Source organism: Streptomyces sp. NPDC001204 (genome assembly GCF_053598035.1).
The window spans coordinates 1-56279 of record NZ_JBSFJL010000045.1 but is presented as its reverse complement, the minus strand read 5'-3'; the positions used below and the strand labels follow the sequence as shown (position 1 = coordinate 56279).

Sequence of the window (56279 nt, the reverse complement as noted above, 5' to 3'; positions counted from 1 at the left end):
CACTCACCCAGGCCGCGACAGAGGGGTTCAACCTGCTGGAGGCGGAGTTCGAGGCGGCCGGAAGTGAGATCGAGTCGGTTGCGCGGGAGGAGATCGCAGAGGACTTCTGGTGTGTCGCGTCGGCCTACGGGTTCACGGACGCGGATGTAGAGAAGCTGATCGCCGCCCGGGATTGGTGCGCGACGACCGGACCCGTCCACAGGCGGCCAGACGCCGTCGACGTCGACGACCTTCGGGCGGGAGGCGGCGGGTCGGCAGCCGCGCCGAGGCCGGTGATCAGGCCGCCGGTGACGGCGACCCAGCCGCCGGCCAGGTCGCCCTGGGATTCATCCACGGTGACGATCGGGTCGGCGTCGCGAATCAGCTGATCGGCGGTGGTCACGCCTCCGCCTCCGGGTAGTCGTCCAGGATGGCGAGCGCCGCGGCGGTCGCGGCGACCGGGTCGCCGGCGCGTACGGCTTCGAACAGTGCCGTGTGGAACGGGTCGTCGCCGGCGTCGTCCATGCACTGGTTCGCCTTGACGGTCTCCCACAGGACGTCGCTCATGTTCCGGTAGAGGTCGCTGAGCACCGGGTTGTGGGACGCCTCGGCGATGCGCAGGTGGAAGTCGACGTCGGCATCGGTGAAGGCGTCCAGGTCCCGGGCCCGGCCTGCGGATTCCCTGCGTTCCATGGCTTCGCGGATCACGGCGAGGTCGTCATCGGTGCGCGTCGTGCTGGCGAGGCGGGCGGCGACTAGGTCCAGGCCGCGGCGGACCACGAGGATGTCGGCGGTCCTCGCCCGGTCGAAGTGCCGGCGCAGTGCGACCTGGCCCTCGTCGGTGGCGATGACGTAGGTGCCGTCGCCTTGACGGGTGGTGAGCAGTCCCGCGTGGACGAGCACCCGGACCGCCTCGCGGATGGACAGCCGGCTCACGGCGAGGGTCGCGGCGAGTTGGTCCTCCGGCGGTATCCGGTCGCCCACCTGCCATGTGCCTCGCGCGAGTTCTGCCCGCAACTCGTTGATCACAGCGTCGACGATCGACATTCGTGCGACGGGTTTCATGCAACCCTCTTCCCTGATCATCAGATGACTTGATAACCATATGACTCTCCAGGGACGGAGTTCCAGCCCTTTCACCGACTCGAAGGGGGCCGTTGGCATGACCCACGCCCTGTTCACCCACATTCGCCCTCATGGCGGAGATCCTCACGACGTGCTGGTGACCGACGGCCGCATCGCGGCCGTCGATCCCGCGACGCGGCCAGGGAACTGCGTCGTCGTCGACGGCGGCGGTGCCCTTGCCCTGCCTTCCCCCGTCGACGCGCACATCCATCCCGACAAGTCCGCCTGGGGCCGGCCATGGCTGAGCCGCGAACCCGCCGACACGCTCCGCGAACTGATCACGAACGACGTTGCCACCCAGCGCGCCATGACCTCTCCGGTGCACGAACGCGCCGGCGCCCTGATCGCCCGGGCGGTCGGCCGCGGCACCCGGGCGATGCGCGCGCACGTCGATGTCGCCCCGGTCCACGGGCTCTCCCACCTGCACGGGATCCGCGCCGCCGCCGCTCCGTTCGCGTCGGCGATGGACCTGCAGGTGGTGGCCTTCCCCCAGCTCGGCCTCCTCACCGAGCCCGGCACCGCCGAGTTGCTGGAGCAGGCCGTCAAGGAGGGCGCCGACATCGTCGGCGGCCTGGATCCGATCGGCATCGACGGTGACCTCGACGGGCATCTGGACGTCCTGTTCGGCATCGCCGAGCGCACCGGCGCACCGATCGACATCCACCTGCACGACCGCAGCCGAGCGGGCCTGGACCAGATCTCCGAGATCGCCCGCCGCACCCTGGCCGCGGGCATGCGGGGAAAGGTCACGATCAGCCACGCGTTCTGCCTGTCCGACTGCGACGCCACCGAGTTGGAGCGCACCGCCGAGTTCCTGGCCGTGGCGGACGTGGCGGTGACCACGTGCGCGCTCGGCAGCGAGCCGGTCGTGCCCTTCCGGCCGCTGGTGGAACGGGGCGTGCGGGTCGGCGCCGGTTCGGACGGCGTGCGGGACGCCTGGACCCCGTTCGGCGACGGCGACATGTTCACGCGGGCGCATCTGCTCGCGTACCGCACCGATGCCCGCACCGACGAGGAACTGGCGGCGTGCTACGCCGTGGCGGCGCACGGCGGCGCGGACGTCATGGGCCTGGAACGGTCCGACCTGCGAATCGGCGACCCCGCCGACTTCGTTCTGCTGGCCGGGGAGTCCGTCGCGCAGGTACTCGTCGACCGGCCGCTGCCCGCGATGGTCGTCCGCGCCGGGAACGTCGTCGCCCGTGACGGGCGCCTCGAGAGGACCACCCGGTGAAGCGCCGCAGGCCGGCCCTGCTCACCGGCGGACTCGCGCTCGCCCTGACCGCCTGCGGCAACACCGCGCTGGGCGGGCAAGGAGCGGCCCTCACGACGGCGGACCTCGCCACCGCCACCGCGTCGGCCGCCCACGGCGTGGACCGGATCACCTGGAACCTGCCCTACGAGCCACAGACGCTGGATCCGATCCGCTCCTTCAACTACGCCGAGAACACCGCGCTCGCGAACATGTGCGAGAGTCTGATGCGGCTCACCCCCGACCTGAAGATCCGCCCCGGTCTGGCCGTGAAGGCGGAGAATCCGACCCCGACCCGGTGGGTCTACACGCTGCGCAAGGACGTCAGGTTCTGGGACGGCAAGCAGATGACCGCCGACGACGTGGCGGCCAGCCTCAACCGCCACCTGGACCCGGCGCTGGGCACCTGGTGGAGCGACTACTTCGAGACCGTCGCCTCCATCAAGGCGACCGGGCCGTTCCAGGTCACGGTGGACCTCAAGCAGCCCGACGTGCTCTTCAACCAGGCCATGGCGACCGCCGCCGGCGCCGTCGTGGAGAAATCGTTCCTGGACAGGGCCGGAAAGAACCTCGGCTCCCCCACAGGCGGAGTCATGTGCACCGGACCCTTCGAGTTCGCCGGCTGGAAGCCCGGCGACTCCCTTCGACTGACTCGCAATGACGACTACTGGAACGCCGAACTCAAGGCGAAGTCGAAGACGTTGGTGTTCCGGTTCATCGCCGACGAGACCACCGCGGTCAACGCACTGCGGTCCGGCGAGGTCGACGGTCAGTACTTCTACCTCCCCCCTGCCGGACTCAGTCAACTCGTCGACTCCCCCACCGGCTCGGTCACCCTCGGCCGCTCCCTCACCTTCTGGGCCCTGCTCGGCGCCGCCAAGTCCGGTCCGTACGCCGATCCACGTGTGCGTGAGGCACTGTCGGCCGCCCTCGACCGACCGGGAATCGCCCGGGTGATCTTCCAGGGGGCCGCGGCCCCGGAGAGCACGTTGGCCAACTCCGACTACTGGGGCTACGCCGCCGGCACCTTCCGCGCCGCACACGACGCTCTGCCCGCGGCGAAGCCCGACCTCGCCCGCGCCAAGCGGCTTCTGAAGGCCGCCGGCAAGCCGTCCCGTCCCCTCACCATCGGCATCCAGGGAAGTTCGGCGGTGCACGAACAGACCGCGAGCATCATCAAGGCCGCCGGCGAGGACCTCGGGCTCGACGTCAGGATCAAGGTCGTCCCGGTCGAGCAGTACGGCAACCTCTACAGCGACCCCAAGGCCCGCGAAGGCATCGACGCCTTCCTGAGCACCTGGTACGGCAACATGCCCGATCCCCTCGACGTCTACCGCGTGTTCACCAAGGGCGGCCGGTCCAACTTCGACGACTACGCGTCCGTGGACGGCGCCGTCAGACAGGCCCAGGCCGCCTACGGCCCGCAGCAGCGCGCCGAGCTGGTCGGCGGAATCCAGGCCGCCGTCAGCAGGGACGTGCCCTGGACGCCGATCTCCTCCCTGCCCGTCATCCTCTACATGAACAAGGGGATCACCGGAGCGGTCGCCTCGTTCTCGTACCTGTACTACCCCTGGGCCGCCGGGATCGGTGCGCGATGAGGTGGCTGACATTCCTGGCGCGACGACTGGCCGCGCTCGCGGCGGTCCTCCTCGTGGCCTCGTTCCTGGTGTACGGGCTGCTCTACACGGTCCCCGGCGGACCGATGGCGTTCCTGCTGGGCAACCGCAGCGGCAGTCCCGAGCAGATCGCGGCGATCCGTCACCAGTACCACCTCGACGAGCCGTTCCTGGTCCGCTACTTCAGCTGGCTGGGCGACGCGCTGCACGGTGACTTCGGTCAGTCCCTGGTCTACCGCCAGGACGTGTCCGCCCTGATGTCCACCCGGCTGGCGACGACGGGGCTGCTGGTGCTGTACGCCACGCTGATCATCGTCGTGATGGGCATCGCCCTCGGCCTGCTCGGAGCGCTGCGGCGGGGCCCGGTCGACGCGGCCGTCTCCGTGGTCAACAGCGTCTTCCTGGCCACTCCCACCTTCGTCGTGGGCGTGGTGCTGGTCGTCGTCTTCGCCCTGGGGCTGGGCTGGTTCCCGGTGTTCGGCCCGGGAGCGGGCCTGGGCGACCGGCTGTATCACCTGACGCTGCCCGCCATCGCCCTCAGCCTCGGCAGCGCCGGCTTCCTGGCCCGCATCACCCGCGCCTCGGTAGGCACGGAGTTGAGCCGCGAACACGTGGAGACGGCACGCAGCCGCGGGTTCTCCGAGTCCCACATCGTCCGCCGGCACGTGCTGCGCAACGCGTCGATCCCGGTCGTGACCGTCATGGGCCTCACCGTGGCCGGACTGATCGCGGGCTCCGTGGTGGTCGAGAACATCTTCGCGCTGGACGGTCTCGGCTCGCTGCTCGTGCGGGCCATCCTCCAGCGGGACTTCGCCGTGGTGCAGGGCGTCGTTCTCGTCCTGGTCTCCGCGTTCGTCATCGTCAACCTGGTGGTCGACCTGTGCTACTCGCTCATCGACCCCCGTCTGTCTCCCGGGGAGGCGACATGAAGGCACGCCTGGGCCCGACGGGCCTCGCCGCACTGGCACTTCTCGCGGTCGTCGCCGTGGTCAGCGCCTGTGCGCCGCTGCTGGCGCCCTACGATCCGAATCGGCCCGACCTCCTCAACGCGCTGTCCGGGAGCACCGGCAGCCACCTGCTCGGTGGTGACGCGCTCGGCCGGGACATCCTGTCGCGGCTGATGTTCGGGGCCCGCACGACGCTGCTGGGCCCGCTGGTCACCATCGCCCTGTCCACCGTGGTGGGCACCACGCTCGCGATCGTCGCCGCGTGGTCCGGAGGCCGGGTCGACGCCGTCATCTCCCGGCTGCTCGACGTGCTGTTCGCCGTGCCAGGCATCGTGTTCGCCCTGGTGACCGTGGCCGTGGTCGGTCCCGGTATGACGGGAGTGGTCCTCGGCCTGGCCGTGGCGTACACGCCGTACGTGGCTCGCGTCGTCCGCAGCGCCGCGCTGCGGGAACGCGGCCTCCCCTACATCTCGGCCGCCTGGCTCCAGGGCAGATCGGCCGTCGCCATCTGCGGGCGCCACCTGCTGCCCAACCTGCGCCCGCTGATCGTCGCCCAGTCGGTGTCGGCACTCGGCTTCGCGATCATCGACCTGGCCGCGATCTCGTTCCTCGGACTCGGCGTTCAGCCGCCGGCCGCCGACTGGGGCCTGATGGTCAAGAGCGGACTGGACGGCGCGATGCGCGGCCAGCCGATGGAGGCCATCAGCGCGGGCGTGCTGATCGTGATCGTGGTGGTCGCGGTGACGGTGCTCGGCGACCGGATGGGTGCTGAGCGAGGGAGTGCGCGATGAGCAACGATCTCCTGGTCCTGGACCAGCTGCGGCTGGAGGTTCCGGCCGGCCGCGGGCAATGGCGGACACTCGTCGACGACGTCGGCCTCACCGTCGCCCCGGGCGAAGCCGTCGGCCTCGTCGGCGAATCCGGCTCGGGCAAGTCGATGACCGCGCGGTCCATCCTGCGGCTCACCCCGCCCGGCGCACGGCTGAGCGGCCGGATCCAGTTCGACGGCACACCGGTTCTCGACCTCGGGGCGCGGGAGCTGCGCGCCCTGCGGTCGCGTCGGATCGCGATGATCTTCCAGGACCCCCGGGCACACATCAACCCGGTCCGCAGCATCGGTGACTTCCTCACCGAGGCGCTGGTATCCAACCTGTCGGTGCCCCCGAAGGAGGCTCACGCCAAGGCCGTCCGGCTCCTCGCCGATGTCGGCATCACCGACGGCGAACGCCGGATGCGCCAGCATCCGCACGAGTTGTCCGGCGGACTGCTCCAGCGCGTCATGATCGCGTCGGTGCTGGCCGTGGAACCCGACCTGGTCCTCGCGGACGAGCCCACGACCGCTCTGGACGTGACCACCCAGTCGGAGGTGATGGCCATCCTGGACGAACTGCGCCGGGACCGCGGTATGGCCATGTTGCTGATCACCCACGACCTCGAACTCGCCGCGGCGACCTGCGACCGCATCGGCGTCATGTACGCCGGGCGGATCGTGGAGGTGCAGTCCGCCGAGGCGCTCACCGGATCCCCCCGGCATCCCTACAGCAGTGGCCTGTTGACATCCCGACCGAGCATCGACCAGGTCGTCCACCCGCTGCCCGTCGTCCCCGGCCGGGCGGTCGCGGCCTTCGAGGCGGGCGAAGGCTGTGCCTTCGCACCCCGCTGCGCGGTCGCCACACCGGAGTGCTCCACCGCCCGCCCGGCGCTGCGCGCGGTGGGCAGCGCCCACGTCGCCTGCATACGAGCGGAGGAACCGTGACCGAGATCCTGGTCAGGGCGGAAGGTCTGCGCAAGGTCTACGGGAAGGGCGCGGTCGCCGTCGACGACCTGTCCTTCACCCTCGCCCGCGGTGAATCACTGGCCGTCGTGGGCGAGTCCGGCTCCGGCAAGACCACCGTCGCCCGCATGCTGCTGGGCCTGGAAACCCCCACGGCCGGCACGATCAGCGTCTGCGGACGGCCGCGGACGGGCCGAACCGGCTCGGCCGAACGGCGCCGCCGGGCCCGGGAGATCCAGATGGTCTTCCAGGACCCGTACTCGTCGCTGGACCCGTTGCAGCGGATCGGGGACGTCATCGAGACCAGCCTCGCCCTGCACTTCCCGCTGAGCGCGAACGAGCGGCGCGGCCGGGCCCTGGAACTGCTGGAGGCCGTGGGGCTGACCGACCGGCACGCCACGATGCTGCCCCGCCAGCTCTCCGGCGGACAGCGGCAACGCGTCGCCATCGCCCGCGCGATCGCCGTCGAGCCGCAGGTTCTGGTGCTGGACGAGGCGGTCGCGGCGCTGGACGTCTCCGTGCAGGCGCAGATCCTCAACCTGCTGACCGACATCCGCGCACGCAGCGGCATCAGCTACGTGTTCATCTCGCACGACCTGGCGGTCGTCAACCAGATCAGCGACACGGCGATCGTGATGTCCGCCGGCCGCGTGGTCGAGCGCGGGCCGACCCGGCAACTGCTGCGCGCCCCGCAGGAGGAGTACACCAAAGCCCTCCTGGACGCGGTTCCCCGACCCGGCTGGAAGCCCCGCCGTCGCGCGGCCGGCTCCCCCCCTTCCCCACATCCCGCCTCCCCCCGTCCCCAGCACTGAGAGGCCATCACCATGTGTCTGGACCACCACCAGCCGCCGCCCTCACACGTCGCCCGGCGCGGCGTCCTCGCCACCGCCATGGCACTGGCCGGCGGATCCCTGCTCGCCGGCACCGCCGAGGCGGCCGACCGTACGCCCGCGCCGGATCGGAAGGCGCCCGGCACCGGCCCGGCGCCGTCCGGAGGCACCCTCGTCATCGACGGCGGCACCCTCCTCGATCCGCTGACCGGGGAGGTGACCGCCGACTCCGTGGTCGTCATCGTGGACGGCACCGTGCGGGCCGCGGGCAGCCGGGACACCACCCGGCGTGCCCGCGCGGCGCTGCGAGCGGGCGTGAGCGTGGTCGACGCCCACGGCCGATGGGTGCTCCCCGGCCTGGTCGACGCGCACATCCACATCAACTCCCTCACCGAGGCCGGAACGGCCCTGCGTCAGGGGGCGACCAGCGTGCGCAGCGGATCCACCACCTTCTACCAGGACATCGCCGTACGCGAACTGGCCCGGTGGGCCCCGGACCGGGCACCGCGGACGCGGGCCGCCGGCATCTTCGTCACCCCCGACCTCGGCGACACGATCCTGGCCGACCCCGACCTCGCCCCGGTGGCCCGCCTCAAGGACGGCGTCCGCTCGTCCGAGGCGCTGCGCCGGGTGGTCGACGTGAACCTGAACCGGGGCGCGGACGTCATCAAGACGCGGGTCAACGACCGTGCGGGCCTGCCGGACCAGGACCCGCTGCGCCAGGTGTACAACCGCGACCAACTCGCCACGGTAGTGGCGGCGGCGCGGCGCCGCGGCGCCGGCGTCCTCTGCCACAGCTACAGCGAACAAGGCTGCCGGGACGCCGTCCTGGCGGGCATCCGCAGTCTGGAGCACGGGGTCTTCGTCGCCGAGGACACGCTGCACGAAATGCGGCGCCGCGGTACGTACTTCACGCCCACCCTGACCGCCATCGCCGGGCTGGCCGAATCCGACGACCCCGTACTCGCCGCGCGTGGGCGCGAGTTCCTCCCCGTACTGCGGCAAGCCGTGCGCGCGGCACACGACATGGGCGTTCCGCTGGCGGCGGGCACCGACTCCGCCGGGGGGCAGATCGATCCGATCGGCGGCGAGGTGGTGCTGATGCACCAGGCCGGCCTGCCGGCCCTGGACGCCATCCGCACCGCCACGACGGCGGCGGCGCGGCTGACCGGACTGAGCGGCAGCGCCGGGCGGCTGGCGCAGGGCTTCCGTGGGGACGCGGTGCTGCTCGCCGGCAATCCGCTGGAGGACATCACAGCAATGAGGACGCCGAGCGCGGTGATCAGCAACGGCGTCGTCGTCGGCACCTGACGGCCCCCCGCGCGGGCGGTGCGCACTGATCTCGGCGTGACCGGGCGTGCGCTTCGGCCACGGTGCCCGAAGAGCGCGCCCGGTCACGAGGCAGGGCCTGGGGCGCCCTGACAAGATTTCTCCGGTCGTCCTGTCGATTCTCCCCGCGGCCATTCGTCATATCCGCATATCCGCGCAACCAACCCCAGGCACGAGGAGCGCCCCGTGAAGTACCTGCTGCTGATCAACACCCTGTCGCCCGACTCCACCGAAGAGCGACCGGCCGAGGGACCGACCGTGGAAGAGTTCATGGCGTTCGAGAAGGCCGTCTCCGACGCCGGCGTCAAGCTGGACGGCAACGCCCTTGACGTCTCGAACGCGACCACCGTACGCGTCCGCGTGAATGGGGAGCGCGTCGTGACCGACGGGCCGTTCGCCGAGACCCGGGAGATCGTCGGCGGCTACTACCTGATCGATGTTCCCGACCTCGACGCGGCGCTCGACTGGGCGGCCCGGTGCCCCGGGGCCCGGTACGGCACCGTCGAGGTCCGCACGGTCTGGGAGCCGGATCACTCGTGAACGAACGGCGAGCGGCCCGCTCCGTGGAGGCGGTGTTCCGCGAGGACCGGAGCCGGCTGCTCGCCCTGCTCGCGGCACGGTTCGGAGATCTCGATCTTGCCGAGGAGACCGCCTCCGACGCGATCGAGGCCGCGTTGGAGCGGTGGCCGGTCGACGGAGTGCCGGACAAGCCACTGGCCTGGTTGCTCACCACGGCACGCCGCAAGGCCATCGACCGGATCCGGCGCGACCGCGCGTACGCGGAGCGGCTGGCGGTGCTCCAGGTGGAGAGCGACCGGGCCGCCGCCGTGGTCCCCGCCGAGCCCGGCTTCGACGACATCCCCGACGAGCGGCTGCAACTGTTCTTCACCTGCTGCCACCCCGCGCTCTCTCCGGAGGCACAGACCGCGCTGACGCTGCGCTTTCTGGCCGGCCTGACCACACCCGAGGTCGCCCGGGCATTCCTGGTGCCCACCGCGACGATGGCCCAGCGCATCGTGCGCGCGAAACGCAAGATCCGCAGTGCGCGCATCCCGTTCCGCGTCCCGGGGCCGGCCGAACTGCCCGCGCGGCTGCCCAGCGTGCTCCGGGTCGTCTACCTCGTCTTCACCGAGGGGTACGCCGCCAGCTCCGGCGACGACCTCGTCCGCCCCGATCTGGCCGAGGAGGCCATCCGGCTCGCCCGTATCCTGCACCGGCTGCTTCCCGGAGAACGAGAGGTGACGGGGCTGCTCGCGCTGCTCCTCCTCACCGACGCGCGGCGCGCGGCCAGGACCGACGCCGCGGGAGGCCAGGTGCTGCTCGAAGACCAGGACCGCGCTCTGTGGGACGCCGGCCTGATCGACGAGGGGCGACGGCTCGTCGTACCGGCCCTGACGGGTCCCGGTGTGGGAGCGTACGCGGTGCAAGCGGCGATCGCGGCACTGCACGACGAGGCGACCGGCTTCGAGACGACCGACTGGCCGCAGATCGTCGCGCTCTACGACGTGCTGCTTCAGATCGAGCCATTCCCGCTGGTCGCGCTGAACCGGGCCGTCGCCGTCGCCATGCGCGACGGCCCCGAGGCGGGGCTTGCCCTGCTGGACGCCCTGACCGAGGCCGAGGAACTGCGGGGCTACCACCTGCTTCCCGCGGCGCGGGCCGACCTGCTGAGAAGGCTGGGCCGCACCACCGAGGCGGCCGCCGCCTACCGGGCCGCCCTCGACCTCGTCGGCAACGAACCAGAACGAGCCATGCTCGCCCGCAGGCTCGCGGAACTCTCCGACCGGTGACGGGCCTGGCCCGGTGACGGCCCGCAGCCGGCGCGGGCGCGTGGCACTGGCGCATCGCCGCTTCGAGCTCGTACGGGTCGGTCAGAGCCGGGTCGACGGCGTCCTCGGCGGTGGTGTCGAGCGGCGGAACCGGCGTCTGCGCCGGGTAGGTGCGGGAACTACAGGCGCGCCACAGAAGGACCGGCAAGGACAACCGGGTCCCGCCGGACTCCGGTTCCTCCGTCGCCCTCCTCGCCCCAGCGCGCTCACCTCGCCGGATGGCCGCTCACGCGCAGGGGCCCGGCGTGCGGAACGTACCGGGCCTCAATCGTGCCGCCGCAAAAGGCGGATGATCACAATGCGGCAGCAACAAGCCACGGCAGGTCGCCGATCACTTGACTACCGGGCGTCACACGCGGTTGGCTCCGGCTCAACGAGAGCCACCCGCCCGGTCGTACGTCCGTCGGCCCTCCGCCCCAGTCCCTCCCCCCCCCGTTTGCTACATGCTCGGCTGCACAGTGAGGTGCCGCACCCTCATGAAGACTCCTCCTTCGCCCAAGTACCGCAGATCCGCCTCCGGCACCGCGCTGACGGCCGCTGTCGCCGTCTGCCTGCTCATTTCCGGCTGCTCCGGCTCCGAAGACGCGCGGTCCGGATCGGGCGCGCGGGCATCCGGTGGGTCCGGGCTCAAGGTCGCCCTGGTCACCCATGGGGCCGAGGGAGACGCCTTCTGGCAACTGGTCCGCAGGGGCGCCGAGGTGGCGGCGGCCAAGGACGGCGTCGAGCTGACCTACGCGAGCGACGCCGATGCCGCCGGGCAGGCGAAGTTGGTGCGGGACGCGATCCGGGAGGGGGTCGACGGCATCGCGCTGACGCTGGCCAAGCCGGATGCGATGAAGGGGCCGATCGCGGAGGCCAAGGCGGCGGGCATACCCGTGGTCGGGCTCAACTCCGGTATCGGGTCCTGGCGTTCCAGCGGTGTGCTGCAGTACTTCGGCCAGGACGAGAGCGTCGCCGGCCGGGCCGTCGGGGACAAGCTGGAGGACCTGGGGGCCAAGCACGCCCTGTGCGTCATCCACGAGCGGGGCAACATCGCGCTGGAGGCACGCTGCGCCGGTGTGAAGAAGGCCTTCGGCGGCAGGACCGACATGCTCTACAGCGACGGCACCGACATGGACGCCCTGACCGAGTCGGTCGCGGCCCGGCTGCGCTTGGACCGCGACATCGACGAAGTCGTCACCAACGGAGCGCAGTTCGCGCTGGCCGCGGTCAAGTCCGTGCACAAGGCGGGCAGCAGGGCGCACATCGCCACCTTCGACCTGAACAAGGAACTGGTCAAGGCGGTTCAGGACGGAGATGTGCAGTTCGCGGTGGACCAGCAGCCCTACCTCCAGGGCTATCTCGCCGTAGACGCGCTCTGGCTCTACAGGTCCAACGGCAATGTCAGCGGTGGCGGTGTCGCTCCGGTGCTCACCGGTCCCGCCTTCGTGACCAAGACGAACGTCGCGTCGGTGGCCAAGCTGGCCGCCGACGGCACGCGCTGAGAACATGCCGTATACGGGGCGCCGGTGACATGACGACACGGTCCTTCTCCGTCCGCCCGTCACCTGCGCGGACGGGCGTCGCCCGCGTCTCCCGGCCCGTACCGGACGCGCCGTCACCCCGCCCACTCGTTCCCCTCTTTCCCGTCTTCCCGCAGATCGCTCTAGGACGATGATGTCTCCACAGACACCGCCGACAGGTTCCCGGCGCCGTCTCGGTTCGATACGGCTCTCACTGGTCCTCCTGGCCCTGGTCCCCACCGTCGCGCTCGCCGCCATGTGGGGTGTGACCACGACCCAGATGTTCTCCGAGGGCCTCCGGCTGCGCTCACAGACAGCGCTGAGCAGGTCGACCGGCGCCATGGGCACCGACGCGGCGCTCGCCCTCCAGCAGGAGCGCGGGCTGTCGGCGGCGTGGCTGGCGTCCCCGCACGGCTCCCGGGCCGCTCTGGACGCGCAGCGCGTGACCACGGACAAGGCGGTCGCCGAGCTGGTCGGCCAGGCCGACTCGATCAGGCAGGCCCCCGCCCGCATCAAGAACCGGATGTACTCGGTCGTCGCGTCGGTGGGCAGCCTGGAGTACTACCGGGGCCAGGTGGACAAACCGACGGACATCACCGGTGAACAGGCCCTGGACCAGTACACCGCGATCATCGACGACCAGATCCATGCCTTCCAGGAGCTCTCACAGGTCGACGACGGCGACCTCACCTCCCAGGCCGGGCCGCTCGTGGCGTTGGAGCACGCCGCGGAGCTGGTCTCCCAGGAGGACGCGCAGCTCACCCTGGCGTGGTCGTCCAAACGCATGGACCAGGAGGCGTGGGACAGGTTCGCCCAACTGGTGCACACCCGACGCTGGCTCGTCGAGGACCAGATCGTCCCCTCGCTCCAGGGCAGCACGAAGACGCAGACCGAACGGATCCTGCAGTCGGCGGAGTGGCGGACGCTGGAAGCCGTCGAGGACCAGGTGCTCTCGGCCCGGGGCAAGGCCACCGGCGCGCACGGGTTCGCGCTGCCTGACGCGCGGGCGAGATGGGGCGCCGCGGTCGACAAGCTGTCCGTCCAGTACTCGATGCTGATCCGGCAGCAGACGGCCTCGCTGCTCGACCGCAGTGCCGACCGAGCGCACGGGCTGCTGCTGAAGTCCGCCGTCCTGAGCGCGGCAGGCCTGGCCGCCCTGGTCCTGTGCGTCGGCATGTCCTGGCGGATCACCCGGTCCCTGTCCCGGCGGCTGCTGGGGCTGAGGATCGCCACGCTCCGCCTGGCGGAGGAGCGGCTGCCCGACGTGGTGGCCCGGCTGGACCGGGGCGAGAAGGTGGACGTGGACTCCGCGACGCCGCCGCTGGACTACGGCACCGACGAACTCGGCCAGGTCGCCCAGGCATTCAACACCGCGCAGCGTACGGCCGTGCACACCGCGGTCGAACTCGCCGACACCCGGCGCGGTTTCCAGAAGGTGATCCTCGGGATCGCCCGGCAGAGCCAGAACCTGATCAACCTTCAGCTCAGCAAGCTCGACGCGCTGGAACGGCGGCACCAGGACCCGGAGGTCCTCCAGGGCCTGTACGAACTGGACTCCACGGCGAGCCAGTTGCGCCGCTACGAGGAGAACCTCGTCATCATCAGCGGCGAGCAGCCCCGGCGCAGCTGGACCGAGCCGGTCGCGCTGATCGACATCCTGCGCGGCGCCGTCGGCGAGGTCGCCGAGTACCAGAGGGTGGAGGTGCACACCGACGAGGAGGTGTACCTCGCCCCGCCCGCGGTGGCCGACGTCATCCATCTGCTGGCCGAGCTCATCGACAACGCGACCGCGTACTCCGCCGCCCCGAGCCCCGTCGGAGTGCGGGCCGCGATGGTGGCCAAGGGCCTCGTCATCGAGGTCGAGGACCGCGGCCTCGGTATGTCCGAGGAGGACTACGCCCAGCTCAACGCTCATTTGGCCGTGTCCCCGCAGTTCGACGTGGTGGCGCTCGCCGACGACCTGCGGCTCGGTATGTTCGTGATCGCCCGCCTGGCCACCCGGCACGGCATCACCGTCACCCTGCGCTCCTCGCCTTACGGCGGGACCACCGCGATCGTGCTCGTCCCGCACGACATCGTGGTGCCCGAGGCGGCCGGCTCCCCGCAGACGCGGCCACAGCCGTCCGAGACCGTGCGGATGCCCGGACCAGGGCGTCCGGAACGGACCGGGGAGGGCCCGGCCCCCGCCGTCAACGCCCGGCGGAGGAAGCCGTCCGCGGGGCAGAACGCCTCCCGTGCGGGTGACAGCGGACGCGGGGCGGAACGGACACGTGAGCCGGGGCTCTCCCCGCTGCCGCGCCGGGTGCCGCAGACCAGTCTGGCCGCCGAGCTGCGCGGAGAGGCCGTGCCCGTCGTCGAGGACGACCCCCTCGACGACTTCACCGCCGAACGCGCCGCCTCCTCACTGGCCGGCTTCCAGCGCGGCACACGTGAGGCCCGGCACGACGACACCCAGGAAAGGGCCGACGACCCGGAGGAGGCCGCCGCACCGGACTGCTCCGGACCGGACGGCTCTGCACCGGACAGCTCCGGACCGGACAGCTCCGATGCGGACAGCTCCGATGCGCGCGTTCCCGCCGCAGGCACCGCCACCCCCAAGGCCTCGACCGTGTTCGAGCCGGGGGGACATCCACCCTCGACTTCGCCCGCCGACCGCACATGAAGGACAGCCATATGACACGCCCCACCCCCGCCACGCACACCCAGCTCGACCAGCTGCTGACCGGTCTCGTGGAACGGGTCGCCGACGTCAACCACGCCGTCGTGCTCTCCGAGGACGGACTGGTCGTCAGCAAGTCCACTGGATTCCCGCGTGACGACGCCGAGCGGCTGGCGGCGACCGCGTCCGGCCTGATGAGCCTCAGCAAGGGCGTCAGCATGGACTTCGGCGGCGGCCCGGTGCGGCAGGCGCTCATCGAACTGGCCCACACCTATCTGATTCTCACCTCGGCCGGACCGGGCGCCCATCTCGTCGTTCTCACCGGCCCCGGCGCCGACGTCGGTGTGGTGGCGTACCAGATGAACATGCTGGTGAAGAAGATCGGCGAGCACCTGAGCGCGGCCCCGCGTCCGGGTGCCGACGCGTCCGGCAACGGCGAGTGAGGTGAACGGAGGCGACGCGGCGGGCCGGCTCGTTCGGCCGTTCACCCTGACCGGTGGACGGACCCGTCCCAGCCGCGCCGACTTCACCCTCATCACGATGGTGACGGCAGTGGATCCGCCGCCCGAGCGAGCCGTCCGGCTCCAGCCCGAACACGCTCGGATCCTGAAGCGGTGCGCGGAGCCGATCACCGTGGCAGAGCTCGCCGCCCATCTCGATCTTCCGGTGAGCGTGGTGGTGATCATGCTCTGCGATCTGCTGGAGGCCGGCCGGATCACCGTCAACGGGCCGTCCCCGGTCTCCCGCACCCCGGACCTGGACCTTCTGCAGAAAGTGAGGGACGGCCTTGGCCGGCTCTGACACCACCGCCCGGTCGTCATCGGTCCCCGACACAGCGAAGATCCTGATCGCCGGGGGTTTCGGGGTCGGCAAGACCACCATGGTCGGGTCGGTCAGCGAGATCGCCCCGCTGCGCACCGAGGAACCGCTGACCGCCGCGGGCCTGGACGTCGACGACCTCGACGGCATCGAGCACAAGCAAGCCACCACCGTGGCCCTGGACTTCGGCCGGATCACGGTCAGCTCGGATCTCGTGCTGTATCTCTTCGGCACACCCGGTCAGCAGCGGTTCTGGTTCATGTGGAACGACCTGGCCGTGGGCGCGCTCGGCGCCGTCGTCCTGATCGACGTCCGCCGGCCGGAGACCAGCTTCGCCGCCATCGACTTCTTCGAGAACCGGGGCATCCCCTTCGTCGTCGGTGTCAACGGCTTCCATGGCCGGCACCCCTACCCGCCGGACGAGATCCGGGAGTCCCTGGCGCTGCCCGCACACGCCCAGGTACTGCTGTGCGACGCGCGTGACCGCGAGTCGTGCCGGGACGTTCTGATCGCCCTGGTCGACCAGTTGATCGCCTCGGCCACCGAGGCGGACGAGTCCCGGCCTCGTCCGCTCCGGGGCCGCTGAGGTCCGGCGAGGCGGAGCGGCGGGCGACCGCGGCCACGGCCACGGCCACGTAACGCCGCCTGGTCTTCAGGAGTTCTCCAAGGACTGGCGACCGAGACACGGGTCACTTCGGCATACAGGCACTGGACGACATACCGACCAGTCGGCATGATGGTCGGTCACGTGATGTCGTCTCGTCTCCCAGGAGCAACGATGAGCCCCGACCACCCGCCCGGACTCGATCTCGACCGGCTGCGCGGACTGCTCGACCGGGAGCGGCCAGGTCTGGTGCGGGGCCCTCTGACCGGCCGGCTGATCGAGGGCGGACGGTCGAACCTCACGTACGCGGTCTCGGACGGCACCTCGCGGTGGGTCGTGCGGCGCCCCCCGCTGGGCCACGTCCTGGCCACCGCGCACGACATGGGACGCGAGCACCGGGTGATCAGCGCCCTGCACCCGACGGAGGTGCCGGTGCCTCGCCCGGTGCTGCTGTGCGAGGACGAGGACGTGCTCGGCGCGCCGTTCTACGTGATGGAGTTCGTCGAGGGCACCCCGTACCGCACCGCGGACCAGCTCGCCCCGCTGGGCGAGGAGCGCACCCGGAACGCGGTGCTGTCGCTGGTGGACACCCTCGTCGAGCTGCACGCGGTGGATCCGGCCGAAGTGGGCCTCGATGGCTTCGGCCGCCCCGAGGGCTTCCTGGACCGGCAGCTGCGGCGCTGGGGCAAGCAGCTGGCGGCCTCCCGCAACCGCGAACTGGCCGGCGTCGACGAGCTGCACGCGGCGCTCGGGCGCGCGCTGCCCGTCTCCCCCGCCCCGGCCGTCGTGCACGGCGACTACCGCCTCGACAACGTGCTGCTCGGACCGGACGACCGGATCACGGCGGTCCTCGACTGGGAGATGTCCACCCTCGGCGACCCGCTGACCGACCTGGGCCTGCTGGTGATGTACAGCACGCCGCTGGGCATGCCCGACTCACCGGTGTCCACCACCGCCCAGGCCCCGGGGCACCCGTCCGCGGCGGAGCTGGTCGAGCGGTACGCCGCGCGCTCGGGGCGGGACGTCTCGGCCGTGTCCTGGTACACGGCGTTCGCCTGGTTCAAGCTCGCCGTGATCCTGGAGGGCATCCACTACCGGTACACGCTCGGCCAGACGGTCGGGCGAGGCTTCGACCGCATCGGCGACCTCGTCCCCGTCTTCATCGACCACGGACTGACGACTCTTCAGGAAGGCTGACCGGACATGGACTTCGCGTTCGACGCGCGCACCGAGGAGCTGCGCGCCAGGCTCCTGGCCTTCATGGACGAGTACGTGTACCCGGCCGAAGCGGTGGCCGAGGAGCAGCGGGCCGCGCTGTCCTCCCCGTGGGACACCCCGGCGGTGGTGGAGGAACTCAAGGCGGAGGCGCGCAGGCAGGGCCTGTGGAACCTCTTCCTGCCGGACGCCGAGTACGGCGCCGGGCTGACCAACCTCCAGTACGCCCCGCTCGCCGAGATCACCGGCCGCTCCCCGCACCTGGCACCCACCGCGCTGAACTGCGCGGCGCCCGACACGGGCAACATGGAGGTGCTCGCGCAGTTCGGCGACGAGTGGCAGAAGAAGCAGTGGCTCCAGCCGCTGCTCGCGGGCGAGATCCGTTCGGCGTTCGCGATGACGGAGCCGGAGGTGGCCTCCTCGGACGCCACCAACGTCACCACGCGCATCGAGCGCGCCTCCGACGGTTCGGACAAGTACGTCGTCACCGGGCGCAAGTGGTACATCTCCGGTGCGATGAACCCGGACTGCAAGATCTTCATCGTGATGGGCAAGACCGACCCGGACTGCCCGGACATCCGCCGCCAGCAGTCCATGGTGCTCGTGCCGCGCGACACGCCCGGCGTCACCGTCCGGCGCGCGATGCGGGTCTTCGGGTACGAGGACCACTCCCACGGCGGCCACGCCGAGGTGGTCTTCGACCATGCGCGCGTGCCCGCCTCCCACCTGATCGGCGAGGAGGGAAGCGGCTTCGCCATCGCCCAGGCCCGGCTCGGACCGGGGCGCATCCACCACTGCATGCGGCTGATCGGCATGGCCGAGCGGGCGATCGAGCTGATGTGCCGGCGAGCCGTCTCCCGCACCGCCTTCGGCAAGGCGCTGGCCCAGCAGGGCGTGGTCCACAACTGGATCGCGGACGCGCGGGTCACCGTCGAGCAGCTGCGGCTGCTGGTGCTGAAGACGGCCTGGCTGATGGACACCGTCGGCAACAAGGGGGCGCACACCGAGATCCAGGCCATCAAGATCGCCACACCCCGCGCCGTGGTCGGCATCCTCGACCGGGCGATCCAGCTGCACGGCGCGGGCGGCTTCAGCCAGGACCTCCCGCTCGCCGAGCTGTACGCGGGCGCGCGCACGCTGATGATCGCCGACGGGCCGGACGAGGTCCACCAGCGGTCGCTGGCACGGCGAGAGTTGAAGAAGTACCTGTGACCCGTGGGGTGCGGACCGGCGGCTCCTCCTCACCCTGACCACCGCGCGAAGAACGCGACTCCTGGCGCTGCCCACCAGCGCCAGGAGTCGCTTGTCAGGCGGTTTCGCTTGTGTCGCCGGTCCGTGCCCGCAGCATGCGGTACGCGAGACCGGGGGCTGGGCGACGGCCGAGGACGTCGTCTCGCGGACGTTCCTGGAACCGTGGTCGTGGTCGTGGCTCACTCCCAGGACGCCGCCGGCCGCACCTCCTGACCCGGAGACCTGGCGACCTGGCGACCTGGCGACCTGGCGACCTGGCGACCTGGCGACCTGTCCAGAATCAACTACCGGTGATAGGTCGACGAGGGCGCGTCCTGTCTGCCGAGCAGTTCCATCGCCTGATGCTGCGTGTGTTCTGCTGCCAGTTGAGCCTCCGCGACGACGTCACCACGTTCGCGTATCAGATCGTCGTAGATCAGCAGTTGGATCTGTTCAGTGGGGCTGGGGGTCACAGTCGATCCCTGCGCTTTCAGGCCCGGTTGAGCCGGGCTGCGATTCCGTGCCCGATCAGCAAATACATCACTGCGGGAAGACCATAATTAAGGACGACGCGTAGGCTTTCCGTGTCCATTGTGAAGATGTCCTGCGACCACCAGGCCAGCCAGTCCGCCGTTCCCTGCACGAACTTGACGAATACATTCGCCTGGTTCGCGTCGAGCAGGAACAACAGGATCCACAGGACCAGCAGACCTGCCGCGATGTCGGCGATCGTGCAGACCGTCAGCGCCGCGCGCCGTCCAGCCGCCTGACGGCGCACGGGGCCGTCCGGGCTTGTGGGCCCGTGGTACGCGGGGTATCCGGAAGCCGGATCTGTGTTGCTCACAAGAAATTCCGATCTGGGGAGGTGGTGTGTTGGCGCGGTCGCCCGGAGCATTGAAATTCAGTCCGGGGTGCCGCCCGCTTCTCTTTTCTTCTGCGTCTTCCCGACGCGGTCGCGTTACACCTCGATCGCGATGCCGCATCTATGGCCGCCTGTCCGGCACTTACCGAAATGTTCAGGCGCGGCGAAATATTTGAGGATGGCACGGCAGAAACACCGGCACGATCCGGTTTTGAGTCTCCACGTCACCGAGGCCGGTAGGCGGTGGCCAGCACGGAGACGGTGACCTGGCCGGGCAGGGGACCGTCCTACACGAGTTGGCGACCTACGTCGCTGCGGCCGTCGGCTACCCCCAGACCGAGGTCGGCCTCTCCCGCGCCCTCCTGGCCCGCCTCACGGAGGGCGTCGCGACGATGGCCACGACACTCACGGCGATGTCGGAATGGGGCCGTGCATGGGAGGGGGGTCGCCTCAAGGGGCCGAGCGGGAGGGGCTGTTGCGGGGCTGGGTGGGCAAGAGCCTCCGATCACGACCGGAGCCGGACGACGACTACGGCAGCGGCGCCGGTGCCGGTGCCGAGATCGAGGGTCTGGTCCACTTGTGGAGCGGCGGGGCCCGGGAGGGGTTCTTGTCGGCAGCCAAGCATCGGGTGTTCCGGCCGGCCGTTCGGCCACGCGGCCCGCCGCACTCCCGCAAGCTGCGTCAGTTCAACTGCCGTCACTGCTCCGACGGTCGGCACGAGCGAGGCCGGTCAGGTATCTGAGCAAGCCCAGGGTTGCGGCGGCGAGGAGCCCGCCGACGGCTGTCCGGGCGGTGCTTCCCAGGGTGGAGCCCGCAGCCGTCATCCCCACCGCATAGAGGCTGAGCAGCGCCAGGGCGGTGAAGGAGAGGACGGCCACAAGTGCTCTGGCCAGTCGAGAGCCGGTCATCGCGGTTCCTCCGGTGTTGTTCGTGGGTCTCGAGGTTCTGTCAGGCCTCACCGGTGGACCTTGAGGAGTGCGGCGTCTGTTTCGCCGGGCCTCGGCGCGCATCATCATACGTGGATCATTTCGATCGCGCTGTTTGAACGCGCCTGACTGCCGTGCCGCCGGCCAAGCACGCCACAGGTACTGGGCGACGACACGTGATCAGAAAGCAGCACCCGAGCCATGGCCCGCGCCCAGCCGCACTCGCGTGGCTTCCCAGGCGGCCGAAGGTCAGAGTTGGGGCTCCCGGGCCACCCAGCCCCGTTCGTACGCGTGCCAGCCCAGTTGGAGCCGGGTCGACACTCCGGTCAGTTCCATCAGGCCCTTCACCCGCCGCTGCACGGTCCGCAGACCCAGGTCCAACTGCTTCGCCACGCTCGCGTCCGTCAGCCCGGCAAGCAGCAGCGACAGGACCTCCAGGTCCATGGCGTCCGGCCTGTTGGACTCCTCCTCCTCCGGCCGGCCGCTCCCGCCGAGCCGGATCGGCATCGCCTCCCGCCACACCGCCTCGAACAGACCCATCAGGGACTCCAGCAGTCCGGAGGCGTGGACGACCAGGGCCGCGGGCTCCGCGCCCCGGCCGGTCAGAGGCACCATCGCCAGGGCCCCGTCGGCGACGACCAGCTTGGTGGGCACCCGGTCGACGACCCGGCACTGCTCGTCACGGCTCAGCGCCGCCGACAACTCCATGATCCCGGACGGCAGTGAGAGCACCTCGCGCTCCACCACCACCCGGTACGACACCCCACGCGTGGCGGCCCGCTCCTCGGCCTCGTTCTCCATCCCGCTCACCGCGACCGGCTTCCCGGTGACCAGGGCGCACACCTCGCTGGTCGCCCCCAGTTGCAGCTGGAAGAAGCGGTGCGCCACCGCGCTCGCGCCCGTCACCACCTCGACCAGGTCGTGCACGGCGGAATCGGTCGCCTCCGCCCGGTACTCCTCGGCGAGCATCGCCGCCGCCAGTTCGGCCTGCTCCAGTTCATGGCGCTGCTGGGTCAGCAGGGCTCCCAGCGCCACCGCGGGCAGCGCCGCCACCCAGCGGTCGACGCGGGACGAGGACTGGGCGGCCAGACCGGTCTGTTCCAGCCGGCGCAGGGCCCGTTCGGTGTCCGGCTCGGGGAGTGCCAGCCGGTGGGCGAGATCGGAGACCTCCGCGGCGCCCACCGCCACGAGGGCGCGGTACACCGACTCCTGTATCTCGTCGAGACCTATGGCTCCCAGCATCCCTCGCTCCCCTCCCGGAAGTCCTGACTCCGCACGTCGTCAGTGTCCTCGGTCTCCGGCCGCGGCGAAAAGCGGCCACGGCGTAAACCCGCCGTGGTCATCATCCCTGCATCGCCCGTCGCTCTGCCAATGTGGCGCCACGGCGGTCCCGACAACTTCCGGAATGCCGCTGTTGGTTAAGAGTTAACCGGTTTTACTTAGGGAGAGCGATGCATCCGATATCGCGCACGGCGCTGGGGGCGGCCACCGCCGCCGTCCTGGCCGTCACCGCGATCGCACCGTCCGCGGCTGCGCCGCAGGACGACCCGGCCGCGAAGAGACCACTGACCGGCAGCACGACCGCTGTCAAGGCAGGCACACCGGTCACCGTCACCCTGGTCACCGGCGACAAGGTCCTGGTACGCACGGACGGTTCGGGGGCCGCGTCGGTCACCGCACTGCCCCGCGAGGACGGCTCCGTGCCCCTCCTGCAGACCCGTCAGTCCGGCAAGGACCTCTACGTCTACCCCGACACCGCCGCTCGGGCGCTGGCCGCGGGCAAGGTCGACGAGGAACTCTTCAATGTCACGGGACTCATCCGGCAGGGCTACGACGACGCGCACACCACCGCGCTGCCGCTGATCGCCGTCTACGGCGACGCCGCGGGCCGCACCGCGCCCGCCACGCCGCGCGGCGCGAAGCGCGGCCCCGAACTGGACGCCATCGACGGCGTCGCGCTGAAGACGGACAAGGCGAAGACCGCCGACTTCTGGGCGGACATCACCAACACCCGTTCCCGTTCCGCCTCCGGTCTGAAGAAGATCTGGCTCGACCGCAAGGTCCAGGCCACCCTCGACCAGTCCACCAAGCAGATCGGCGCCGACCTCGCCTGGGCCGCCGGATACACGGGCAAGGGCACCAAGGTCGCCGTCCTCGACACCGGCGCCGACGCGGAACACCCTGACCTCAAGGGCCGGATCACCGCCTCGGAGAACTTCACCGACTCCAGCGGCACCGACGACCGGCAGGGCCATGGCACCCACACCATCTCCACCGTCGGCGGCTCCGGTGCCGCGAGCGACGGCAAGAAGAAGGGTGTCGCCCCCGACGCCGATCTGCTCAACGGCAAGGTCCTCAACGACAGCGGCTACGGCGCCGAATCCTGGATCATCGCCGGAATGCAGTGGGCCGTCGACCAGAAGGCCGACGTCGTCTCCATGAGCCTCGGCAGCCCGGAGCCGACCGACTGCACCGACCCGATGAGCGTCGCCGCCGAGAAACTCGCCCGGAGCAAGGACACGCTCTTCGTCGTCGCGGCAGGCAATTCGGGCCCGACGCTCAACACCGTCTCCTCGCCCGGCTGCGCCCCGAGCGTGCTCACCGTCGGCGCCGTCGACCGCGACGACTCCACCGCCTGGTTCTCCAGCCTCGGGCCCGTGGTCGGCGCACACACCCTCAAGCCGGAGATCGCCGCCCCCGGCGTCAATATCTCCGCCGCGGCCGCGGGCGGCCGGGGCATCTACGCCTACCAGTCGATGTCCGGTACGTCGATGGCCACCCCGCATGTGGCCGGAGCCGCCGCCCTCGTGAAACAGCGTCACCCGGACTGGACCGCGCAGCAGGTCAAGACCGCTCTGGTGTCGTCCGCGAAGAGCGACATCCCCGGCGATGTGCGCGAGACCGGCGCCGGCCGTCTCGACGTGAAGGCCGCAATCGACACCACCGTCGTGGGCGCTCCCGCCGTCCAGGCCGGCACCTTCGCTTGGCCGCAGAACAAGGGCGACCGCACCACCGTCGACCTCCCCTACACCAACTCCGGTACCAAGCCGGTGAAGTTGTCGCTGAAGGTCCAGGGCGTCACCGGCAACGACGGCTCCGAGGTCCGCTCCCCCGTCGCCGCTCTCGACGCGAACACCGTCACCGTCCCGGCCGGGGCCACCGTGAAGGTCCCGCTGCGCATCGACCCGGCCGCGAACCTGAAGGCCGCCCAGTACGGCGACGTCACCGGGCGTGTACTCGCCACCGGGCCCGGCGGTGTGAAGGTCTCCACCCCGTTCTCCCTGTACGTCGAGCCGGAGACCGTCACCCTGCGCGTCAAGATGATCGACCGCGCCGGCAAGCCCGCCAAGGGCTCCTCCTCGCTGGACGTCATCGGCACCGATGCCTCCAGCGGTGAGCGCCGCTACAACGACGGCGCCGCCGAGCAGGTCTACCAGGTGCGCCCCGGCGCGTACTTCGTCTCCGGCTTCGTCATCACGCAGGACGTCGCGGACGCCACGGGCAGCATGACCGAGTCCGTCGGCTACCTCGCCCGGCCCCAGGTCGACGTCGCCAAGGACACCACCCTGGTGCTCGACGCCCGCAAGGCGCACCGGCTCCAGGTGGAGACGGCGGACCGCGCCTCCGAGAGCCGCTCCACGACCCTGTCCTTCGGCCGTACCTGGGACGGGACCTGGCTGCACTCCGGCTCCATCACCGGCAACCGGAGCGTCCGGACCTACCTGGCGGACGTGCAGGGCAAGGCGCGCGACGGTGACTTCGAGTTCGCCAGCCTCTGGCGTGCGTACGCCCCGCAGATCGAGCAGTTGTCGGTCGTCGGCGGTGCCGAACTGCACCCGAGGGTGGCGAGCACCGGTTCCGTCAACCTCGACGGAACGGGCGAGGCCGCGCTGGTCGACGCGGGCACCGGCACCCCCGATGAGCTGAAGGCCGCGGGCGTCGCCGGGAAGATCGCGCTGGTCGAGGCCGGCGACGACGGCTACCTGTACAACCTGGCACGTGACGCGAAGGCCGCGGGCGCGAAGGCGGTCATCGCCCACCGCCGCGCCGCGGGCCCCTGGCAGCCGTCGGTCGGCTTCGGCCAGGCGCCGGTGCCCTCGCTCGGCATCGAGGCGGACGAGGCCGCTCAGCTGAAGGCCGCCCTGGCCAAGGGCCCGGTGACGCTGCACTGGAAGGCCACCGCCGTCAGCCCGTTCGTCTACAGCCTCGCCTTCCCCGAGACCGGCCCGGTCACCTCGGACCGCACCTACCAGGTCCGGGACAAGAAGCTCGGCACGGTCACCGCGACCTACGAGGCGATGGGCGCCGCGGCGGACTACATCGACACGATGATCATGGGGCGGCCGTACGGCGGGGTGTTCTCCGCCGCCACCGACTCCGTCGCCGTCCCCGGCAAGCGCACCGAGTACTACTCGGCGGGCGACACCGCCTGGACCCGCTACCTCTCCTCCAGCTTCCCCTGGGGCGAGCTCATGGCCGACCAGGCGCGCACGTACACCGCCGGCTCGAAGCGGGCGGAGAACTGGTACCGGGGCATCCCGGCCCCCGCCGCCCCGCGCGACGCCGACGGGAAGCTCCAGCTGGCCGCCGAACGGCAGGACAACACGATCGGCGTGGCACCCGCCTTCTGGGGCGACACCGAGCACATGGGCATCCAGGGCTCCTTCGGGGACCTCGGCAGCATGAAGCTCACCAGCGGCGGCAAGGTGATCGGCGAGACCGGATGGCCGTCAGGTGTCTTCACCGTCCCGGCCGAGGACGCCGCGTACGAACTCACCATGGAGACCATGAAGTTCGGGCAGCCCGCAGCCGTGTGGAAGCGGTCCACCCACACCGAGACGGTCTGGAAGTTCCGCTCGCACCGGGACGAGAACGCCTACTCCCAGGGCATTCCGCTGCTCTTCCCGGGCTACGACCTGGACACGGACGGGCTCAAGACCCTTCCGGCGAAGGACGGTCGGACGATCGGCCTGAGCGTCACCGGTCACGCGGGCTACACGCCCGGCGAGTTGGTCGCCGCCAAGGTCTCGTACTCGTACGACGGCGGTGCGACCTGGACCGAGGGCACCACCTCGCAGAGCGGTGGCCGCTGGACCGCGACCGTGAACCACGCGGGCGCGTCCGGCAAGACGGTCACGCTGAAGACCGAACTGACGGACTCCAACGGCAACTCCGTCATCCAGACCGTGACCGACGCGTACGCCGTGCGCTGATCACGATCACGTCCTGACCGGTCCGCCGGACGGCTTTCCCGTGGGGGGTGAGTCCGTCCGGCGGGCCTTTTTCCTCGTCGGCCTCGGCGACGCCACCGGTGGGAGCGGGTCGCGCCCAGCCGATGCGGTTCAGTCGATGCAGCCGGTCAGACGCTCGTAGGTGTGGTGAGCGTCCGACAGGAACTCCTCGGCGCCGGCTGCTCCCTCGCAGCGGACGACCTGCCAGGCGCGGCCGTGTCCCAGCCGTCGCAGCAGGGCCTCCAAAGCCGCGTCGTCGCAGTGCCAGGCCTGCAGTCCCGGCAGGTCCGTGATCTCCTCGAAGCGCGGGTCGCGGGCTGTCACGCAGACGACTTCGTCGACGGGCTGTCCGTCCACGCTGGCGTGGAGCAGGGCGACCGGCCGGGCCCGTACGGTGCCCGGCAGCGCCGGTTCTTCCATCAGGACCAGCACGTCGGCCGGTTCCCCGTCCGGGGTCAGGCTGTCGCCGACGAACCCCTCTCCGACCGGAAACCCGTCGAGTACAGGGTGGGCCGGCTGCCAGGCTGTCGGCTCCGGCTCGTGGTCTGGTGCGACGCGGGAGCCCACGGTCGCTTCCACCTGCACGGTGACCTCCATCATGGCGACCTCCAGTCCTTGCGGATCAGGTACCGGGTAGAGGCCATCAGCGGTGCACGTCCGCGATCGAAGGCGAGCCTCATCGCCTTCCACCATGGTGGGACGCGGGCCTGGATCCCGTCAAAGGGACTGTTCTTGGACCGCCTGAGGAAACTTGAACCGAACCTCCATCCGCCGACGACGTCGGGGGGCCGGTGCACACGCAGGGCGATGCACCGGAGGCCGACTGCCACGCCCCCGGGGAGCCCGGGCACCGGACCGATGGCCGGCCCGGTTGCGACCACTGCCGCCGCGGTGTGCCGGGAGGAAAAGCCGGCGCCGGCACGGGGCGCGACCCACTGCGTCACCGGGCTGGTGACCACCGTGCTGACCGGAAGACCGGCCGCAAGCCCAGACCCGCTGAAGTACGCCGTCCGGCGCAGCACAGGGGCCGACCGCTCGACCGGTTCGGCGCCGCCGGCCTCGGCGCCCGCGTCGACGAGTTCACCGCCGGGAACCAGCGCTGCCAGAACTCGCTGGAGCAGGTCCAGGCCCGCGACGGGGAACCGGCCGGCGGGCTCCGAGAAGCCCGGTACGACCTCGTCGGCGCCCTGACCAGCATCCGGGGTGATCACCAAATCGGGTGGTGACCTGCGTGGTTCCGCGTTCCTTCAGGAGACCCTGCCTCATGCTGAGGAGGCCGCGAGACAAGATCACGGAAAGGGTTCGGCCCATGACCACGACGGTGCAGGACATCATCACCACCAAGCTGGAGCGTCAATTCGACAGCATCGACGCCAACCACGACGGCTACCTCGACTGGTCGGACTACCAGAAGCTCGCGGACCGCTACATCCAGGCCTACCGGCTCGACAAGAACGACCGCCGGGCCAGGGCACTCCAGATCTTCTGCCAGATCTACTGGCTGGAGCTGCTGCGTCACGCGGGTGTGGAGGGGGACCGGCTCACGAAGGACCAGTTCGTCACGGCCAACCGTCTCGCGGTCATCGACACCAGCCGCCTCAACGTGACCGAGGGCGGCGGCCATGCGATCTTCGACGTCATCGACGTCGACGGCGACAACGAGATCAGCAAGGACGAGTTCGCCCGCTTCCTGAGGGACGTGTGGAAGAGCGACGCGCCCGACGCGATGGACAGCTTCATCAAGCTGGACGTCGACGGGGACGGTGCGATCTCGCGCTACGAATTCATCCGCGCGGTGCGTGAGCACTTCCTCTCGAACGACCCGGACGCACCCGGCAGCATGTTCTTCGGGCACGTCTGACCCGTCCGGCTTCCGGGCGATCAATCACCGCCCCGGAGCCTCCCACGGCCGCCCCTGGAGTCCGGTCCCGGCGGGCGGCCGTCGCCATGCGCACATCCTCCCGTTGAGTCGTCGTAGGCACGCACCTCCGCGGGCATCACCTGCGTGTGGCACGCGGCCGCCCTCGCTGTAGCCGGACAGCCGCGGCTGCGTCACGGTGGATGAGCGGGCTGCGCGCCGCCCATGCCGTTCCAGGTTGTGAACAAGGTGAGGCAGGTGAGGTGCCCATGGCCACCCTCGACATCCGCGACCTGCACTGTTCGGTCCACACCGACGCCGGGCCTCGCGAGATCCTGCATGGCGTCGACCTGGCCGTACGGCAGGGCGAGACCCACGCCATCATGGGCCCCAACGGCTCCGGCAAGACCACCCTCGCCTACGCGCTCGCCGGGCACCCGAAATATCTGGTCACCTCCGGCAGCGTCACCCTGGACGGCGAGGACGTCCTCGCGATGAAGGTCGACGAGCGGGCGCGGGCCGGGATCTTCCTCGCGATGCAGTACCCCGTCGAGGTCCCCGGCGTATCCATGTCCAACTTCCTGCGCTCCGCCGCCACCGCCGTCCGCGGCGAGGCCCCCAGGCTGCGCACCTGGCTCAAGGAGGTGCGCGAGGCGATGGAACGCCTCCAGATCGATCCCGCCTTCGCCGAGCGCAACGTCAACGAGGGCTTCTCCGGTGGGGAGAAGAAGCGCCACGAGATCCTCCAGCTCGAACTGCTCAAGCCGAAGATCGCGATTTTGGACGAGACCGACTCCGGTCTGGACGTCGACGCGCTGCGCGTCGTCGCCGAGGGCGTCAACCGCGTCCGCGTCACGGGACAGGTCGCCACCCTGCTGATCACGCACTACACGCGCATCCTGCGCTACGTCCGCCCCGACCACGTCCACGTCTTCGCCGACGGTCGCATCGCCGACTCCGGAGGTCCCGAACTCGCCGACCGGCTGGAGGACGAGGGCTACGAGGCATACGTGAAGGGCACGGCGCGAGGCTGAACGACCCATCCAGCCGTGTGACCGCGGCGGTGGCCCCGGAAGGGGGCAACCCCGGCGACCCAGCACACGGCATCGGCGGTCCCGGCGGTGGGCCGTGCCGGCCCTCTACTGGAAGTCCGCGAAGACCGCTCGTACGGTGAACAGGAGACGGACGGTGGAGGGGCCCACCGCCAACCGCGGCTCACGTCGCCGCCGACGGTCCCTGCCGACAGGCAGGGAGACGTGGAATGAACGCACCCGCCACCCGTAGCGGGGACGCTTCGCCGCCCGCCGCGCCGCGGACGGAGCCGTCGTCGTGATCAACGGCCCGCGCATCGTCTGTAGCTCCGGCCTCCCCCGGCCAACCGCCAGGGGCGCCCCGGTCGCCCTGCTCGGGCCTCTGGCCGGCAGACGCCGCACCGACGTGCGCGAGGTCCACGCCGTGCGCGGCGTCTCCTCGGTCACCCACAGGGGCGAGGCGATCGGCACAAGGAGGCGGAAATGCCCGACCGGCTGGTGGTCCACGGGGCGCGGGAGCACAACCTGCGCGACATCGACCTCGACCTGCCCCGCGACAGCCTGATCGTCTTCACCGGCCTGTCCGGCTCCGGCAAGTCCAGCCTGGCCTTCGACACGATCTTCGCGGAGGGGCAGCGGCGCTACGTCGAGTCCCTGTCCGCGTACGCGCGCCAGTTCCTCGGCCAACTCGACCGGCCGGACGTGGACTTCATCGAAGGCCTGTCCCCGGCGGTGTCGATCGACCAGAAGACCACCACCCGCAACCCGCGCTCCACGGTAGGTACGATCACCGAGGTGTACGACCACCTGCGGTTGTTGTACGCCCGTGCGGGCGTCCCGCACTGCCCCGCCTGCGGCGCGCGTGTCGACCGGCGGACCCCGCAGCAGATCGTCGACCAGGTCCTCGCCCTGCCCGTCGGCACCCGCTTCCAGGTCCTCGCCCCTTTGGTGCGCGGCCGCAAGGGCGAGTACAACGAACTGTTCGGCAACCTGCGCGGCCAGGGCTTCTCGCGGGTGCGGGTCAACGGCGTGGTGCACCGGCTCACCGAGACGCCGGCCCTGGCGAAGCAGCGCCGGCACCGCATCGAGTGCGTGGTCGACCGGCTGGCCGTCAAGCCGGGCGTCGCACGCCGCCTCACCGATTCGGTGGCAACCGGCCTGCGGCTGGCCGAGGGGCAGGTGATCGTCGAGTTCCTCGACGAGCCGGAGGGGTCGGCGGTCCGGGAACGGATCTTCAGCGAGTACCTGGCCTGTCCCAACGGTCATCCGCTGACGGTGACGGAGCTGGAGCCGCGGACGTTCTCGTTCAACTCGCCCTACGGGGCCTGCCCGCGCTGCACCGGACTGGGCGTACGCACCGAGGTCGACCAGGACCTGGTGGTGCCGGACGACACGCTGTCCCTGGCCGACGGGGCGATCGCGCCGTGGGCGGGCCGGCAGACCGAATACTTCCGACGGCTGGTGGAGTCCGTGGCCCTCGCCTGCGACCTGCCGCTGGACACGCCATGGCGAAGGCTGTCGGCCGGGCAGCGCGCGGTGGTGCTGTACGGCACGGACGAGCCGGTCCACATCAGCTACCACAACCGCTTCGGCCGGGAGCGCAGCTACTGGATGCGGTACGAAGGTGTGATCCCGTTCCTGGAACGCCGCGTCGCCGAGGCCGACTCGGACTCGGAGTACGGCCGCCAGCGGTACGAGGGCTACCTGCGGGAGGCCCCCTGTCCCGCCTGCCAGGGCACCCGGCTCAAGCCGGAGATCCTCGCGGTCACCCTCGAACACCGCGAGCTGGGCGAGCGGTCCATCGCCCAGGTGGCGGCCCTGTCCGTACGGGACTGCGCGGACTTCCTGGCCGGACTCGTGCTGGACCGCCGCCGGCGCCTGATCGTCGGCCGGGTCCTGAAGGAGCTTCAGGCGCGATTGGGCTTCCTGCTCTCCGTCGGCCTGGACTACCTGGCGCTGGACCGGGCCGCGGCCACCCTGTCGGGCGGGGAGGCGCAGCGCACCCGGCTGGCCACACAGATCGGCTCCGGCCTGACCGGGATGCTGTACGTGCTGGACGAGCCGACCATCGGGCTCCACGCACGCGACCACCAGCGCCTGCTGGACACCCTCCTGAGACTGCGCGACCTGGACAACACGTTGATCGTCGTCGAGCACGACGAGGACACGATCCGGGCCGCCGACTGGATCGTCGACCTCGGCCCCGGTGCCGGCGAGCACGGAGGCCGCGTCGTCCACAGTGGCCCGCTCCCCCAACTCCTGGCGGACGAACGGTCGCTGACCGGGGCCTACCTGTCCGGGCACAGGCAGATCCGCGTTCCCCCGGTACGCCGTCCGGCCTCGCCCGACCGGCAGCTGACGGTGGTCGGCGCCCGGGAGCACAACCTGTGCGGCATCGACGTGTCCTTCCCGCTCGGCTGCCTGATCGCGGTCACCGGCGTGTCCGGCTCCGGCAAGTCCACGCTCGTGAACGACATCCTGCACCCGGCCCTCGCCCGTCACCTGCACGGCGGCCGCACCGTACCGGGACATCACCGCAGGCTGCTCGGCGCCGATCTGGTCGACGCCGTCGTCCACGTCGACCAGTCACCGATCGGCCGTACCCCGCGCTCCAACCCGGCCACCTACACCGGGGTGTGGGACCCCATCCGCAAGCTGTTCGCCGCCACAGCCGAGGCGAAGGTCCGCGGCTGGCAGGCCGGACGGTTCTCCTTCAACGTCAAGGGCGGCCGCTGCGAGGCGTGCGCGGGTGAGGGCACCCTCCGCATCGAGATGAACTTCCTGCCCGACGTCTACGTCCCCTGCGAGGTCTGTCACGGCACCCGCTACAACCGTGAAACCCTCGAAGTGCGCTACAAGGGCAGGAACGTCGCCGAGGTGCTGGACATGCCGATCGAGCAGGCGGCCGAGTTCTTCCACCCCAGTACGTCGATCCACCGGCACCTGCGCACCCTGGTCGACGTGGGCCTCGGCTACGTACGCCTCGGCCAGCCCGCTCCGACCCTGTCGGGCGGCGAGGCCCAACGCGTCAAGCTCGCCGCCGAACTGCACAAGCGGTTCACCGGCCACACGCTGTACATCCTCGACGAACCCACCACCGGCCTGCATGTCCACGACATCGCCAAGCTCCTCGATGTGCTCGGCCACCTGGTCGACAAGGGCAACACGGCGGTCGTCATCGAACACAACCTGGACGTGATCAAGACCGCGGACTGGGTCATCGACCTCGGCCCCGAAGGGGGCATGGCCGGCGGGCGGGTCGTCACCGAGGGCACCCCCGAACACGTGGTCACCGTGGAGCACAGCCACACCGGCCGCGCGCTGCGCCACGTGCTTCCGCCTCGGCAGCCTGCACGGCGGCAGACGGGCAGGACGCGATCGGCCACGGCAGGCGTCTGGCAGTAGGCAGTGCTCCGGCGCACCATGGACATGGGCGATGAGGCTCGCCCTCGACCGCACGTCCCGTGCTGATGGCCTCTGGGAACACCAGCCGCCGTCCGGCGGCCCGGCTACGGAGGCATCGGGATGTACGTGTACACGATGCGCAAGGCCCGCATGGCCCATGGTGACAAGGTCATTCTCGACGACGTCACCCTCGCCTTCCTCCCCGGCGCCAAGATCGGCGTGGTCGGGCCGAACGGCATGGGCAAGTCCACCGTTCTGCGGATCATGGCCGGACTCGAGCGGCCGACCAACGGTGACGCGTTCCCAGCGCCCGGGATCAGCGTCGGCATCCTGGAGCAGGAGCCACGGCTCGACGACACCACCACCGTCCAGGGCAATGTCGATCAGGGCGTGGCGGAGATCCGCGGCATGCTGCGTCGCTACGAGGAGGTGACCGGCCGCCTCGGCGAGACCGAGGGCGACGAGATGCAGCGGCTTCTGGACGAACTCGGCAGCCTTCAGGAAGCCCTGGACCACGCCGGTGCCTGGGACCTCGACTCCCGCCTGGAACAGGCCATGGACGCCCTGCGCTGCCCTCCGCCCGACATCCCCGTGCGCGAGCTCTCCGGCGGTGAGCGGCGCCGCGTCGCGCTGTGCCGGCTGCTGCTGTCCCAGCCCGACCTGCTCCTGCTGGACGAGCCCACCAACCACCTGGACGCCGAATCCGTGGCCTGGCTGGAACAGCACCTTGCGGACTACCCGGGCACGGTCGTCGCCGTCACCCACGACCGCTACTTCCTGGACAACGTCGCCCAGTGGATCCTGGAGATCGACCGCGGCCACGCCTACCCCTACGAAGGCAACTACTCCACCTATCTCCAGGCCAAGGCGGCCCGCCTGCGGGTCGAGGGCCGCAAGGACGCCAAACGCCAGAAGCGGCTGGCCGAGGAGCTGGCGTGGATACGCTCCGGCACCAAGGGGCGGCAGGCCAGGTCCAAGGCACGCGTGCAGCGTTACGAGGAACTGGCGAACGAGGCTGCCAGGACGCGCAAGCTGGACTTCGAGGAGATCCAGATCCCGCCCGGTCCGCGCCTGGGCAGCCTGGTCCTGGAGGCCGACCACGTCGCCAAGGGCTACGGCGACCGGCTGCTGATGGAGGACCTGTCGTTCTCGCTGCCGCGCGGCGGCCTGGTCGGGGTGCTCGGCCCCAACGGCGTCGGCAAGACGACCCTTTTCCGGATGATCGTCGGCGAGGAGCGGCCCGACGCAGGCGCACTGCGGATCGGCGACACGGTGAAGATCTCCTACGTCGACCAGAACCGCGCTGGGCTGGACCCCGGCAAGGCGGTGTGGGAAGCGGTCTCGGGCGGACTGGACCACATCCACGTCGGCAGCATCGACATGCCCTCACGCGCATACGTCGCCGCCTTCGGCTTCAAGGGCGCCGACCAGCAAAAACCGGTGGGCGTGATGTCCGGCGGCGAACGCAACCGGCTCAACCTCGCGCTCACCCTCAAGCAGGGCGGGAACCTGCTGCTGCTGGACGAGCCGACCAACGACCTCGATGTGGAGACGCTGGCGTCACTGGAGAACGCACTGCTCGACTTCCCGGGCTGCGCGGTCATCACCGCGCACGACCGCTGGTTCCTCGACCGCATCGCCACCCATGTCCTCGCCTGGGAGGGCGGTGCCAACTGGTTCTGGTTCGAGGGCAACTTCGCCGACTACGAGGCCAACAAGCTCGAGCGGCTGGGTCCGGAGGCGGCCCGCCCGCACCGGGTCACCCACCGCCGCCTGGTCCGCGGCTGACGACCGCGATCGACTGGAGCCCCGCCATGACAGAACTCGATCGCGAGGCGGTCGCTGCGGTCCGCATGGCCCGGATCACCGTCATCAACGCGAAATGGCACATCTGCGAGGAGCAGGCCGTGGAACGGTTGGCGCGGGTGGACGGCCTGGCCTGCACCCCGTTGTTCCCCGGACACCCGGTCATCCAGGTCGTCGCCTGCGACGGACGGCTCCTCGGCCGGGCCCGACGGCACCACGACGGCCATACCGCCCGCTGGGTCGCCGTCCCGGTGGGCAGCGCCCGCGAGACCGGCGCCTACCGCACCCTGCACGGAGCCGCCCGCGCGCTGGCCCGCCACCACGGCATACGCCGCCACCGGGTCACCGACTGCCGCGCCTTCGTCGGCAGTGCCACGGCCACTGTGCCCTCGCCCTGGTTCACCTGACGAGGGCGGGGCGCGACTCCCCGCATGCCGGCGCCCTGTGCGGCAACGGATTCCGTCGCGCCCCGGGCGAGCCCTAGGCGATGTGCAGCAGAAGGCCGATCCAGGTCACGGCGACGCCACCCGTTCCCATCGTAGTGCCGCTCGGGCAGGGGCAGGTTCTCCGGCATCCCGGCGACCCGGGCAAGGTGGCCCGCCAACTGCCTGCGCCCCGCCCACCCGTGCGCGTCCAGCAGCCAGACGTCCAGGAGGCCGCTGGACAGCTCGGCTCGTGCCGGTGCCGCCAGGGGACGGGGAGAGCGGTAGACGCCCTTGCCGACGAACAGCAGGCACAGCTTGCGCTTCCGGCCGTCCACGACTCGCCCACGACTTGGAGACGTTCCACGACAGCGTGGCCGACCTGCTCGGCGTCAGCCTCACCCTGCCGCAGGACGGCGGCAGGCTCACACTGAACCCCCGGTTCCGCTGCCACTTCTCCGAGGACGTCGGGCAGACCGAACTCCTCGCCGGATGGATCCGCCGCAACCTGCCGGGTACCGCCGGCCGGGAACGCGCCCGCGCTCACCTGACGGGCGAGGCTGCCTCCCTCGTCCCCATGCAGGTCGGCCGCGTCCGGGCCGACCTGCAGGAACGGCTCACGGAGAGCACTCGCCACATGATCCGCGCCATCGCCGCCCGGTATGAGGCAGTCGCCCGCCGTCTCAGCTCGGCACTGGAACAGTCACAGCAGCAGGAGACGGTGACCGATCAGACCGTCGTGCTCGCCGAGCGCGAGCGGATCCTGCGGCAGATCCTCGTCGAACTGGCCGCCGAGGGCGCGACGGAGAGCCGTACGCGGGACGTCAGTTCCGAGAGTTCCGGAAAGGGCCCGTGAGCGGACATGCGGCCGGCCCCGAAGCCACTCACGGCTTCCTCCGCGAAGCCTTTGTCAGGACGCCTGAGCGACTCCGCCGGGGCCGTGGCCGTTGCCCGGAGGGCCTACGCGGATCGTGCGGAAGTAGTCGTAGGACACGTGGGCGGTGCGGACCGGGTCGGGCTGCTGGTCCCTCTCGATGATGTAGTGGTGATGGGGCAGTTGCCGCAGGTTGGCGAAGATGCCCGCGAAGTCGATCTCACCCTCTCCCAGGTCGGTCTCGATGCTGTTCCATGGTGCGCCGTCCTTGACGTGCAGCATCGGGAACCGCTTCTCGTACGACCTGAGGTAGGGGGCCGGGTCCGCGCCTGCCCGAAGGATCCAGTAGAGGTCCATCTCGAACCAGACCAGATCCGGGTCGGTCTCCTCCAGCCATACGTCGAAGAGAGTCTGACCGGTCTGCGGATCCGTGTGGAACTCGTTGTCGTGCAGGTGGGCGTACCAGCGCAGTCCCCGGGCCCGGGCGGCCTCGCCCCACTCGTTCATCTCCCGCGCCATCGCTCGGTAGCCCTGGGCGGTCTGCGCGCCGTCCATGTAGGAGACGCCGACGTACTCCTGTCCGAGCGCCACGGCGTTGTCGAAGGTCTGCTGCGCGCGGGCGCCCCGGAAGTCGCCGGGGTTGTGGTGACTGCCGATCACTCGCAGCCCGTTCGCATCGGCGATCCTCCGGAACTGCTCGGCAGTGCGGCCGCCGTAGGTGTAGGCGGGCTCGATCTCGGCGTAGCCCGCGTCGGCGATCATCTCGAGTGTGCCCTCGGGATCGACGGCGAGCATGTCGCGCACCGTGTAGAGCTGGAGACCGATACGGCCTGCCGGAACTCGTCTGCCCGCTCCGGGAGACGGAGCCGCCTGCGCCGACCAGGCCTGCGATCCGACGGCCAGAACGGCGGCGGAGACCGCTGCTCCACGGAGGAATTGACGGCGACCGTGTGACTTTCCTTGAGCGGAGTTCATCTTTGTCCCTCTCTCAGCGAAAGTTGAGAGGATGCTAGGGACCCATCAACCGCTTACACAAGGTCTTTGACATCGCTCGCCCATAGGTCGCCCGTGGGCTCACTGCGTACGCCGGCGCGGCCGGGTGCGCAGCTCACATCGCTTCCTGCCCCGGCAGCAGGACGCGATACCGCTCGAACGCCTCGCGGGCATCTGGAACGAACGCCTCATGACGGACCAGATCTGCCAGTTCAGGCTCGGTCAGCCAGTCATGCCAAGCCACCTCCGCAGGGTCGGGCTGGACGGGTTCAGTGACGACCACCTCATGCAGACCGAGCCAATACGGGCTGATCGCACCGTCGCACAAGAACTTGAACGCGAAACGTGGACGCGCATGAACACCGAGCTCCTCCGCCAACTCCCGTGCAGCGGCGTCCTCATACGACTCAGCCACATCCACGGCTCCTCCGAGCATCCAGTTGAGCCGTCCCGGGAAACGAGCGACATCGTCCGGACGGCGATGGACAAGGATCCGTCCCTGACTGTCGCGGCACACGACCGTGGCTATGCGATGCAGCCACCGGCGGCGGATCGCCTCCCCCCTGTCCACAACGGCCAGCACCGCGTCGCGCTCGTCAACCCTCTCAACAAGTTCACTCACGAGGCACACGATGACAGACCGGACCTGGCCATGCGTACCGGTCCCGGTGTCGTCCCCCGCAGCACAACACGTGAAGCGGACCGGTGATGGTCCCAGCTGACCGTCACTGACACCCAGTTGCTCAGGACCTGACGGTCAGCGGGCCGTCGGCCCAGCGTGAGAAGTCACTCCGCCTCGCTTTGGTCATCGGTGAGCACCTGCGAACCGCGGCCGGGCAACGTCGCCGGGCCCTGGCGGCGTTGCCCGGTCCGGGGGTCAGATCCGTGTGGCAAGCGGGACGGTGATCTGCTTCATCCAGCTGCCGGTCGCGAAGTCACGTGCCTTGATGACGACGCGGTCGCGGTACACGTCCACCTGGAGTCCCTGGTTGAAGTGACCGGGGACCGTGACCTCGCCACCCTGGCCGTTGTCGGCGAAACCGGTCTGCACCGCACCGGTGTTGATCACCGAGAAGCCGTCGAGGTTGGCGGTGCCCGGCACCACCCGGCGCACGTACCAGTCGGACAGGGTCAGGTCCCAGTGGGTGTGGCCGCTGAAGAGGAACACATCGCGGTAACGCCCGAGGAGACCGAGGAGGCGGTCGGGCTGGAGGTAGTCGCTCGTGTAGATCTTGCTGCGGGTACCGGAGACGGTGTTGGGCAGCGGGTGGTGGGTGATCACCATGACCGGCTTGCGGCGCCGCGACCAGTACTGCAGGCGGTCCTCGAGCCACTGGAACTGCGCCTCGCTGATCCACACCTCGTCCCACAGGGAGTTGTCGTGGTACTTCATGTAGCGCTCGGTGCCGATGGTCAGGACCGGGATGCCGCCGAACGTCGTCTCGGCATGGATCGTGGACCGTTTGGCGAAGTTGTAGAAGCTGCGGAAGAGGGATTCCTCGGTGGTGCCGTTGGGCCAGGTGCTCTGGGCGAGGGTGTCCGGGTCGGCCCACTTGGGGACGTAGAACTCGTGGTTGCCGATGGCCCAGGCGACCTCACGCGGCTTCGGGCCCTGGTCCAGGATCTTCTGCACCTCGGCGTATTCGAAGTCGTAGCCGCGCGGGGTGATGTCCCCGGCGACGGCCATGCCCGAGGAGTGCGGGTTGGTGGACTTGATGTCCTTGAGCGCTTCGGCGAAGTCGCCGAGGTCGCCCTGAATGTCGCTGATGACGTTGAACGTGGTGACAAGCCCGCCACCGCCACCGTTACCGCCGGCGGCCGGCGCGGCCTCGGCAGGCACCTGGGCGAGACCTCCGAGCACCAGGGCTCCTGCGGTCGCGCCCAGCAGGGATCTGCGTTCCACGGTCTTTCCTTTCGGCTGTCGCGCGGGACACGGGACACCAGCCCCGCGCGATGGACTAGACCCGTTATCAATACGCGATCAAGCGGGCAGGCAGGTGAACGTCCCTCGACATTTCGACCCTAGCCGCGAGTAACGCGGATCGGGTCGACACCGCGCCTGCCCCGGGGTCACCACGACGTCGACCGCCGCTCTCTGTCAGGTTTTCTGCCGCATTCGGTTGCCGAGCAGGGCCAGTCCGGCCGCCGTGCTGGAAGCGGGCATGTCCGCGATCCGGCCGAGGAGCTGCCAGGTCATGTCGGATTCGTGGGCGACAAGCCCGATCCTCTGCCGCAGGGCGTCCGCGTCGAGGACCGTGCCGTCGGCGTGGGCGGACTCGACCCGCATGAGGGCCCTGTGCGCCGAATCCGGTGGGATGTGCGACACGAGTCAGGACAGACGGGCCAGCCAGTCCTGCCGCCAGGCCTCGGTGCTGTCGAGGTCGTTGAACGTGAACACGTGGAAGCCCTGAAGGCGGTTGCCGGACATGCCGAAGGCGGGCGTCAGCCGCTCGATCAGCTTGTTCGGGCTGTAGCCCCCGGGCAGGAAGAAGCGCCAGAGCATGTTCTGCTGCTTCTTCAGGAAGCGGGCCGACTGGCCCAGGCCGAGCCCGGCCGAGACTCGGATCAGCTTCTGGCGGCTGATCGCGCCGGGAATGCCGACCCGGACGGGCAGCTCGACCCCGGATGCCTGCGCCGTGCGTGCCCAACGGATCGTGGTGTCGGCATCGAAGCACAACTGGGTGATGACATGGCTCGCGTAAGGCGCCTTGGCCTGGAGCGCCTTCTCGATCAGCTCGTCGCTGATGATGCCGTGCCCCTCGGGGTAGCCGCCGATCCCGATGGACGCGAAAGTGTGCCCCACGGACTGAAGGCCCTCAAGCAGACTCAGTGCGTCCGGGAAGGCGCCGGCCGGTTCGGGGGCGTCGCCGGCGATGACGAAGAGCCGATCGACACCGGAGCCCCGCAGTCGCGACACGATGTCGGTGAGGTGTGCCTCGTCACGCACCAGGCGCGCCGCTATGTGCGGGGCGGCGCTGTAGCCGTGCTCGCCGAGCCGAACGGCCAGCTCGATCGTGGGACCCAGGCCCTTGGCCTCGGTCGTCGTCACCGTGAGTGCCACGTCCTTCGGGACATGGGCCAGTACCTTCTCCTCCACGCCTTTGAACGGCAGGATCTCGTACGAGGCGTTGCGCAGCGCGTCCGCCAACGCCGCTTTCGCCGGGCGGGCGAAGAAGCTGCCGGCGGTTCGGGAGGCTGGGTCCTGCATGGTTCTCGCGGGCGTCATCACATGCTCCGTTGGTTGGTGCGGCGAAGTGGACATGAGGGGGCTGCGCGACCCTGCCTTCTTCGCGTGTGCGTGCGGCGCATTGCGCGCAGGCCTGGCTCAGGACCTGCTGCAACGCCAGAAGTCCACACCTCATCGCGGTTCACGCGGATGACCTCATCCGCCCTTGGCGAGCGTCGCGACCGGACCGGGACATGTGACGTAGACGAAAGCAACATAGAGGCAATACGGGCGTAGTGGACATTCGCAGCCCGGAAGTTCAGTGGGGCTGACGAGAGGGACTTTAATTCCTTTGCCGCGCCGAACGCGAAACCGCAGGATGCCGGCGCCGATCACGTCAGAGGTGACCGTGGGATCACTAGCGTTTGGCAGCAGTGATGTCGACGCATCGTGCCGGAAGGAAGGTTGTGGGCACCTACCGACAGACCATCGTGGACCTGGACGCCTCAGCGGAGGAGTCCGTCGCGTGGGGCCGACGCGGCAGGAGCTGGCTGGAGGCGGAAGGGTTCATCCGCCCGGTGCCGTGGCGGGGCGGTGTGGTCCATCTGGCCGGACCGCGTTGGAGGGAGGCCGCCGATCCAGTTTCTTGGGACTGGCGTGCCAGGATCAAGGAGTTGGAGGAGGAGCCGGGCGACGAGCTGCGGGTCATTACGGGTCGTACGGTCTTCGTCGCCGGTCAGGGCGACTCCCCTTCCGCGATCTGCCCTCACTGCCAGAGCGCCACCTCAGCTTGGTCCGGCGCGGTCATCGACACCTGGTACGCCGCGGGCGCCGCCGACCTCGACTGCCCGGCTTGCACCCATCGCGCGCCGCTTCCCGACTGGGAGTGGACCAGCGACTACTTCGCCTTTGCCCACCTGGGCTTCCAGTTCGACAACTGGCCACCCCTTGACCCGAACTTCACAGCCCTCTTCGGACGGGCGCTGGACCACCGCATCCGAGTGGTCACGGGGAGGATATGAGACCAGAGGCCGCCGCAGCGCCCGCTCGAGGTGTCGGGTCAAGGACCTGGCGGCCGGCCGATGCTGCCGCGCCAAACCGCCGGGTGCCTCCAGCACATGTGTCAGCAGCTCCAATCCTTGTCGAGATCGAGCTGCTCGCGGCGCTGGGTGAAGGAGAACCAGTTGCCGGAATCGTCACGGAAGATGGCCTCGGTGCCGTACGGCCGTTCCTGCGGCTCCTGCAGGAACTCCACGCCACGCGCCTTCATCGCCCGGTAGTCGGCATGGATGTCGTCGGTGGCGAATACGCCCGCGCCCAGTACGCCCTTGGCGATCAGCTTCTTCAGTTCCTCGGCGGACTCGGGGTCGAGTGCGGGCGGGCCCGGGACCATCAGCGTGAGTTCGAGATCCGGCTGGTCTTTGGCGCCGACGGTGAGCCAGCGCATCCCGGCCTCGCCCATGGTCATGTCGACACGGACCTCGAGCCCCAGCTTCTCGGTGTAGAACGCCCTGGCCCGGTCGTGGTCGAGGACCCAGACGTTGGCGATCGACAAGCCCTTGATCATGGTTGACTCCCTGTGCTCGGCGGGGCGCCACTCACCCACGCGTCGCAACCAACGTAGTTACCGCAGCCTCACGGGGCTTCTCCAAAGTTGCGCTCTTCCGTGCCGCGCTCCAGCAGTCCCTTGAAACTTCCGTGCCAGAGCAGCGCGTAACACCCGGGAATCAGTGCCGCGCCCTGCCCGACATGCCGGGCACGGTACTCACTCGGGGTGAGGCCGGTGTGCTTCTTGAAGCTCGACGAGAAGGATCCCAGGCTGGTGAAGCCCACCAGCGTGCAGATCTCGGTGACCGACAGGTCGGCGGTACGCAGCAGGTCCTCCGCGCGCTCGATGCGGCGGCGGCTCAGATACTGCCCCGGTGTCTGCCCGTACACATCCCGGAAGACGCGGACGAAGTGGTAGCGCGAGTACCCGGCGTGCGCGGCGAGCGCGTCCAGGTCGATGGGTTCGGCCCAATCACGGTCCATGGCGTCCTTGGCCAGACGGAGCCGCCGCAACTGCGAAAGCTGGGCGTCGGAGCCCGAGGCCGGCGTGGTGCTCACCCTGCGATGGTGACACATCCCCCCATGCCCGCCGCGGACGGGCTGACCGACTGGTCGACCACCGGCACTGAGTGCAGCGCCTGCTCATCGGCACGCGTTGAGCCGGGCGGCCTGGCGTGTCAGGTGGTCGCGTTCGGCGAGGTTGGGGGCCTTGTGGGCCGCCTCGGCGTACAGCCGGGCCGCCGTTGTCAGGTCGCCGTCGCGTTCGTGCAGGTACGCCGCGGCCGCCGCGTGGCGGGGCAGTGAGTCGTCCAGCGCCGCGAGTGCCGCGAGGCCGGCGCGCGGTCCGTCCGCCTCGCCGACGGCGACGGCGCGGTTGAGCCGGACGACCGGGCTGTCGGTCAGGCGCGTGAGCTCGTCGTACCACTCGACGATCTGGACCCAGTCGGTCTCCTCGGCGGTGGGCGCGTCGGCGTGGAGTGCGGCGATGGCGGCCTGGGCCTGGAACTCGCCCAGCCGGTCGCGGGCGAGGGCCGTCTGCAGGATCTCGATGCCCTCGGCGATGGACTCGGTGTCCCAGCGGCCACGGTCCTGCTCGGCGAGCGGTACCAGGCTGCCGTCGGACGCGGTACGGCCGGCGCGCCGGGCGTGGTGGAGCAGCATGAGGGCGAGCAGCCCCGCCACCTCGGGGTGGTCGATCGCGGCCGCGAGCTGCCGGGCGAGCCGGATGGCCTCGGCGGCGAGGTCGACGTCGCCGGAGTAGCCCTCGTTGAAGACCAGGTAGAGGACGCGCAGCACGGTGGCGACGTCGCCGGGCTGGTCGAACCGTACGCGGGAGACGGTGCGCTTGGCGCGGCTGATGCGCTGCGCCATGGTCGCCTCGGGCACCAGGTAGGCCTGGGCGATCTGCCTGGTGGTCAGCCCGCCGACGGCGCGCAGCGTGAGCGCGACCGCCGACGACGGCGTCAGCGACGGGTGGGCGCACAGGAAGTAGAGCTGGAGCGTGTCGTCCACCGCGGGCGCGGGCCCGGGTGCCGGCTCCTCGTCGACGAGGTCCTCCCGTCGGCGGCGGGCGGCGTCCGCGCGGGTCGCGTCGAGGAAGCGGCGCCAGGCCACGGTGACCAGCCAGCCCTTGGGGTCCCTCGGAGGGCCGGCCGGCCACACGCGGACGGCCTCGACCAGCGCGTCCTGCACGGCGTCCTCGGCCGCCGCGAAGTCGGCTCCGCGGCGGACGAGGATCCCGAGCACGCTCGGCGTGAGGCTCCGGAGCAGGGCCTCGTTCACGGGTGAGGTCACTCCGTGATGGTGGGCGGCGTGGCCAGGAACGGGCGCACCTCGAGCCACTCGTGGATCGGCTTCCCGCCCGCTCCCGGGGCGGCCGACAGTTCTCCGGCCAGCTCCACGGCGCGCTCGTAGCTGTCGACGTCGATCACCATCCAGCCGGCGATGAGGTCCTTGGTCTCGGCGAACGGGCCGTCGGTGACCGGCGGGCGCCCCTCGCCGTCGTACCGGACCCACGCCCCCTCGGGGGCGAGCGCCTGACCGTCGACGAACTCGCCGGTCTTCTCGAGCCGGGCCGCGAAGTCGTTCATGTACTGCACGTGGGCCGAGATCTCCTGCGGCGTCCACTGGTCCATCGGCACGTCGTTGACCGCGGCCGGAGCGCCTCGGTAGTGCTTGAGCAGCAGGTACTTCGCCATGGTGGTTCTCCTCGGTACTGATGCGACCCATTGTCGTCGCGTTCACCCCGGGGACGGAGCCGGTCACGGGTTCTCGACATCGTCTGCCGGAAATTTTTCGGGTTCGCATGGACGAGCCCTGTGTGGAGCTCCCGGTTCTGCTGGAACCCGTCGAGCTCGTCCTCGCCCTGGACGTGGCACCCAGGCCGCAGGCTTGATCACGCCCTGGCGCCGGGCTCAGGGCAGGATGGAGTCGACGTACCCGCCGTCGACGCGCAGGGCGCCGCCGGTGGTGGCGGAGGCGTGCGGCGAGGCGAGGTAGACGACCATGTTGGCGATCTCCTCGGGCTCGATGAGCCGCTGGAGCAGGGACTGGGGGCGGTACTTGACCATGAACTCGTGCTGCGCCTCGTCCCAGGGCAGCTCGTCGCCGACGAGCTCGCGGACGAATCCCTCGACGCCGCCGGTGTGGGTCGGTCCGGCGACGACGGAGTTGACGGTGACGCCGGTACCGGCGGCGTCCTTGGCGAACCCACGGGTGACGGCGAGCAGCGAGGTCTTCGTCATGCCGTAGTGGATCATCTCGGCGGGGATGACCACGGCCGAGTCGCTGGCGAGGTTGAGGACGCGCCCCCAGCCCCGTTCCTTCATGCCGGGCAGAAAGGCGCGGATGAGCCGGACGGCGGAGAGGACGTTGACCTCGAAGAAGCGGCGCCACTCGGCGTCGTCGATCTCAAGCGGAGCGGCGGAGCCGAAGATGCCGAGGTTGTTGACGAGGATGTCGACCGTGGGCACGGCCTCCACTACGGCGGCGGCGCCCTGCTCCGTCGCCAGGTCGCCCGCGGCGCCGGTGACGTCGTCGCTGCCGGAGTCGGCGCGTACGGAGCGGACGGCCGCCGCGACGCGCTCCTCGCCGCGGCCGTTGACGACGACGCGGGCGCCCGCGCGGGCGAGGCCGGTGGCGATGGCGTGGCCGATGCCCTGGGTGGAGCCGGTGACCAGGGCAGTGCGGCCGGAGAGATCGATCTGCATGACGCGCGTTCCCGTCGTTGAGGCTGTGAAGCTGCTGCGGCGGTGTCGGTCCCCGGGTACCCGTCCGCGGCGGACGGGTACCCGGGGACGTACGGGGTCAGTTGAGGGTGTCGGGGTCCGGGCCGGTGCGCAGACCGCGGTCGAGGTCCGTGAGGGCGGCCATGTCGGCGTCGGTGAGCTCGAAGCCGAAGACGTCGAGGTTCTGCCGGATGCGGTCAGGGGTGACGGACTTGGGGATCACGATGTTGCCGGTCTGGAGGTGCCAGCGCAGCACGACCTGCGCCGGGGTTACGCCATACGCCTCGCCGACTCGCACGATCGCCTCGTCCCCGAGGACCGCGCCCTGGGCCAGGGGGCTCCAGGCCTCGGTGGCGATCCCGTGCTCGGCGTGGAAGGCGCGCAGCGCGGTCTGCTGGAGGCCGGGGTGCAGCTCCACCTGGTTGACCGCCGGGGTGATGCCGGTGTGCTCCATGAGTCGCCGCAGGTGGGGGATCTGGAAGTTCGAGACGCCGATGGCGCGGGCACGCCCGTCGGCGAGGATCTTCTCCAGCACCTTGTAGGTCTCCACGTACAGGTCGCGGGCCGGGGTGGGCCAGTGGATGAGGTAGAGGTCGACGTGGTCGAGGCCCAGCTCGTCCAGGGAGGCGTCGAACGCGGCCAGGGTCCGGTCGTGGCCCTGGTCCTCGTTCCACAGCTTGGTCGTGACGAAGAGCTCCTCGCGGGGCAGGCCGGAGGCGGCGATGGCCTTGCCGACGCCGCGCTCGTTGCCGTAGACCGCGGCGGTGTCGACGCTGCGGTAGCCGGCCTCCAAGGCGCTGGTGACCGCGGCGGTGGTCTCCTCGTCGGGGACCTGGAAGACGCCGAAGCCCAACTGGGGCATGGTCACACCGTTGTTGAGCGTCACGTTCGGCACGGAAATCATGGAGGGGGTTCCTTTCCTCGGTACTGCTGGGCGCGGGGGATCAGGAGCGGGCGGCGCCCGCGGCTGCGGGAGCGGAGGCGTGGTCGGATGCGGCGGCGTGGGCGGCCGTGGGGTCCGTGGCCGCGGCGGGGTCGGGGTGCGCCGGGGCGGAAGCCGCGGTGATGCGGGTGGGCCGTAGTTCGAGCCGGTGCGAGATGACGGCCAGGATCAGAGCGGCGGCGGCCAGTACGGCTCCGACGGCGTTGGGCGCGGTGTAACCGAGGCCGGCGGAGATCACCAGGCCGCCGAGCCAGGCGGACAGGGCGTTGCCCAGGTTGAAGGCGCCGATGTTGGCCGCCGAGGCCAGCGTCGGCGCGCCGTGGGCGTGGTCGAGGACGCGCTTCTGGAGCGGCGGGACGGTGGCGAAGCCGAGGGCGCCGATGAGGAAGACGGCCACGACGGACGCCGTCTTGCCGGAGGCCAGGAAGGTGAACAGCAGCAGGACCAGTGCCAGGCCGCCCAGTGCGGTGTAGAGCAGGGGCATGAGCTTGCGGTCCGCGAAACGGCCGCCGATCAGGTTGCCTGCCACCATGCCCAGCCCGAAGACCACCATCAGCCAGGTGACGGAGGATCCGGCGAAGCCGCTGACCTCGGTCATCATCGGCGCGATGTAGGTGATCGCGGCGAACACGCCTCCGAAGCCGAGGACCGTCATGGCCATGGCCAAGATGACCTGGGTGTTCCTGAAGGCGGCGACCTCGTGCCGCAGCCGCGTTCCCTCCGGCTTGGGCAGGTCGGGTACGAGCTTGGCCACGCCGGCCAGGCCGAATACGCCGAGGGCGGCGACGAGCAGGAAGGTCACGCGCCAGCCGGCGTTCTGACCCACGTACGTGCCCAGGGGCACGCCGACGACGTTGGCCACGGTCAGGCCGGTGAACATCATGGAAATAGCGCCGGCCTTCTTCTCGGGGGCCACCAGTTCGGCGGCGACGACGGAGCCGATGCCGAAGAAGGCGCCATGGGCCAGCGAGGCCACCACGCGGCCGATCAGCATGACGGCGAAGACCGGGGCGACAGCGGAGATGAAGTTGCCGAGGATGAACAGGCCCATGAGCAGCATGAGCATGTTCTTGCGGGAAATCCTGGTGCCGAGGACGGTCATGATCGGTGCGCCGATCATGACGCCGAGGGCATAGCCGGTGACCAGGAAGCCGGCCGTCGGTACGGACACCCCGAGGTCCGCGCCGACCTGGGGCAGCAGCCCCATGATCACGAATTCCGTGGTGCCGATTCCGAAGGCCCCTATGGCCAGGGCCAGCAGTGCGAGCGGCATGACGAGGGTCCTTTGACGTACAAAGCCGGATTGCGCGAGCGCCTTACGTGCGCAAACAATAATTGCATGCGCCGACTAATGGCAAACGCAGGTAGAGTGAGCGCCTGACTGGAGCCAGAGCGCCACCACGCGACTGGCGAGCCGGCAGGAGGACCACGGGACTCCCTCGCGCCACCTGTGCCCCACCGACCACCGCGGCATCGGCACCGAGGCCACCGACGACGGCCTGTGCCTGCTGAAGGAGGCCCGCCCCGCCCACGACGCGGGCCTGCGCGAGGCCCTCGGCCAAGCGGCCACCGAGCCCGTGCTCACACCCCTGGCACACGCCGTCCAGCAATTGCAGGGCGGCGTCCAGCCGGTATGACCTGCCGCCGCCTGCGACGCAGCGGGTTCCTGCGAAAGCCGCCGCTCTTGGCTCGGTGCGGTGCTCAAGCGCCGCGGAAGAGGTGCACGCCGGCATGGTGCGTCGCACCCCGCTCTGCACGTCGCAGTGCCGCAGCTCCTCAGCGATGGCCGGCGGCCCGGCGACGCCGCGGCCGGGGGCGCTTCACCTCGTTGACGATGGAGCCCTTTGGGGCAGGTTCGTACGGGCAGCCGGGGTAGGCCGCGGAGGCCACCCGCCTCGATGAGGAGGAGGCCGCCCTGCTCACCATGCAGCGCACGGCATACGACAACACGGGACGGGCGGTCGAGCACAGGGCTCGCTTGCACCGCGCGTCCCGGTACGCGTGCGACTTCCGGCTGTTCGTGCGGTTCTGAACCCCGCGGGCTCGGGAAGCCCACCGGACCAGGTGGCGATCAGCCTCCACCGTCTGTGGATCCAGGTCAGACCGCGGCCGACTCGACCACACTCGCCGTGGCAACCTCGCTATGCCCGCGAACGGCGTGGACGCCGATGGCGAACAGCGCGGCAAAGAACACGTCGTCGGGAAGGATGAACCACCGTCCCGGCAGCCCGAGCGCGCCGAACAGGCACGAGACGAAAAGCGCGACGCCGATCCACCACGGCAGCGTCCGGGCACGCAGCACGGCAATGCCGAGGCAGATCGCGCCGACGAGCAGGCACAGCAGCGCGACGCCCTCGAAGACGGCGAAGCCGGAGGGCTGCTCGGTGGGGATGCCGCCGTGGTCGACCAGATACGGCTTGACGAACCCCTCGATGACTCCCTCGCCGATGTTCAGCATCACCAGCGCGCCGAAGATGCCGGCGTAGCCGACGACGTGCAGCTTCGGGGCCCGTCCCGCGAAGGTCAGGATCACGGGCAGCCCCAGCGCGATGATGACGTCCCCACCGACCGCGATCCCCTCGAACAGCGGCCAGAGGTGGTAGCGGAAGACCTCGTCGCCGCTGCCCGGCGCGAGGAGGTTTGCGGCGAGATAGCCGAACGCCGCGACGATCGTGCCGACGATGAGCGCCCATCCGGCCAGGCGCTTGAGGTTCACGGTCATGGTCTCCTCCTGCGTTATGCCGCCACTCGGCGGCGCGCCGTTCAGCGTCGGTCCGGCGGGCCCGGGGCGTCGTCGTACCCCGGTCGGCACCCGGTCGTTCGCGGGTCGCGATCCTCACGAGACGAATACGACGTTCGGATGACGCCGCCCGGCTCAACCCGCCGGTAGCTTGCGGATGTGATGCTGAAGACGGCGCGCGCCCAGTCACCGGCGCAAGAGGAGTCGGAGGCGCCGGCGCGTCTGAGGCGCAGGCCGGCGGAGTTGCTGCCCGACGTTCTGCTCACGCTCGCGATCACCGGCTTCGCCCTGCTCGACATCGTCTTCGATCTCGACAACTCGACCCGGTACGGCCCCATGCCGCCCCTGGTCGTGTCCACCCTCGTGGCGACGCTGGTGCTGGCGCTGCGCAGGCTGGCCCCGCTCGCCACGGCCGTGGTCGTCGCGGTCGCGATCGCCGGACCGATGCTGGCCACCCCGCTGACGTTCACTCTGTGGGGCGACTTCCTGCCACTGCTGCTCGCCACCTACTCGGTGGCCCGGCACGGTGAACGCGTGCCCGCGTGCCTCGGCGTCGCGGCGACCGTCACCACCGTCGTCCTCGTGATGCTGCGCAACCCGGACGCCGGCACCGTCAGCAACATCCCGTTCGCCGCGGTGCCGATCGCCATCGTCTTCGTCGCCGGCCGGGTGCTGCGCGCCCGGGCCCGTAGCCACTCGGACGACCAGGCCCGGGTCCAGCGGCTGGAGGCCGAGAGCCAAGAGGCGATCCAGGTCGCGCTCGCCGAGGAGCGCGCCCGCATAGCCCGCGAACTGCACGACATCGTCGCCCACTGCGTCAGCGTCATGGTCGTCCAGGCGGGCGCCGCCGAAGACCTGCTCGACCGCGATCCCTCCAAGGCGCACGCGCCGCTGCGCTCGGTTCAGGAGACCGGCCGGCAGGCGGTCGGCGAACTGGGCCGGATGCTCGGCCTGCTGCGCGGGGAAGCGACGCGGCTCGCGCTCAAGCCGCAGCCGGGCACCGCGAACCTGGCCGAGCTCATCGAGCACATGGCCGGAGTCGGTCTGCCGGTCGAACTCACCATGGAGGGTCCGGCCCGCCCACTGCCGCCCGGCATGGACCTGACCGTCTACCGGGTCGTGCAGGAGGCACTCACCAACGCGCTCAAGCACGCCGCGCCCACAACGGCGCATGTGGTACTGCACTATGACGAGCAGTCCGTACAGGTCAGCGTGCGGGACACCGGACGCACGGGCGCGTCCGCGGGGTCGGCTTCGAAGAGGATCGGCCACGGGCTGCTGGGGATGCGCGAGCGAGTCGGACTCTACGGCGGCACCCTGGTGACCGGGCACTCCGGCGACGGCGGCTTCGCCGTGACCGCGAGCCTGCCGCTGCAGGCGGCCCCCCGATGATCCGGGTCCTGCTCGTGGACGACCAGGCCCTGGTCCGCGGCGGCTTCCGCTCCATTCTGGGCGGTCAGGAGGACATCGAGGTCGTCGGCGAGGCGGCCGACGGCGCGGAGGCGGTCGACAGAGCGCTGACACTGCTGCCCGACGTCATACTCATGGACATCCGGATGCCGCGCATGGACGGGATCGAGGCGACCCGCCGCCTGCTGCGGGGCGGGCGCTGCCAGGCGCGGGTACTCATCCTCACCACGTTCGACGAGGACGAGTACGTCTACCAGGCGCTGCGCGCCGGGGCGAGCGGTTTTCTGCTCAAGAGCGCACCGCCGCGCGAACTCGCCGGGGCCGTCCGCACGGTCGCCGCGGGCGAGGCCCTACTGGCGCCGGAGATCACCCGGCGGATGATCGAGGAGTACGTACGCCGTCCGCGCCCCGGTTCGGACCGGCCCACCGGGCTGGAGAAGCTGACCCCGCGCGAGCTCGAGGTACTCGGTCTCATCGCCCGCGGCCGCTCCAACGCGGAGATCGGCACGGCACTCTTCCTGAGCGAGCCGACGGTCAAGACCCACGTGACCCGCATCCTCGCCAAGCTCGGCCTGCGCGACCGGGTCCAGACCGTCGTCTTCGCCTACGAGTGCGGTCTCGTCCAGCCCGGTCACCGGCCTGAAGGGTGACCAGCCCGCGGCTCTCCGGCATCAACTCGCCCCGCTGCCCGAACCCCGTCGGCATCGCGGTCGCACGTCCCACTGCTCACAGATCCGGATGGTCGGCAGCGCGGCCCGGCCCAGAGCGACGCCGCACATCCCGCCGCCGCTCATGCCCGCACCCGCGGGATGTGGCCGAGGTCCAGGCGCACGAAGCCGGCCAGGCGCTGCACCTGGTTCACCGGCCGCCTGGTGAACAGCCGCCTGGCTGAGCTCTCGCCGTACCGGTCGTTGTGGCCGAACACCCGCTGCGGGTCCTTCATGGCCCGCACCCGCCAGTCGAGGACCTGTTCGCGGGTCAGGTCCTCCTCGAGGTCCAACTCCTGCTCCTGGTCGTCGATCGGGGCGGGCGGGGGTACTGGACGTGGCGCGGGCAGGACCGGCACCACCGGCCGCGCCCCTGATGACGGCACGGAGGGTCCCGCGCCCCGACCCTGCTCACGACCTCTGTTCGAGGACGTCCACAGCCAGCTTCCGCACCACGGTGTCGTCGACCTCGACGCCGAGCCCCGGTCCCTCGGGCACCCGCGCCGTCCCGTTCTCGATCGTCACCGTCGGCCCCGCGTAGGGCGATTCGACGAACTGGCGGCCGTTCAGATCCACGGGTGTGTCGAGCCCGTAGGCCGCGAAGAGGTGCAGCGAGGCGGCGAGGCCCACGTCCGAGTCGGTGAGCCCCGACCCCATGAGCTGAACGCCGCAGTCCTCGGCCAGCGCGCACAGCCGCCGCGAGAGCGTGAGCCCGCCGCTGCGCTGCACCTTGGCGATGGCGATGTCGACGGCTTCGAGGCGGACGAACGTCGCCAGGTCGGTGGGATGGCGCAGGCTCTCGTCGAGCGCGACCGGGATCGGTGAGGAGTCCCGGAGCCTGCGTAGTCCGGCGATGTCGTTGGCGGGCAGCGGCTGTTCGAAGGCGGTCACCCCGAGGCCGGCCAGACGGGCGGACATGCGCAGCGCGGCCGGCACGGTGTACGCCTGGTTGGCGTCCACCCACAACGGGGCTCCGGCCGGGGCGTGTTCGCGCACGGCCGCCACCACGGCCGCGTCCGTCTCCTCGTCGTGCAGTCCCACCTTCACCTTGAACGCCCGGTAGCCCTCGTCCACGCCCTCCGCCACGCTGTCGCCGACCTCCGCCGGCGACTGGCCGGAGACGACCCAGCCCAACTCGATCGTCTCCCGGCGCCGCTGCCCCCACAACATCCCCAGCGGCACGCCGGCCGCCCGGCCGAGCAGGTCGTGCAGCGCGACGTCGACCGCTCCCTTGGCCAGGGGGGCGCCGATGGTGAAGCCGCGGTTGACGGCCCGGTCGAACGCGGCGTCCACGCCGCCGAGGTCCCAGGCCGGGCGCCCGAGGACCGCCGGCGCGAGATAGCGGTCGACGGTCGTGACGATCGACTCCGCGGTCTCGTAGGTCCACGCGGGGATCGGCGTCGCCTCACCCCAGCCGTGCACGCCGTCGGCGTCGACCCGTACCAGGACGCGGATGCTGGGCCGGCCGGCCACGGCCACCGCGCCGCCGGAGACTCCGAAGGAGCGCCGGGTGGGCAGGGCGACGGCGTACGTGGTGACGCGGTCGATGGTCAGGTCGCCGAGCGGGAGCCGAAGCGGTGTCATGGGATGTCCTTCCGTCTGAAGTGACTGAAGTGCTTTGCCATCACGAGCCGGGGCCGGCGTGCGACCGGGCAGTCGGTGGGCGGCTCGGGAGTCCGTGCACGGCCCAGGAGCCGGTCGGCGGCCGGGCGCGCGACGTCACCCCCGTCCTGGCGGCGCCGTGCGACCCCGCCAGGGGGCTGTGCTGCCCCGCAGCAGGACCTCGCCCGCGATGCGCTCCACGCGCGAGCGCCGCCCCCGCGGCTCGCGCAGCGCCAGGTCCAGGACGGTCTCCCCCATCCGTGCGAGCGGCAGCGCGACCGTGGTCAGCGGCGGGGTGAGGTCCCGGACGATCGGCACGTCGTCGAAGCCCGCAAGTGACAGGTCCTCCGGTACCCGGAGCCCGCTTTCGCGCAGCGCCGCCAGCGCTCCCACGGCCATCACGTCCGTGACGGCGAAGACGCAACTCGCCCTGAGACCCCGGGCGAGCAGTTCGGCGGTCGCGGCGTACCCGCCCTCACGGGTGAACGCGCCCTCGACCACCTGGTCGGCGGCCAGCCGGATCGAGTGCTCGGCCAGCGCGTCGCGGAAGCCGCGCAGCCGGTCGGCGACCGTCGTCAGTGACGGCGGCCCGGTCAGCACCGCGAACTCCCGGTGCCCCAGGCCGATCAGGGCCCTGGCCAGTTCCGCCGCGCCGGCCCGGTTCTCCGGCAGCACGGTGTCCACCCGCAGGCTGCGGTGGCGGCTGACGACGGCGACCCGGCCGCCGCCGGCCACGTACGGCCCCAGTTCCGCGGCCATCGACCGCTCCCAGTCCGCGTCCTCGAAGCCGGAGCCGATGAGCAGGACGGCGCGGGCGCGGTGCGCGCGCAGCGTCGAGACGTAGGCGACCTCACGGGCGGGTTCGCGGAAGGTGCTGGCCAGCATCACCATGAGGTGCCGGGCGGCGGCGGCGCGCATCACGCCGCTGGCGATGGCGGAGAAGTACGGGTCGCCGACGTCGTGGCAGATGACGCCGACGACCGAACTCTGGGCGCTCGCGAGCGCCTGCGCATGGGCGTTGGGGATGTAGCCGAGGTGCTCGGCGGCGAGCAGCACGCGCGTGCGCAGGTCCTCGCGGACCCGTGCGGTGCCGTTGAGTGCCCGCGAGGCGGTGGCCGCGGAGACCCCGGCGGTACGGGCGACGGAGTCCAAAGTCACGTGCGCCCGTGCCCGTTCGGGCCGTTCGGGTACAGGCGCGTTGCCTCGGCTTACGGGTCGGTTCACGGCACCCCCAGATCGCACAGGGCCACGGGCGCGGCGAGGTCCGGAAACCTCTTGACGCCCTATTGACCATTCGTACGCGCTGTCCCTAACGTGGCAGAGCATAGCAGAAAGCGCTTTCTGGAAGCGTTTTCCGATACTACCAGGCGTTTCACCAACCCCCTACGACTCCTTCCCGGCACAACCCGACGTCAGAGGAGTTCACTCATGAGCCAGAGCGCCATCCGCCGAACTCCCGCTCCCCCGGCGGGAGTCAAGGAGCGCGCGCAGCGCGGCGCGGCCGAACGGCTCGGCGAGGCGCTGGAGCGGTCATGGCGGCCGTTCGCCCTGCTCCTCGTCTGCCTCGTCGCCTGGTGGGCCGTCTCGGCCGCCAACCTGGTCGAGTCCTACCTGGTGCCGTCGCCGGGCGCCACCCTGGACCTGATGGCCACCAAGAGCGGCTACCTCTGGCACCACAGCTGGGTGACCACGTACGAGACACTGCTGGGCTTTGTGATCGCGGTCGGCGTCGGCGTCCTCGCGGCCGTGGTGATGGTCTACTCGTCGACCGTCGAGAGGACGCTGTATCCCATCCTGCTGTTCGCCCAGGTGATCCCGAAGATCGCCATCGCGCCGCTGTTCGTGGTGTGGCTGGGCTTCGGTATCGCGCCGAAGATCCTCATCGCCGTGCTCATCGCCTTCTTCCCGGTGGTCATCTCCATGGTGACCGGCCTGAAGTCGGTGGACCCCGAGATGATCCAGCTCTCCCAGACCATGGGCGCGAGCGCGCTGCAGACCTTCGTCAAGATCCGCTTCCCGGCGTCGTTCCCGCACCTGTTCTCCGGTCTGAAGGTGGCCGTCACGCTGGCGGTCACCGGTGCGGTCGTCGGCGAGTTCGTCGGTGCCAACGAAGGTCTCGGCTATGTGATCCTCCAGGCCAACGGCAATCTCGACACCCCGATGCTCTTCGCCGGGCTCCTGGTGATGTCGCTGATCGGTGTCGTCCTCTTCGTGATCGTGGAAATCGCCGAGAAGCTCCTGCTCCCCTGGCACGCCAGCCGCCGGGGCGACGCCGTCAGCACCGCGTACTGAGGCAACTTCCCGCTCCCGCTCCGAGAAGGGCCGAACCATGCACCTGCGCAGACTGCCCACCGTCCTCGTCCCGCTGCTGCTGTTCGCCACCGCCTGCGGCGGCGAGGGCTCGGACAAGACCACGAGCGCGTCGGGCAAGGAACTCGACAAGGTCACGCTCACGCTGAACTGGTACCCCTACGGCGAGCACGCGCCGTTCTACTACGGCAAGCAGCAGAAGATCTACGAGAAGCACGGCATCGACCTCCAGATCCGGGCCGGACAGGGCTCGCAGAAGACCGTGCAGGCCACTGCCGCGGGGCAGACCGACTTCGGCTGGGCGGACACCCCGGCCGTCCTCGCGGGCGTGGACCAGGGAGTCAAGGTCAAGAGCCTGGGCGTGTTCCTCCAAACCACCCCGGCGTCCGTGCAGTTCTTCGCCGACAAGGGCATCGACAAACCCTCGGACATCAAGGGCAGGACGATCGCGGGAACCGCCGGTGACGCCCTGTCCAGGACCTTCCCGGTCTTCCTCGAGAAGAACGGGATCGCCGAGTCCGACGTGAAGATCCAGAACACCGACCCGGCCGGCAAGATCGCCGCGGTGATCTCCGGCCAGACCGACGCGCTGCTCGGATACGCCAGCGACCAGGGCCCCACCATGCAGAACAAGGCCGGCAAGAAGGTCTCCTACCTGCGCTTCTCCGAGCATGGGCTCAACTTCTACTCCAACGGCCTGATCGCCGGGCAGCGCACCCTCAAGAGCGACCCCGACCTGGCCAAGCGCATGGCCCAGGCCACCAGCGAGGCGTGGGCCGCGGCGGAGAAGAGTCCGGGTCCCGCCGTCGCCTCGATGGCGGGTGCTTCCGGCCAACTGCCGCCCGAGAAGGTCCTGTCCGACCAGTTCGCCACCACGCTGACCCTGCTGCACACCGACGCCACCCAGGGCAAGGCCCCGGGCGTCAACACCGAGGCGGACTGGCAGAAGACCGTCGACCTCTTCGCCCAGGTCGGCATGGTCCGCAACGCCAAGCCGGTCTCGGAGTACTGGGACACCAGCTCGGCCCCGAAGGGATGACTGTGGCAGAGAAGACCATCCGCACGCCGCGGGCGGACGCCGGCCGGCAGCCGTCCGCCGCCGAGTCGTCCACGGCCGTCGAACTCGACGCGGTGCAGGTGCGGTTCCGTACGAAGAAGAGGGACGTCACCGCCTTGCGGGAAGTCTCGCTCGACGTCGCGCCCGGTGAGTTCGTCGCCATCGTCGGACCGTCCGGGTGCGGCAAGTCGACCCTGCTCAAGCTCGTCGCGGGCCTGCTGCGGCCGTCCTCGGGCGCCGTCCGGCTGCACGGCGAGGACGTCACCGCTCCCCGCCCCGACATCGGGTACGTCTTCCAGCGTGCCGCGCTGCTCGAATGGCGCTCGGTCCGGCGGAACATCCTTCTCCAGGCCGAGATGCGGAAGATGTCAGCCGACCGGGCCCGCGCCCGTGCCGCCGAACTCATCGAGATGACCGGCCTGACCGGCTTCGAGGACGCCTACCCGCACGAACTGTCCGGCGGCATGCAGCAGCGCGTGGCGCTGTGCCGAGCGCTGCTGCACGAGCCACCGGTGCTGCTCATGGACGAGCCCTTCGGCGCTCTCGACGCGCTCACCCGCGAGCAGATGAACGTCGAACTGAACCGCATCTGGCGGGAGACCGGCACCACCGTCCTGCTGGTCACCCACTCGATCTCCGAAGCGGCCTACCTGGCGGACCGCGTGGCGGTGATGAGCGCACGGCCCGGCACGATCACCGAGGTCATCGACGTCGGCCTGCCGCCGGAACGGGACTACACCGACACCATGAGCCGCCCGGAGTTCCGCCGCGCCACGGCCCGTGTCCGAACCCTGCTGGGCGCGGCCTCGGCGGCCGACTGAGGGGCGCCGGACTTCCGCCCCGGCACGAGACGGCGGTGCCCTCGGCCTCGGCTGCCGAAGGCACCGCCCCTTCCGCGACGGGGGACGCGACGGGCAGGCCGGACCGGTGCGGCACGTGTTCACGGGCCGTCGGCGGTGTACGGCCCGCGGCCGCTTGGGCGGCCCGGTCCGGAGTGGACGTCACGGCTTGCGGTCCACGGCCGGGTCGTCGTCGACGAACTGGGTGAGCCGATCCGTTCCGGCGCACGCGCCGCAGGTGTGGAGCGACCCGCCCGGGCAGGAGCCGGCTTCGGTTCCGGCCCGGCTCTCGCGGCGAGCAGCCCTCGGGACCGCTGGGGCCAAGGTCCGGCGCACCGGCGAATCCACGCCGTGGTGGGACCCGCCGTCTCGCACCGGCCGCGCTCGTCCTCCCGCCGGCCCCCGCCGACGGACTCTTCGGCCGTGAGGACGGCCGGCCGCTCGTACGACGAGTCGGGCACCGGCCGCGACGACACCGGCCCGTCGCGGGGCTCCGTCTCGCAGCCGGGCGGGGACGCGCCCCCCCCCATTACCTTCTTCGTGGCCCCGCAATGGGGCGCCCGGCCTCTGGGCCCGGCATGACTGCTCCCCCCTGTTGATCGCATGGCCTGGGGG

At 70.5% G+C, this 56279-nt stretch carries 52 protein-coding genes, 2 pseudogenes and 2 riboswitches (1 of these 56 running past the window's edge); of the genes and pseudogenes, 31 read left to right on the top strand and 23 right to left on the bottom strand.

Annotation, left to right across the window (positions count from 1 at the left end):
- A pseudogene (locus ACWC91_RS37945) lies at positions 1-176 on the top strand (DUF5713 family protein); its annotated part reaches 4 nt to the left of the window's first position; the annotation flags it as partial.
- On the opposite strand, the gene ACWC91_RS37940 reads toward ACWC91_RS37945, so the two are convergent.
- Entirely contained in the window at positions 125-382 is a 258-nt protein-coding gene (locus ACWC91_RS37940) for a hypothetical protein (RefSeq protein WP_450641245.1), read from the bottom strand. The pseudogene ACWC91_RS37945 and the gene ACWC91_RS37940 overlap by 52 nt on opposite strands.
- Positions 379-1044, bottom strand: coding sequence for a FadR/GntR family transcriptional regulator (locus ACWC91_RS37935; RefSeq protein ID WP_450641246.1), 666 nt, complete (start codon positions 1042-1044; stop codon positions 379-381). Before ACWC91_RS37935 ends, ACWC91_RS37940 begins: the two co-directional genes overlap by 4 nt.
- Before the next feature lie 40 nt (positions 1045-1084).
- Here ACWC91_RS37935 and ACWC91_RS37930 point away from each other — a divergent pair, with 40 nt between their 5' ends.
- From ACWC91_RS37930 to ACWC91_RS37855, 16 genes are all read left to right on the top strand, one after another.
- Positions 1085-2335, top strand: coding sequence for an amidohydrolase family protein (locus ACWC91_RS37930; RefSeq protein WP_450726242.1), 1251 nt, complete (start codon positions 1085-1087; stop codon positions 2333-2335).
- Positions 2332-3951, top strand: a complete 1620-nt coding sequence (locus tag ACWC91_RS37925) for an ABC transporter substrate-binding protein (protein ID WP_450641249.1) — start codon at positions 2332-2334, stop codon at positions 3949-3951. Before ACWC91_RS37930 ends, ACWC91_RS37925 begins: the two co-directional genes overlap by 4 nt.
- On the top strand, positions 3948-4898 hold the full coding sequence (locus ACWC91_RS37920; protein ID WP_225078851.1) for an ABC transporter permease: 951 nt from the start codon (positions 3948-3950) through the stop codon (positions 4896-4898). Before ACWC91_RS37925 ends, ACWC91_RS37920 begins: the two co-directional genes overlap by 4 nt.
- Positions 4895-5707 (top strand): ABC transporter permease, encoded by an 813-nt coding sequence (locus ACWC91_RS37915; protein WP_450641251.1) that lies wholly within the window; start codon positions 4895-4897, stop codon positions 5705-5707. Before ACWC91_RS37920 ends, ACWC91_RS37915 begins: the two co-directional genes overlap by 4 nt.
- A complete protein-coding gene (locus tag ACWC91_RS37910; RefSeq protein WP_225078849.1) occupies positions 5704-6672 on the top strand; it encodes an ABC transporter ATP-binding protein in 969 nt (322 codons plus the stop codon). Before ACWC91_RS37915 ends, ACWC91_RS37910 begins: the two co-directional genes overlap by 4 nt.
- Positions 6669-7502, top strand: a complete 834-nt coding sequence (locus tag ACWC91_RS37905) for an ABC transporter ATP-binding protein (RefSeq protein ID WP_225078848.1) — start codon at positions 6669-6671, stop codon at positions 7500-7502. Before ACWC91_RS37910 ends, ACWC91_RS37905 begins: the two co-directional genes overlap by 4 nt.
- 12 nt (positions 7503-7514) lie before the next feature.
- Positions 7515-8831, top strand: coding sequence for an amidohydrolase family protein (locus ACWC91_RS37900; protein WP_450641254.1), 1317 nt, complete (start codon positions 7515-7517; stop codon positions 8829-8831).
- A 204-nt stretch (positions 8832-9035) separates the two neighbouring features.
- Entirely contained in the window at positions 9036-9389 is a 354-nt protein-coding gene (locus tag ACWC91_RS37895; RefSeq protein WP_225078846.1) for a YciI family protein, read from the top strand.
- Positions 9386-10639, top strand: a complete 1254-nt coding sequence (locus ACWC91_RS37890) for an RNA polymerase sigma factor (RefSeq protein WP_450641255.1) — start codon at positions 9386-9388, stop codon at positions 10637-10639. The genes ACWC91_RS37895 and ACWC91_RS37890 overlap by 4 nt, the downstream gene beginning before the upstream one ends.
- A gap of 515 nt (positions 10640-11154) precedes the next feature.
- Positions 11155-12162: a substrate-binding domain-containing protein gene (locus tag ACWC91_RS37885; protein WP_281154366.1), complete on the top strand. Its 1008-nt coding sequence runs from the start codon at positions 11155-11157 to the stop codon at positions 12160-12162.
- 169 nt (positions 12163-12331) lie between these two features.
- Positions 12332-14842 carry a nitrate- and nitrite sensing domain-containing protein gene (locus tag ACWC91_RS37880; RefSeq protein WP_450641256.1) on the top strand — a complete coding sequence of 837 codons (2511 nt, stop codon included), beginning with the start codon at positions 12332-12334 and terminating at the stop codon, positions 14840-14842.
- 11 nt (positions 14843-14853) lie between these two features.
- Positions 14854-15282 (top strand): roadblock/LC7 domain-containing protein, encoded by a 429-nt coding sequence (locus ACWC91_RS37875; RefSeq protein WP_225078843.1) that lies wholly within the window; start codon positions 14854-14856, stop codon positions 15280-15282.
- Between the two features lies 1 nt (position 15283).
- Positions 15284-15640, top strand: a complete 357-nt coding sequence (locus tag ACWC91_RS37870; RefSeq protein WP_225078842.1) for a DUF742 domain-containing protein — start codon at positions 15284-15286, stop codon at positions 15638-15640.
- Positions 15627-16244 carry a GTP-binding protein gene (locus tag ACWC91_RS37865; protein ID WP_376502034.1) on the top strand — a complete coding sequence of 206 codons (618 nt, stop codon included), beginning with the start codon at positions 15627-15629 and terminating at the stop codon, positions 16242-16244. Before ACWC91_RS37870 ends, ACWC91_RS37865 begins: the two co-directional genes overlap by 14 nt.
- A 192-nt stretch (positions 16245-16436) precedes the next feature.
- Positions 16437-17459, top strand: a complete 1023-nt coding sequence (locus ACWC91_RS37860) for a phosphotransferase family protein (RefSeq protein WP_450641258.1) — start codon at positions 16437-16439, stop codon at positions 17457-17459.
- A gap of 6 nt (positions 17460-17465) precedes the next feature.
- Complete coding sequence (locus tag ACWC91_RS37855) at positions 17466-18689, top strand: acyl-CoA dehydrogenase family protein (RefSeq protein ID WP_450641259.1); 1224 nt, start codon at positions 17466-17468, stop codon at positions 18687-18689.
- 323 nt (positions 18690-19012) lie between these two features.
- Here ACWC91_RS37855 and ACWC91_RS37850 read toward each other — a convergent pair whose 3' ends face one another.
- From ACWC91_RS37850 to ACWC91_RS37835, 4 genes are all read right to left on the bottom strand, one after another.
- Positions 19013-19180: a hypothetical protein gene (locus ACWC91_RS37850; protein ID WP_401781341.1), complete on the bottom strand. Its 168-nt coding sequence runs from the start codon at positions 19178-19180 to the stop codon at positions 19013-19015.
- Positions 19181-19197: 17 nt separating this feature from the next.
- Positions 19198-19551, bottom strand: a complete 354-nt coding sequence (locus tag ACWC91_RS37845) for a hypothetical protein (protein WP_225078837.1) — start codon at positions 19549-19551, stop codon at positions 19198-19200.
- A gap of 704 nt (positions 19552-20255) precedes the next feature.
- Positions 20256-20477, bottom strand: a complete 222-nt coding sequence (locus ACWC91_RS37840; RefSeq protein ID WP_225078836.1) for a hypothetical protein — start codon at positions 20475-20477, stop codon at positions 20256-20258.
- Positions 20478-20744: 267 nt separating this feature from the next.
- Positions 20745-21737 (bottom strand): helix-turn-helix transcriptional regulator, encoded by a 993-nt coding sequence (locus ACWC91_RS37835; RefSeq protein WP_225078835.1) that lies wholly within the window; start codon positions 21735-21737, stop codon positions 20745-20747.
- Positions 21738-21946: 209 nt separating this feature from the next.
- Here ACWC91_RS37835 and ACWC91_RS37830 point away from each other — a divergent pair, with 209 nt between their 5' ends.
- Entirely contained in the window at positions 21947-25708 is a 3762-nt protein-coding gene (locus tag ACWC91_RS37830) for a S8 family peptidase (RefSeq protein ID WP_450641262.1), read from the top strand.
- A 129-nt stretch (positions 25709-25837) separates the two neighbouring features.
- Here the strand turns inward: ACWC91_RS37830 and ACWC91_RS37825 are convergent, their stop codons facing one another.
- The gene (locus ACWC91_RS37825) at positions 25838-26326 is read right to left on the bottom strand and encodes an inorganic diphosphatase (protein WP_225078833.1); all 489 of its coding nucleotides are present in this window, start codon (positions 26324-26326) and stop codon (positions 25838-25840) included.
- Between the two features lie 27 nt (positions 26327-26353).
- Positions 26354-26419: riboswitch (Fluoride riboswitch) on the bottom strand.
- Between the two features lie 616 nt (positions 26420-27035).
- On the opposite strand from ACWC91_RS37825, the gene ACWC91_RS37820 reads away from it, so the two are divergent.
- The 6 genes from ACWC91_RS37820 (at position 27036) to ACWC91_RS37795 (ending at position 35104) form a co-directional block, all read left to right on the top strand.
- Positions 27036-27587, top strand: a complete 552-nt coding sequence (locus ACWC91_RS37820) for an EF-hand domain-containing protein (protein ID WP_225078831.1) — start codon at positions 27036-27038, stop codon at positions 27585-27587.
- 266 nt (positions 27588-27853) lie between these two features.
- Entirely contained in the window at positions 27854-28618 is a 765-nt protein-coding gene (gene sufC / locus ACWC91_RS37815) for a Fe-S cluster assembly ATPase SufC (protein WP_225078830.1), read from the top strand.
- Positions 28619-29098: 480 nt separating this feature from the next.
- The gene (gene uvrA, locus ACWC91_RS37810) at positions 29099-32020 is read left to right on the top strand and encodes an excinuclease ABC subunit UvrA (protein WP_450641263.1); all 2922 of its coding nucleotides are present in this window, start codon (positions 29099-29101) and stop codon (positions 32018-32020) included.
- 18 nt (positions 32021-32038) lie between these two features.
- A riboswitch (Fluoride riboswitch) is annotated at positions 32039-32102 on the top strand.
- A gap of 32 nt (positions 32103-32134) precedes the next feature.
- Positions 32135-33808 carry an energy-dependent translational throttle protein EttA gene (gene ettA, locus ACWC91_RS37805; protein WP_450641278.1) on the top strand — a complete coding sequence of 558 codons (1674 nt, stop codon included), beginning with the start codon at positions 32135-32137 and terminating at the stop codon, positions 33806-33808.
- Positions 33809-33834: 26 nt separating this feature from the next.
- A complete protein-coding gene (locus ACWC91_RS37800; RefSeq protein WP_450641265.1) occupies positions 33835-34233 on the top strand; it encodes a hypothetical protein in 399 nt (132 codons plus the stop codon).
- Positions 34234-34600: 367 nt separating this feature from the next.
- Positions 34601-35104 (top strand): hypothetical protein, encoded by a 504-nt coding sequence (locus ACWC91_RS37795; protein WP_450641267.1) that lies wholly within the window; start codon positions 34601-34603, stop codon positions 35102-35104.
- A gap of 54 nt (positions 35105-35158) precedes the next feature.
- On the opposite strand, the gene ACWC91_RS37790 is transcribed toward ACWC91_RS37795, so the two are convergent.
- The 5 genes from ACWC91_RS37790 to ACWC91_RS37770 all read right to left on the bottom strand — a co-directional run bounded on the left by ACWC91_RS37790 (position 35159) and on the right by ACWC91_RS37770 (position 39341).
- Positions 35159-35917, bottom strand: coding sequence for a sugar phosphate isomerase/epimerase family protein (locus tag ACWC91_RS37790; protein ID WP_281154358.1), 759 nt, complete (start codon positions 35915-35917; stop codon positions 35159-35161).
- A gap of 313 nt (positions 35918-36230) precedes the next feature.
- Positions 36231-36737, bottom strand: a complete 507-nt coding sequence (locus ACWC91_RS37785; protein WP_225078827.1) for an NUDIX hydrolase — start codon at positions 36735-36737, stop codon at positions 36231-36233.
- A gap of 255 nt (positions 36738-36992) precedes the next feature.
- On the bottom strand, positions 36993-38018 hold the full coding sequence (locus tag ACWC91_RS37780) for a metallophosphoesterase family protein (protein ID WP_225078826.1): 1026 nt from the start codon (positions 38016-38018) through the stop codon (positions 36993-36995).
- 195 nt (positions 38019-38213) lie between these two features.
- On the bottom strand, positions 38214-38402 hold the full coding sequence (locus tag ACWC91_RS37775; protein ID WP_281154356.1) for a hypothetical protein: 189 nt from the start codon (positions 38400-38402) through the stop codon (positions 38214-38216).
- 42 nt (positions 38403-38444) lie between these two features.
- Entirely contained in the window at positions 38445-39341 is an 897-nt protein-coding gene (locus ACWC91_RS37770) for a methylenetetrahydrofolate reductase (protein ID WP_225078824.1), read from the bottom strand.
- A 407-nt stretch (positions 39342-39748) separates the two neighbouring features.
- On the opposite strand from ACWC91_RS37770, the gene ACWC91_RS37765 reads away from it, so the two are divergent.
- On the top strand, positions 39749-40303 hold the full coding sequence (locus tag ACWC91_RS37765) for a hypothetical protein (protein WP_225078823.1): 555 nt from the start codon (positions 39749-39751) through the stop codon (positions 40301-40303).
- A gap of 101 nt (positions 40304-40404) precedes the next feature.
- On the opposite strand, the gene ACWC91_RS37760 is transcribed toward ACWC91_RS37765, so the two are convergent.
- The 7 genes from ACWC91_RS37760 to ACWC91_RS37730 form a co-directional block, all read right to left on the bottom strand.
- The gene (locus ACWC91_RS37760; protein WP_225078822.1) at positions 40405-40848 is read right to left on the bottom strand and encodes a VOC family protein; all 444 of its coding nucleotides are present in this window, start codon (positions 40846-40848) and stop codon (positions 40405-40407) included.
- Positions 40849-40916: 68 nt separating this feature from the next.
- On the bottom strand, positions 40917-41312 hold the full coding sequence (locus ACWC91_RS37755; RefSeq protein ID WP_225078871.1) for a helix-turn-helix transcriptional regulator: 396 nt from the start codon (positions 41310-41312) through the stop codon (positions 40917-40919).
- 159 nt (positions 41313-41471) lie between these two features.
- Positions 41472-42611, bottom strand: coding sequence for an RNA polymerase sigma factor (locus ACWC91_RS37750; protein WP_450641280.1), 1140 nt, complete (start codon positions 42609-42611; stop codon positions 41472-41474).
- Between the two features lie 8 nt (positions 42612-42619).
- Complete coding sequence (locus ACWC91_RS37745) at positions 42620-43027, bottom strand: YciI family protein (protein WP_225078821.1); 408 nt, start codon at positions 43025-43027, stop codon at positions 42620-42622.
- Between the two features lie 216 nt (positions 43028-43243).
- Positions 43244-44038, bottom strand: coding sequence for an SDR family NAD(P)-dependent oxidoreductase (locus ACWC91_RS37740; RefSeq protein WP_225078820.1), 795 nt, complete (start codon positions 44036-44038; stop codon positions 43244-43246).
- 97 nt (positions 44039-44135) lie between these two features.
- A complete protein-coding gene (locus ACWC91_RS37735) occupies positions 44136-44960 on the bottom strand; it encodes an aldo/keto reductase (protein WP_376502055.1) in 825 nt (274 codons plus the stop codon).
- A gap of 40 nt (positions 44961-45000) precedes the next feature.
- Complete coding sequence (locus ACWC91_RS37730; protein ID WP_450641270.1) at positions 45001-46272, bottom strand: MFS transporter; 1272 nt, start codon at positions 46270-46272, stop codon at positions 45001-45003.
- A gap of 603 nt (positions 46273-46875) precedes the next feature.
- Here ACWC91_RS37730 and ACWC91_RS37725 point away from each other — a divergent pair.
- Positions 46876-47031: pseudogene (locus ACWC91_RS37725) on the top strand (UTRA domain-containing protein); the annotation flags it as partial.
- A 66-nt stretch (positions 47032-47097) separates the two neighbouring features.
- On the opposite strand, the gene ACWC91_RS37720 reads toward ACWC91_RS37725, so the two are convergent.
- A complete protein-coding gene (locus ACWC91_RS37720) occupies positions 47098-47721 on the bottom strand; it encodes a hypothetical protein (RefSeq protein WP_225078817.1) in 624 nt (207 codons plus the stop codon).
- A gap of 180 nt (positions 47722-47901) precedes the next feature.
- Between ACWC91_RS37720 and ACWC91_RS37715 the strand changes: the two genes are divergently transcribed.
- Positions 47902-49131, top strand: coding sequence for a sensor histidine kinase (locus tag ACWC91_RS37715; protein WP_450641281.1), 1230 nt, complete (start codon positions 47902-47904; stop codon positions 49129-49131).
- Entirely contained in the window at positions 49128-49799 is a 672-nt protein-coding gene (locus ACWC91_RS37710) for a response regulator (RefSeq protein ID WP_225078815.1), read from the top strand. The genes ACWC91_RS37715 and ACWC91_RS37710 overlap by 4 nt, the downstream gene beginning before the upstream one ends.
- A gap of 140 nt (positions 49800-49939) precedes the next feature.
- Here the strand turns inward: ACWC91_RS37710 and ACWC91_RS37705 are convergent, their stop codons facing one another.
- From ACWC91_RS37705 to ACWC91_RS37695, 3 genes are all read right to left on the bottom strand, one after another.
- Entirely contained in the window at positions 49940-50242 is a 303-nt protein-coding gene (locus ACWC91_RS37705) for a hypothetical protein (RefSeq protein WP_450641273.1), read from the bottom strand.
- A gap of 25 nt (positions 50243-50267) precedes the next feature.
- The gene (locus tag ACWC91_RS37700; protein WP_281157647.1) at positions 50268-51440 is read right to left on the bottom strand and encodes a mandelate racemase/muconate lactonizing enzyme family protein; all 1173 of its coding nucleotides are present in this window, start codon (positions 51438-51440) and stop codon (positions 50268-50270) included.
- Positions 51441-51575: 135 nt separating this feature from the next.
- Positions 51576-52616, bottom strand: a complete 1041-nt coding sequence (locus ACWC91_RS37695) for a LacI family DNA-binding transcriptional regulator (RefSeq protein WP_376502066.1) — start codon at positions 52614-52616, stop codon at positions 51576-51578.
- 270 nt (positions 52617-52886) lie between these two features.
- On the opposite strand from ACWC91_RS37695, the gene ACWC91_RS37690 reads away from it, so the two are divergent.
- From ACWC91_RS37690 to ACWC91_RS37680, 3 genes are read left to right on the top strand one after another with little or no spacing between them, the layout of a single operon-like run.
- Positions 52887-53750, top strand: coding sequence for an ABC transporter permease (locus ACWC91_RS37690; RefSeq protein ID WP_225078811.1), 864 nt, complete (start codon positions 52887-52889; stop codon positions 53748-53750).
- 37 nt (positions 53751-53787) lie between these two features.
- The gene (locus tag ACWC91_RS37685) at positions 53788-54807 is read left to right on the top strand and encodes an ABC transporter substrate-binding protein (protein ID WP_281155455.1); all 1020 of its coding nucleotides are present in this window, start codon (positions 53788-53790) and stop codon (positions 54805-54807) included.
- 17 nt (positions 54808-54824) lie between these two features.
- A complete protein-coding gene (locus ACWC91_RS37680; protein ID WP_374114044.1) occupies positions 54825-55646 on the top strand; it encodes an ABC transporter ATP-binding protein in 822 nt (273 codons plus the stop codon).
- Positions 55647-56279 lie beyond the last annotated feature (633 nt).

Excerpts from the sequence above, each read along its gene's own strand:
- ACWC91_RS37720 (WP_225078817.1), bottom strand. The coding sequence starts at position 47,721 with ATGACCGTGAACCTCAAGCGCCTGGCCGGATGGGCGCTCATCGTCGGC.
- ACWC91_RS37820 (WP_225078831.1), top strand. The coding sequence starts at position 27,036 with ATGACCACGACGGTGCAGGACATCATCACCACCAAGCTGGAGCGTCAA.
- ACWC91_RS37880 (WP_450641256.1), top strand. The coding sequence starts at position 12,332 with ATGATGTCTCCACAGACACCGCCGACAGGTTCCCGGCGCCGTCTCGGT.
- ACWC91_RS37685 (WP_281155455.1), top strand. The coding sequence starts at position 53,788 with ATGCACCTGCGCAGACTGCCCACCGTCCTCGTCCCGCTGCTGCTGTTC.
- ACWC91_RS37715 (WP_450641281.1), top strand. The coding sequence starts at position 47,902 with ATGCTGAAGACGGCGCGCGCCCAGTCACCGGCGCAAGAGGAGTCGGAG.
- ACWC91_RS37745 (WP_225078821.1), bottom strand. The coding sequence starts at position 43,027 with ATGGCGAAGTACCTGCTGCTCAAGCACTACCGAGGCGCTCCGGCCGCG.
- ACWC91_RS37800 (WP_450641265.1), top strand. The coding sequence starts at position 33,835 with ATGACAGAACTCGATCGCGAGGCGGTCGCTGCGGTCCGCATGGCCCGG.
- ACWC91_RS37700 (WP_281157647.1), bottom strand. The coding sequence starts at position 51,440 with ATGACACCGCTTCGGCTCCCGCTCGGCGACCTGACCATCGACCGCGTC.
- ACWC91_RS37875 (WP_225078843.1), top strand. The coding sequence starts at position 14,854 with ATGACACGCCCCACCCCCGCCACGCACACCCAGCTCGACCAGCTGCTG.
- ACWC91_RS37900 (WP_450641254.1), top strand. The coding sequence starts at position 7,515 with ATGTGTCTGGACCACCACCAGCCGCCGCCCTCACACGTCGCCCGGCGC.
- ACWC91_RS37690 (WP_225078811.1), top strand. The coding sequence starts at position 52,887 with ATGAGCCAGAGCGCCATCCGCCGAACTCCCGCTCCCCCGGCGGGAGTC.
- ACWC91_RS37735 (WP_376502055.1), bottom strand. The coding sequence starts at position 44,960 with ATGATTTCCGTGCCGAACGTGACGCTCAACAACGGTGTGACCATGCCC.
- ACWC91_RS37855 (WP_450641259.1), top strand. The coding sequence starts at position 17,466 with ATGGACTTCGCGTTCGACGCGCGCACCGAGGAGCTGCGCGCCAGGCTC.
- ACWC91_RS37755 (WP_225078871.1), bottom strand. The coding sequence starts at position 41,312 with ATGGACCGTGATTGGGCCGAACCCATCGACCTGGACGCGCTCGCCGCG.
- ACWC91_RS37860 (WP_450641258.1), top strand. The coding sequence starts at position 16,437 with ATGAGCCCCGACCACCCGCCCGGACTCGATCTCGACCGGCTGCGCGGA.
- ACWC91_RS37910 (WP_225078849.1), top strand. The coding sequence starts at position 5,704 with ATGAGCAACGATCTCCTGGTCCTGGACCAGCTGCGGCTGGAGGTTCCG.
- ACWC91_RS37775 (WP_281154356.1), bottom strand. The coding sequence starts at position 38,402 with ATGCGGGTCGAGTCCGCCCACGCCGACGGCACGGTCCTCGACGCGGAC.
- ACWC91_RS37790 (WP_281154358.1), bottom strand. The coding sequence starts at position 35,917 with ATGCTCGCCGTCGATCCCGAGGGCACACTCGAGATGATCGCCGACGCG.
- uvrA (WP_450641263.1), top strand. The coding sequence starts at position 29,099 with ATGCCCGACCGGCTGGTGGTCCACGGGGCGCGGGAGCACAACCTGCGC.
- sufC (WP_225078830.1), top strand. The coding sequence starts at position 27,854 with ATGGCCACCCTCGACATCCGCGACCTGCACTGTTCGGTCCACACCGAC.
- ACWC91_RS37920 (WP_225078851.1), top strand. The coding sequence starts at position 3,948 with ATGAGGTGGCTGACATTCCTGGCGCGACGACTGGCCGCGCTCGCGGCG.
- ACWC91_RS37835 (WP_225078835.1), bottom strand. The coding sequence starts at position 21,737 with ATGCTGGGAGCCATAGGTCTCGACGAGATACAGGAGTCGGTGTACCGC.
- ACWC91_RS37740 (WP_225078820.1), bottom strand. The coding sequence starts at position 44,038 with ATGCAGATCGATCTCTCCGGCCGCACTGCCCTGGTCACCGGCTCCACC.
- ACWC91_RS37825 (WP_225078833.1), bottom strand. The coding sequence starts at position 26,326 with ATGATGGAGGTCACCGTGCAGGTGGAAGCGACCGTGGGCTCCCGCGTC.
- ACWC91_RS37730 (WP_450641270.1), bottom strand. The coding sequence starts at position 46,272 with ATGCCGCTCGCACTGCTGGCCCTGGCCATAGGGGCCTTCGGAATCGGC.
- ACWC91_RS37840 (WP_225078836.1), bottom strand. The coding sequence starts at position 20,477 with ATGACCGGCTCTCGACTGGCCAGAGCACTTGTGGCCGTCCTCTCCTTC.
- ACWC91_RS37930 (WP_450726242.1), top strand. The coding sequence starts at position 1,085 with ATGACTCTCCAGGGACGGAGTTCCAGCCCTTTCACCGACTCGAAGGGG.
- ACWC91_RS37885 (WP_281154366.1), top strand. The coding sequence starts at position 11,155 with ATGAAGACTCCTCCTTCGCCCAAGTACCGCAGATCCGCCTCCGGCACC.
- ACWC91_RS37770 (WP_225078824.1), bottom strand. The coding sequence starts at position 39,341 with ATGACGCCCGCGAGAACCATGCAGGACCCAGCCTCCCGAACCGCCGGC.
- ACWC91_RS37935 (WP_450641246.1), bottom strand. The coding sequence starts at position 1,044 with ATGAAACCCGTCGCACGAATGTCGATCGTCGACGCTGTGATCAACGAG.
- ACWC91_RS37760 (WP_225078822.1), bottom strand. The coding sequence starts at position 40,848 with ATGATCAAGGGCTTGTCGATCGCCAACGTCTGGGTCCTCGACCACGAC.
- ACWC91_RS37710 (WP_225078815.1), top strand. The coding sequence starts at position 49,128 with ATGATCCGGGTCCTGCTCGTGGACGACCAGGCCCTGGTCCGCGGCGGC.
- ACWC91_RS37830 (WP_450641262.1), top strand. The coding sequence starts at position 21,947 with ATGCATCCGATATCGCGCACGGCGCTGGGGGCGGCCACCGCCGCCGTC.
- ACWC91_RS37915 (WP_450641251.1), top strand. The coding sequence starts at position 4,895 with ATGAAGGCACGCCTGGGCCCGACGGGCCTCGCCGCACTGGCACTTCTC.